Raw genomic sequence first — 54737 nt, 5'->3', positions numbered from 1 at the left:
CCACCTCGCCGATGAGCGTCGGGTCCTGGACGCTGGCCGCGCAGGGCGGGCTGACCTCGGTGGCGGTCGGCTCGGCGGTGACCGGGGTCCTCCCCAGGGTGGGCGACGCCGCGACGCTCGCGAGCGGCCTGACCGGGGTGGCGATGGCCACGTACACGGCCGTCCTGCTGGCCGACACGGCGGTTCCGGCCTGGCACGAGGCGCTGCGCGAACTGCCCTTCCTGTTCGCGGGGAGCGCGCTCGCCTCGGCGGGCGCGGCCGTCATGCTCACCACGCCCAGGGCGCAGGCCGGGCCCGCCCGCGCGGCGGCGGTGGCGGGCGCCGTGACGGAGGTCGTCGCCGGCGGGCTGATGGAGCGCCGCCTCGGTCTCGTCGGCGAGCCGTACCGGACCGGCAGGGCGGGCAGGCTCATGCGGGCCTCACGCGCGCTCACGCTCGGCGGCGGCCTGCTCGCCACGGTCGCCGGGCGCAGTCGCACCCTCACGGCGTTGTCCGGGATCGCCATCACGGCCGGAGCGTTGTGCACCCGGTTCGGCGTGCTGGAGGCGGGCCGGGCCTCGGCCAAGGACCCCAAGTACACCGTCCTCCCCCAACGCCCCCCACCCCCCGCGTGATCTTGTAGTTTGTCGCAGCGATGGCCGCTGACCTGCGTCGATACCTTTCGTGATCATGCAGCGCAGGGCCGCCAAATCTCGCTGACCAGGGAAAACGCGATTCGTGATCTTGCAGTGTTCTAAGGTGGAGTCCCGAATCGGGGCCTCAGGCGAGCCGGACCGCGCGCCAAGCCGGTACCGGATCTCAGGCGAGCCGGATCGCGGTGGCCTCGGCCGGGACGAGTTCGCCGACGATCGGCGCGCCGGGGACCTCGCCGGCGACCAGTAGGCCGCCCGAGGTCTGCGCGTCGGCCAGCAGGAGCAGGTCCTCCTCCGCGCACCGGCCCTGGTCGAGATGGGGGAGCACCCAGTCCAGGTTGCGGCGTGTGCCGCCGCTGACGAACCCGTCGCGTACGGCCTGCCGCGCGCCCTCCAGATAGGGCACGGCCGCCACGTCGACCACCGCCGTGACGCCGCTCGCCCTGGCCAGTTTGTAAAGGTGGCCGAGCAGGCCGAAGCCGGTCACATCGGTCGCGCAGCGTGCCCCGGCGGCCAGCGCCGCCCGCGAGGCGTCCCGGTTGAGCGTCGTCATCACCTCGACCGCCTGCGGGAACACTTCGCCGGTCGTCTTGTGCCGCGTGTTGAGCACGCCCACGCCGAGCGGTTTGGTGAGGGAGATCGGCGTCCCCGCCCGGCCCGCGTCGATGCGCAGCAGCCGCTCCGGGTCGGCCAGGCCGGTGACCGCCATGCCGTACTTCGGCTCCGGATCGTCCACGCTGTGCCCGCCCGCGACGTGGCAGCCCGCCGCCCGCGCCACGTCGAGGCCGCCGCGCAGCACCTCCCTGGCGAGGTCCATGGACAGCGTCTCCCTGGGCCAGCCCAGCAGGTTCACCGCCACGACCGGTTCGCCGCCCACCGCGTACACGTCGGACAGCGCGTTGGTGGCCGCGATGCGTCCCCAGTCGTAGGGGTCGTCCACGACGGGGGTGAAGAAGTCCGCGGTGGCGACGACCGCGCGGCCGCCCTCGATCCTGACCACGGCCGCGTCGTCGCCGTCGTCCAGCCCGACGACCAGTTCGTGCGCGTACGCCGAGGGGTCGGGGGCCACGAGCCCGGCCACGATGCTCTCCAACTCGCCCGGGGGAATCTTGCAGGCGCAGCCGCCTCCGTGCGCCCGCTGGGTCAGCCGGATCCCGGCCCGCTCCGTCGTCTCGGTCATGCCGCTCCGCTCCGTGCCGTCGTACGTCCGCCACGCCGCACCGGGGGCGTCGGGAGATCACTACCCCGTTGCGGCTAGGTTTCTCCCCGGAGGTGTGTGGGCGCCTGGTGGCCCCCGCGGTCTTCAAAACCGACGAGGCCGAGGTCCTCGGCCTGGCGGGTTCGATTCCCGTCCACCTCCGCTCACCCTTCGCCTTCCCCCGTCAGGCCTCCGGCCCCACCTCCCACAACGCGGATATCGGAAGCGCCCGCATCCGATCCCCGAAGGGGAGCGCCTCCGGACCCGCATAGAGGACGTATCCCGCGATCAGCCGGTCGCCGAGCTTGCGAGCGAGTTTCCGAAGCCCTCGAAAGTCCTCGCCGCGAACGGTCTCCGCCGCCTTGACCTCGATGCCGATGATCTCCCCGGATGCCCTCTCCAGCACTCCGTCGACTTCCACTCCATCGCGGTCTCGGTAGTGGTAGAGCCTGACAGGTTCCTCGGTCCAGGTGAGTTGGCGGGCCAGCTCGCCGAGAGCGAAGTTCTCCAGGAGAGGCCCGACCGGGGCGGTGAAGTCCGTGGCGCGGGCGGGAGTGAGCCCTGCGAGATGAGCCCCGAGACCGGAGTCCACTACCAGCAGCTTCGGCGTCGCGATCGCGCGAGTGGTGGCGTTGGAGGACCACGCCGGTATTCGTCGGATCACGTATACGAGTTCGAGCAGATCGACATACCGCTTGGTGGTGGTGTGCGGCAGCCCCAGATCACGGCCGATGTTGTCGATCACAGCCAGGCCGCCCATCCGGCCGCACAGGACGTTGAGCAGGCGACGCATGTCGGCGGGGCGTTCGATGTCGGAGACCTGTCTGACATCACGATTGATCAGATCCGAGATGTACGACTCGAAGAAGCGGGCCCTCCTCCGGTGAGTCGGCCGGTGGACTGCTTCCGGATAGCCTCCTCTCAGTGCACGGTCCACGTAGTCGGCCCGACGAAGGCGCGTCCTCGGGACGTTGAGGTCAGGCCCTTCCTGGAAGGCGGCGTCGACGAAACCATCCGGGCTTCGCTCGATCTCGCCCTGTGAGAGCGGCCACAGCTCAATCGTCTCCGACCGGCCGGGTAGTGCGTCCGGCAGGTCTCGCAGGCCCAGAAGCCGGGCGGATCCCGTTAGTAGGAAGCGTCCAGGCCGCGGATCCGCGTCGACCACGCGTTTGATCGACAGAAGCAGTTCGGGAACGCGTTGGATCTCGTCGATGAGCAGAAGCCCGTCGTGGCGCACGACGCCGTCCGGATCGTTCCGCGCGGCCGAACGTACGGCGGCTTCGTCGAGATAGATCTCGCGAGCGCCGGGCGAGCGTCGCACGATCGCTTTCGCCAGAGTGCTCTTGCCGACCTGGCGGGCACCGTTGATCACGACTACGCGAGTGTCCGTCAGTGCCTCTAGTGCCATGACTTCCACACGCCTGGGATAGAGCGTGAGCTCATCGACGTCCACCAGCTCAGAATAGGGTGAGTGGCCAGATCGGTGGTAGATCTGCCGCTGCCTCCGTGGTAGATCTGCCGAAGTAGTTGTGGTGGATCTGCCGAGTGATCTGTGGTGAATCTGCCGGAAGATACGCGGTGGATCTGCCGGGTGGAGCCCCGCTGACCGGGGCGGAGCGGACGAGTGGATCGGCCGGCCCCACATCCTCAGGCGCTCCGCATTCGCACACCATCACGATCACGACCTCGGGCAGGCCGGAATCATCGGGGCATCCGACCGAATCTCCGACCACGCATTCAGTGACGCCAACTACTCTAGGTAAACAGCTGATAACCTACGGTGCCATGCCGTCCCCCCTGCATGACACCCTCAACATGCTGTTCCGGCACCGGCCGCAGTTCGCCGTGGAGATGCTGCGCGACCACCTCGGCGTCGACGTGCCCGGCGGGCTTCCGGTCCAGGTCGCGAGCAACGACTTGAACGACCGCCCGTCCGTCGACCTGCGACCCGATGTCGTGATCACGGTCGGTCCCCGGCATTCTCCCCTTCACGCGATCGTCGTGGAGATTCAGCAGAGGGAGGAGCCGGGCAAGTTGCAGGCGTTGCCTCGATATGCCGCCGCACTGTGGTTGCAGTTGGCCTGCCCGATCACCGTGTTGATGGTCTGCCCGAAGGCCCGTACCGCCAAGTGGGCGGCCACACCGATCCGTACCAGCCTGCCCGGCTATACGCTGACCTGCCAAGTGATCGGTCCGGATCAGATCCCGGTTGTCACCGACGCGGCGGAAGCGGCGGCCCATCCGGAACTGGCCGCATTGTCGGTGATGGCTCACGGCGAACAGCCGCCGGTGATGGAGGCGTTCGTGGCCGCACTACGACGCCTACCCGATGAATACGCTCCGCAATACTATGAGTACGCATACCGACTCGCCACGCAGGCCGCCAGACAAGTCATGGAGAGAATCATGGAAACCACCACTTGGCCGGTCTACAGCCCCTTCGCCCGTCAGCACTACGGGAAGGGGCTCGAAGTCGGCCGTGCGGAAGGCCGTGAAGAAGGCCGTGAGGAAGGTCGCAGAAGAGGCCGGGCGGAGGGTGAGGCGAGGGCGGTGCTGACCATCCTGGAGGCGCGCCGCATTCCCGTCTCCGAGTCCGACCGCGCTTTCATCAGGGCCTGCACGGATCTGGGCCTGCTGGACCAGTGGGTACGACGCGCCGCCACCGCGACCTCCTCCGCTGACCTGTTCGCCGAGCCGCGAGAGTCCGATCAGTACGACGAATGAGCGCGGTCAGACGGATGCGCCGATGGTGGCGGAGTCCGCGAAATGCCGGTCACCGGTGCGTCAGTCGAGGGGTCGGGTCGTGGGCACCGCTGTAATTTGAAGTGTGGATCCACGGAGGCGGGTGCCGCGTACGGACACCGTGCTGGCGGACCCCCGGCTGGCCGCCGCCATCGAGCGACTCGGCCGCCCGGCGGTCAAGGACGCGGTCGCGCGGGCGCAGCAGCGGGTGCGGCAGGGCGAGATCGAGCCTGACGACGTGGCGGAAGTCGCGCTGGCGGCGTTGCCGCGGCACGCGACGAGCCTGCGTCCCGTGCTCAACATGACGGGCGTGCTGCTCCACACGAACCTGGGCCGTGCGCCGCTGTCCCCGGCCGCGGTCGAGGCGGTGACGGTGGCGGCGGGGGCGACGGACGTCGAGTTCGACCTGGACACCGGGGCTCGGGCACGCCGTGGACGCGGGGCCGCCGAGGCGCTCGCGCGGGCGGTGCCCGCCGCCGAGGGCGTGCACGTGGTCAACAACAACGCGGCCGCCCTCGTGCTGGCCGCCACCGCGCTCGCCGCCGGCCGGGAGATCGTGATCAGCAGGGGTGAGCTGGTCGAAATCGGCGACGGGTTCCGCATTCCCGACCTGCTCGTGTCCACCGGCGCTCGGCTGCGCGAGGTGGGCACGACCAACCGTACGAGCCTCGCCGACTACCGGGACGCGATCGGGGCGCAGACGGGGTTCGTGCTCAAGGTCCACCCGTCGAACTTCCGCGTCGAGGGCTTCACCGGCTCGGTCGAGGTGGCCGAGCTGACCGGGCTGGGTGTGCCCGTGGTCGCCGACATCGGCTCAGGCCTGCTCGACCGCGATCCTCTGCTGCCCGACGAGCCCGACGCGACGAGCATGCTGCGGGCCGGCGCCGACCTGGTCACCGCGAGCGGCGACAAGCTGCTCGGCGGCCCGCAGGCGGGCCTGCTGCTCGGCCGCCGCGACCTGGTCGAACGGCTCAGGAGGCACCCGCTCGCGCGGGCGCTGCGCGTTGACAAGCTGACGCTGGCCGCGCTCGAAGCTACGCTGCGCGGCCCCGAACCCCCCGTACGGCAGGCTCTCCACGCCGACCCGATCACTCTCGGCGAGCGGGCCGAGGCGCTGGCGAAGGCGATGTGCCAGGCGGGTGTGGACGCGGCGGCCGTGTCCACGGAGGCGACCGTGGGCGGGGGTGGGGCCCCTGGCGTGCGCCTGCCGAGCATGGCCGTGAGCCTGCCGGAGTGGCTGGCCGTGCCGCTGCGACGGGGTGAGCCGCCGGTCGTGGGCCGGGTCGAGGGAGGCCGTCTGCTGCTCGATCCGCGCGCCGTGCCGCAGGACCGGGACGGCGAGATCCTGGCGGCCGTGCTCAACGCGTCCGTGCTCAAAGCGGCCGGGTCGAAGGCGGCCCGTTGAAGGCCCCAGCTCCCGCCGCCCCCGGCTCAGGGGAGGGATGAATGCACGTCGTGGCCACTGCGGGGCACGTCGACCACGGCAAGTCGACGCTGGTGCGTGCGCTGACCGGGATGGAGCCCGACCGGCTGGAGGAGGAGCGGCGGCGCGGTCTCACGATCGAGCTGGGCTACGCCTGGACGGCCCTGCCGTCGGGGGAGCGGGTGGCGTTCGTCGACGTGCCCGGCCACGAGCGGTTCCTCGGCACGATGCTGGCTGGGGTGGGCCCGGTGCCCGCCGTGTTGTTCGTCGTCGCGGCCGACGAGGGGTGGATGCCGCAGTCGGAGGAGCATCTGGTCGCGCTGCGCACCCTCGGCGTACGGCACGGCCTGCTGGCCGTCACGCGAGCGGACCTCGCCGACCCCGGGCCCGCGCTGATGGACGCGCGTGACCGGCTGACGGAGGCCGGGCTGGGCGACGTGGAGGCCCTGGCGGTGAGCGGGCGCACCGGCAAGGGCCTCGACGGGCTGCGCACCGCGCTCGACCGGCTGGTTGCGGCGCTGCCCGCACCCGATCAGGACGCCCCCGTGCGGCTGTGGATCGACCGGGCGTTCAGCGTGCGCGGCAGCGGGACCGTCGTGACCGGCACGCTGCCCGCGGGCCGTGTGGAGGTCGGCGACGAGCTGGAGCTGGACGGCGAGCGGGTGCGGGTGCGCGCACTGGAGTCGCTGAAGGAGCACGTCGACTCGGTGACCGGGGTCGCGAGGGTGGCGCTCAACCTGCGCGGGCGGGTCGAGCCGCGACGCGGGCGCGCCCTCGTCACGCCCGGCGCCTGGACGACGACGGATCTGGCCGACGTGCGTGTGACGATGGCGGTGGGCGCGCGCGGGCCGCTGCCCGCGCGGCTCACCGCGCACATCGGCTCGGCGTCCGTGCCGTGCGAGGTGCGCCCGTTCGGCCCTGAGGCGGCCCGGCTGCGCCTGGCCAGGCCGCTTCCCCTGCACCTGGGAGACGCGCTGCTGCTGCGGGACCCGGGCCGCGGGCACGGCGAGCCGCGGGTGGTGGCGCGGGCGACCGTGCTCGACGTGCGGCCTCCGGAGCTGCGTCGGCGGGGTGCGGCCAGGGAGCGGGCGGACGCGCTGACGAGCTCGTCGGCGGACGCCGCCTCCCTCCTGCGTACGCATCTGCTGCTGCGCGAGGGCGAACTGCTAGCGATGGGCTGCGCGCCGGGGGGACGGCCGGTGGCCGCGGGCTGGCACGCCGACCCCGATCACTGGTCGGCGCTGTCGGCCCGGCTCCCTGAGGTCGTGCGGAGGTACGCCGCCGATCACCCGCTGGAACCGGGGATGCCGGTGGAGGCCGCCCGTCACGAGCTCGGCCTGCCCGACCGCGTGCTCGTGGCGGCGCTTGTACGGCCGCCGCTGACGGTGGCGGACGGGCGGATCACCACGGCGGGCGGCGTCCCGGCGGGGATCGAAGGGCTGCCCGCCCCGGTCGCGCGCGCGGTGCGGATCGTGCTGGACGACCTGGCCCGGGCGCCGTTCCGGGCGCCGGAGGCGGGGCGGCTGGCCGAGCTGGGGCTCGGGCCGCGCGAGCTCGCCGCCGCCGTACGCGCCGGGGCGCTGCTGCGCGTGGCCGACGGCGTGGTCCTCGCGGCCGGGGCCGATGCGCGGGCGGCGGCGCTGCTGGCCCGGCTGCCGCAGCCGTTCACGGTCAGCGAGGCCAGGAGCGCGCTCGGCACGAGCCGCCGGGTCGCGGTGCCGCTGCTGGAGCACCTCGACCGCAGGGGCCTCACCGAGCGGGTGGACGAGGTTCGCCGCCGGTCAACGTGAGCGGCCGGTCAACGTGAGCGGCCGGTCAACGTGAGGGGACGTCGCGCTTGCCGGCGGCGGGGTTGCCGGGGTCGACCCCGAAGCTGATGATCCGCTTCGGGTGCACGCGGATGATCGGACCGGGCGTCGGGGCCACCGAGTCGGCGGGTTCTGCGATCGCCTCGCCCCACCCGCGAATCTCCAGGCAGCGCACCTGCCAGGGATCGGCGGACAGGACGTCGTCCACCACGAACGCCACCTTGCCGTTGGCCAGCACGTTGCGGAACTTGCGGCTGGCCGCCATGCCGCCCCCGCCGATGTCGATCGCCCGCAGTTCACGGTTGTAGCGGAAACCGACCGGGCTGACCTGGAGGGTCCCGTTGGGCTGGAGCGTGGCGAGACGTCCGATCCGCTGGTCGTCGAGATACGCGATCTCGCGCTCTGTGAAGATCATGACACCATGATAATCATGTGATTGATTGACATTTGTCATTCAACTACTTGATTGGCTAGGGTGCGGCGCATGGCATCACCAGGACGGCGCGCACCACAGGAGCGTGGGAAGGCGGCCGAACAGACCCGCGAGCGGATCCTCACGGCGGCGGTCGAGGAGTTCGGCGCGAAGGGCTACGCCGGGGCCAGGACGGCCGCCATCGCGGCCAGGGCCGGAGTCAACCAGCAGCTCATCTCCTACTACTTCGGCGGCAAACAGGGGCTCGTCGAAGAGCTGCGCCGCAGGTGGGCGCATGCGCAGGAGACCAGGACGCCGCCCGCCGCGACGTACGCCGAGAGCGTGGCGGACCACCTCGACGCGACGCTGGACGACCCGGACTGGTCCAGGCTGGTGATCTGGCAGGCGCTTGGAGACAGCCCGGCCGCCGAGAGCGACGACGAGTGGGCGCGGGCGCAGCGGGCCCGGCTGCGCGACGCCGTAGAGCGGACCCGCCGCCGCCAGGAGGAGGGCGAGATCACCGGCGAGCTGGACGCCGAGTTCGTCCTGCTGGTCGCCTACGCCCTGGCCTTCGCGCCCATCGCGCTGCCCCGGATGGTCGAGGGGATCGCCGGCGTCGATCCGCTGTCGAAGGAATACCGCGAGTGGGTCGTCGGCCAGCTCGCCGCGATGACGAGGAGAAACCCATGAGCAGGACGGTCGTGTTCTCCGCGTACGGCGGCCCCGAGGTGCTGCGGGTCGTCGAGGTGGAGCCGGACGAGTCCCCGGCGGGGACGATCAGGGTCCGGGTGAGGGCGGCGGGCGTGCAGCCGTTCGACGCGCTGTTCCGCGGCGGGGGAGCGCACGCCTTTGTGCCCGCGACGTTCCCGCAGCGGCTGGGCAACGAGTTCGCGGGCGTGGTCGACGCCGTCGGAGAGGGCGTCACCGGTGTCGCCGCCGGCGACGAGGTCGTCGGCTGGGCGATGCTCGCGTCGTACGCCGAGCACGTCGTCGTCCCGCCGGACCAGGTGGTGCCGAAGCCCGCGTCGATGCCGTGGCCGGAGGCCGGCGTGCTGTCGGCGTCGGGACAGACCGCCGACACCGCGCTGGAGAGGCTGCGCGTCGGCGCGGGCGACACCGTGCTCGTGCACGCGGCGGCCGGCGGGGTCGGCACGTTCGCGGTGCAGATCGCGAGGGCGCTCGGGGCGACGGTCGTCGGCACCGCGAGCGAGCGCAACCACGCCTACCTGCGCGACCTCGGCGTGATCCCGGTGGCGTACGGCGAGGGGCTGGCCGAGCGGGTGCGGGCGGCGGCCCCGGGCGGCGTGGACGCCGCGCTCGACGCGGCGGGGACCGTGGAGGCGCTGGAGGTCTCGGCGGCGCTCGTGGCCGACCGCACGCGCGTGGGCACGATCGCCTATCAGCCCGCCGCCGACAGGATCGGCGTCCAGCGGCTCGGCACCGAGCGCTCGGCGGCCCGGCTCGGCCGGTTGACCGCGTTGTGGGAGAAGGGCGACCTGAAGGTGCGGATCCAGGAGGCGATTCCGGTGGAGGAGGTGGCGCGGGCGCACACGCTGATCGAGTCCGGCCACACCACGGGCAAGCTCGTCCTGGTCTTCTGAGCGCCTCCGCGCGCCGAGGGGCGTGGGGTCAGGCTTCGAGCTCACCGCCGAGAGGCGCGGCGGGGTAGCCGGGGACCCCGCCGCGGGCCTTCCACGGCTCGTGGACCAGGTCGGGGGGCAGGGACGCCAGTTCGGGGACGTAGTGCCGCACGTACTCGCCCTCCGGGTCGAACTTCCGCGCCTGCCGCAGCGGGTTGAGCTTGCGGTAGGGCCGGGTGTCGTTGCCCGTCCCCGCGACCCACTGCCAGTTGCCGCAGTTGTTCGGCATGTCGCCGTCGATCAGCCATTCGGCGAAGTGTTCCAGCCCGGCCCGCCAGTCGATCCCGAGCCGCTTGGTCAGGTAGGAGCCGGTCACCAGGCGCACGCGGTTGTGCATCCAGCCCTCGGTGAGAAGCTGGCGCATGCCGGCGTCCACGATCGGGACCCCGGTGCGGCCCTCCCGCCAGGCGGCCTCGGCCTCCTCGTCGCGCCGCCACTCCACGTCCCTGGCCCGGTAGTCGCGCCGGCCCATCTCGGGGAAGGCGTTCACGACCTGGTAGTGGAAGTCGCGCCAGCACAGCTGCCTGACGTACTCCTCGCCGCCCGGCCGTTCGCGGGATCGGTCCACCACCTCCAGGGGCGACAGGCAGCCGAAGTGGAGATAGGCGCTGAGCATCGAGGTGCGCCCCGCCATCCGGTCACGCGTCTCGGCGTAGGCGGCGAGGCCCTCGCCCACCCACCGCTCCAGCCGCCGCCGTGCCTCGCTCTCCCCGCCCCGCACGATCCCGTACGGCGAGGAGGGCGGCTCGGGCAGGGCGCCGGGATCGACGCCGGGCGGCAGGCACAGGCGCCGGGGCGCGCCGAGCACGGGGCGTCGCGCGGTGTCGGACCAGGCCCGCCAGTAGGGCGTGAAGACCCGGTAGTGGCTGCCGCCTGCGGGCCGCAGCGCGCCGGGAGGCACCACGGTCACGCCGGGGAACAGGCGGAACTCCAGCCGGTGGGCCCGGCACTCGTCCGCGAGGCGCCGTTCCCGGCGTCGCGCCAGCGGGCTGACGTCCTCGCTCGCCCAGATCGCCGACGCGCCCGCCTCCCCGGCCACCCGTACGGCTTGGGCCACCGGGTCGCCGTGCCGTACGACGAGGTCGCCGCCGAGCGAGCGCAGGGACGACCGCAGGTCGTCGAGCGACGCGTGGAGGAAGTCGCGGCGGTGCCTGGCCGCGATCGCGGCGTCGAACACGAACAGCGGAACGACCTGCCGGGCCACGGCGGACGCCTCGCAGAGCGCGGGATGATCGTGAATTCGCAGGTCCCGGTTGAACAGCACGACGACGGTCTCCACGCGTACCCCTTCGTGGCAGATCCGGCCGGCGGTTGCGGCTCCCGGGTAAATCGCGAGATCGTTTCGCCGAGGCCGGGCTGCTCCACCCCGAGACCGGCCGTACGCACGGTGTAATGTCGGGATAGTGCGGAAAGCTAGTTATTCCCCATGGATATGAAAGCTATTCACATCGGATGTGTCTATCGGATGTCCGGGGAAAGACGAGCGTGGTAACCCTTGCGCCGCTGGATGCGCCCGATGGGCGGAAACGGCATGAAAGGCCAGGTCAGCTACGCACCGAGGGGGGTCGAGGCGGTGGAATCCGGGACTTCTGCAGACAGGTGGGAAGGCGTTAACGGGCACCTGTACTGGGTGCCTTTCGGATGACCATATCAGTGTTATTTGCGGCTTATCCTCAACTCGCGATTTCTATGGTTCTTTTCCTTCCCAACACATCGCAGTCAGTCTAAGATCTCGTTCTATGTATCGGTATGCATCAAGATTTCCAGTTAGGCAAGTGGGACGCCTATGTTCCAGTGATGCTCTGGCCGAACATGACGCAGCCGCCCTCACCCGGTTCCGGTGCGCATGAGCCCGCCCGCCGGGGATTTGACGCTCGACCCCGGCAGGGGGATGGCATGGGTGGACGAGCACGGCGCCCACCTCGTCGACTACGCCTCCTGTCACCTCGAGCCCGCCCCCATGCTCGCGGCGGTGATCGCCGCGCTTGAGTCGTGCGCCGCCCGCGAACGGCCCGGGAACGTTTCAGACCGCGCCCTGCTGCTTTCCGCGCTGCGCCGTGAGTGCGCCACCGGCCCGGGGCGGGGATTCCTGCCCGGGCCCGGTTCCGGCGGTCCCGACCCCAGGGCGGTACGGCGTGCCTGGAGCCTGGCGGACTCCCTGGGCGCCGAGGCGCTGCGCCTGCTCTACCGCCACGAACTCCCGCTGCGTGATCTCGTCTACGTGCTCGCCCTGCCGGTCAAGGAGGCGGGCAGGCTCATCGCGCGCACCCAGGACGTGGTCGAGATTCTCGTGAGCGGCCTGGACGGGCTCGCCAGGAACCGCCCGATCTGCCCGGAGCTCGGTCCGCTGGCCGCCGACGTCTTCCCGGACGAGCACGCCGAGGCGGCCGATTTCGGGACCGCGCGTACGACCCTGCTCCGGCACATCGTGACCTGCGTGGTGTGCAAGCGGCCCATCAACATCCGATACACCGTGCCGCAGATCCTCTCCCGGCCTCCGGTCGCGGACCTCACGGCCGACACCAGGCAGCGAATCCTGGACGCGCTCGGCAGGGCGGGTTCCGCCCGGGCCGACCGGTCGGCGCACCGGCCTCCCTCGTCGTTCGGTGTGCCGCTCGCCGCCCCGGTCAACACCGCTCCGGTCAACACCGCTCCGGTGAACACCGGTCCTGTGCACAGTGCCCCTGTCCACACGGGCCCTGTGCGCGGTGCTCCTGGCAACACTGGTCCGGCCGCGCGGCATGAGTCGCCGCCGGTGTCCGTCCCCCCACCGCGTACGGTCGCCCGGGGCACCCCCACGACTTCGCCCGACTCGGATCCGCCGACGGCCGTGCCCCGCGAGGAGCCCGGCCGTCCGTCGCGGGACGACACGACGGACAGGCATGACCGGGCCGGCACGGACGACCGGGAGCACGCGGGGCCCGGCAGCCCGGTCCCGCCACCGCAGCCGGGAACCGCGCGTCCTTCCGGCGCTCCCCCCGGGCTCGGGTTGCCGGAGCGTCCGGTGCGGCCCATCTCGCAGGAGGACACCCAGCCCGGACTCGCGTGGCCGCCGAGGGCGTCGAGGTCACGCGCCGCGCACCGGCCCGCACCGTCCCCGGGCCCTGCGGGTTCCGCGGGTTTGCCCCGGTCGCCGGAGGCGGCCGGGATGCCCGGGCACGCCGGGATGGCGAACCCGGCCCAGGGTCCGGCCGCCGCACTGCCGCCGGGGCAGGACACGCCTCTCTACAACGCGCTGCTCTCGCAGATCAGGGAGCGGGAGGCCCTGGCGCGAGCCGCCGAAGCCGTCCCGGCCCCTGCGGACGGCAGCGGCGCTATCGGCGGCACCGGCGTCGTCGTCGGCGATGTCCCGGACGCCCAGGGGGAGGCGGAGTCCGGCAGGCCCCTCGCCGGCACGCAGATCAGGATCGTCCAGGTGCTGGCTCGGGTCGGCACGCTGTTACGTGCGACCGCCCTGCGGATCATCATCGTCGTCGTCGCGGGAGCGGCGGGAACGGTGACGGGGATCAACCTCTTCGCGCCCGCGCCCCCGTCCCAGAAAGGCGCGCTGGAGGCGAACGCCGCGCAGACCTCCGCCGATCCCACAGGAGTGGGGGCGGGAACGGCCGCCGGCCCCACGGCAGGCGCCGCGGCGGCGGGCGGTGACGCGGCAAGTACGGCGGGCACGGCCTCGGGCGCGCCGCAGGCCACGGTGACCGCGGCCGCCGCGCAGCCCGGCGACGACAAGACGGCCGGAGACGCGACCGGAGACAAGGCAGCCGGGGACGCGACCGGCGGCGCCACAAAGCCCGGCGGACAGGACACCCCCGTGCCCCCGGGAGGCTTCCTGATGGGGGCCTGGGGTGTCCAGCCGCCGTCCGCCATCACGCTCGACGCGTTCGGGCAAGGCACACTCACCCTCTCGACAACCTCTGGAAAGCCCGTGAAATGGCGGATATCGGCTCCCGGCCTCGTGGTCGAGCCGTCCAGTGGAACGCTCAAGCCCGGGCACACCGCCGTGCTCACCGTGCGCGCGCTGCGCGTCCGCTACTGGTGCGGGGCACCCTCGCCCGTGTCCGCGCCGGTCGAACTGCACGGCCCGAAGGGCAAAGGCACCGCCACCGTGCGATGGAGCACCTGCTGACCGCCGCCCCCGTTCCCTCACGTCCTCGGTGAAAGGACCCGACATGACAGAGATCCACACTTCGGTGCCTACTCCCGCCGAGCAGTTCCCGGAGAGCGTGCCTCTCACGGCGGAACACCTCTTGACCAACCGCCGTACCGAGCCCACCGGCGGCTGGCGGCGGCTCGTCTACCAGCTCTCCGGCGGCCGGATCATCCCCTCCGAGTCCGCGTCGGAGGTGGAACGCCGCACGCTCATCGCGCACGCCCAGACACCCGTCGCCAGCGGTCATCACAGGATCGCGGTCATGAGCCTCAAGGGCGGGGTGGGCAAGACCACGACGACGGCGGCGCTGGGCAACACGCTCGCCTCACTGCGCGGTGACCGGGTGATCGCCATCGACGCCAACCCCGACAGGGGGACCCTCGGCATCAAGGTCAAGTCGGAGACCGCGGCGACGATCAGGACGCTCCTGGCCGAGGCGCCGCACATCGTGCGGTACGCCGACGCCCGCGCGTTCACCTCGCAGTCGTCCGCACGGCTGGAGGTGCTCGCCTCCGACACCGACCCGGCCGTCAGCGAGGCGTTCGACGCGGAGGACTACCGCACGGTCGCCAATCTGATCGAGCGCTACTACTCGATCTGCATCACCGACTGCGGCACCGGGCTCCTGCACGGCGCGATGGGCGCCACCCTGGAGCTCGCCGACCAGATCGTGCTGGTCACCATGGTCGCGGTGGACGGCGCGAGCTCGGCCGCCGCGACCCTCGACTGGCTCACCGCCCACGGCCACGGCCACCTGGTCAAGAACGCCATCGTCGTGCTGAACGCGGTCGAGCCCAAGTCGCACGTCGACGTCGACCTGCTCGAACGCCACTTCTCCGGGCGCTGCCGCACGGTGGTGCGGGTGCCGTTCGACCCCCACCTGAAAGAGGGCGCCGAGGTCGACCTCGCCAGGCTGCGGCCCACCACCCGCGGCGCGTACCTGCGTCTCGCCGCCGCGGCCGGGCAGGCGTTCGGGCAGCGGACGGACCGGAGCAAGTAGTGGGACCGGTCATCCCCGATCCGGCGCTCGACTGGGACCTGGGACCACCACGACGGTGGGATCCCCGGCATCTGGTCGTCGCCATCGCGGGGGTCGTCACCGTGATCGCCGTCGCGGTGATCGTGCTGCAGACGCGGCAGGTGGAGGCGCCGTCACCCGCGCCGGCGCGCGTCGCCGCGCCGACCGTCGAGATGGCGGAACCGGCCGGTTTCGAGGGCGACGGTGGCTACCCCGTCGGTTTCCCCCAGACCGAGGTCGGGGCGGCGTCCGCCGCGGCCGCGGCCCTGGAGGCCGCCTGGACGCTCGACGTCGGCCAGGCCGAACAGGCGGCGGCGCTGTACGCCCCGCCTGACCAGCGTGAGGAGGCACGCGAGGGTGCGCGCGACGCCGTACGCGGCTGGCGGGAGACCCTCGGCCTCCCCGTGGAAGGCGATCTTCCCGCCGGGGCGGCCCTGCGTACGCAGACGATCGGCGTCCAGTGGAAGGTCCGCTCCGAGGACCAGGTGCAGGTCTCGGTCCTGGTCCAGGTGACGGCGACCAAGGGGGCCGGCGCCACCGGCCCCGTCTATTCCAGTCCCTACGCCATGAGCCTGCTCATGGCCTGGAAACCCGATATGCGCGGCGCGGACAAGGGCGACTGGGTGAACATCCCCGACCCGACGCCTCCGTCCGTGCCCGCAGCCGCTCTCCCCGGGACGCCCGAGTTCGCCGCGGCGGGCTGGAAGTCCCCCATCGGTCCCCGGCCCACTCCCTAGATCGAGGAAGAGCCCTCCATGACCCCCCGAGTATCCACCCGGCGCGCCACCCTGGTCTCCGGCCTACTCCTGGCCGCGGTCTCCGCGACCGCCGGCGCCGTCGTCGCGCAGCCCTGGGCCGCGGCGGCCGAGCCCGGCTTGGACGCGCCTCCATCCGTGGAGGGCGCCGGCCCCGTGGCCGCGTCCTCCTCCGACGAATCCGCGGACGCGTCCGCGGATTCGTCATCCTCGTCCTCCTCTTCTGATTCCTCTTCTGATTCCGTCTCGGACTCCTCCTCCGGAGGCTCCGGGAGCGCACCACAGCAGGCCGCGCCCGACCCGCAGCCGGTGAACAAGGCGGGCTCCGGCTCGTCGGGCGGTTCCCATCACTCGTCGGGCGACTCCGCCGGTCCTCCCGGCCCGGCTCATGACGACTCCTCCGGTGTCGCGTCGGGCAGCGGCGGGAACGCACCCGGCGGGAAGGCGTCCGACGGCGCGGGGAACGCGTCCGGCGGCGACGCCGGGCCGAACGTCGCGGTGGAAAAGAAGGCCGGCCCCGATTCCTCCGGTGACTCGACCAGCCAGGACTCCGCCGGGGGTTCGGGCGGCGCCTCGGGCAAGTCGCACGACTCCGGCGGGTCCGCCTCCGGATCGTCCGGTGGGTCCCTGGGCGCGGGTTCCCCCGACGCGTCGACCCGGGACCGGGCGGGTCACGAGTCGCGCAATCGGGACGCCGGCGACCGAGGCCACGACCGAGGCCACGACAGAGGCGATCGCACGGCCCGCGAGTCCCGTGACCACACCAGAGGAGACCGGGCGACCGGCACCTCAGGTCACACCGGAGGCTCCACCTCGCCGGGTGGCACGGCGAAGCAGGGTGGCACGGCGAAGCAGGGTGGTGCGGCGAAGCCGCCCGCCCCCTCAGAGAGCAGCGCTCTCGCGAAGAAGGCTCAGCCGACGCCGAATGGGCAGGAGAAGCCGGAGCCGAGCGGCGGGCCCGGCACCACCCAGACCCCACAGCCGACGGCCACCACCTCAGCACCGGGACAGGGTGAGGGGGCGCCGGGGCCGACCGCGAGCGGCGCACCCACCGCGACCTCCGGCCCCGCCGAAACCCACAAGCCCGCCGAAACCCAGAACCCCGCAGAGACCCACGCTCCGGCGGGGCCCCCCGCACCGGCCGAGAGCGAGGCTCCCGCGCCCGCGCCGAGCGGGGTCACCGCCACGGCGACGCCGGAGATCACCCCGGCGCCGGCCGTCTCGGTGAGCGTCCCGCCCGACCAGGGCACGACGCCGAGCGTCCAGCCGAGTTCCACGGTCACGGAGAAGCCGGCCGACCAGTCGACATCAGAGCCCGGCGACAAGCAGACGACCGAGCCGACAGACACATCCAGCGAGAAGCCCACAGACAAGCCGACAGACAAACCCAGCGACAAGCCGACGGCCACGGCCAAGCCCCCGGCCAATCCGCCGGCCAAGCCCCCGGCGCGGAAGCCGCAGCCTCGGGCGACCGCGGCCGTCACCTCGACCGCGCTGCCCACGGCCGCCCCGGCCGCCGGTTCCTCGGCGCCGCGGGCCGCGAACGGCTCCGCGAGGTCGGCACGGACGACCTCCCAGGCCGCGCCGGGGCTTCCGGGCCGTTCGATCTGGGGGATCCCCCGGCCGGAGCTCACCGAGCGTGCCCTGGCGGCTCCGGCGGGCGCGCAGCCGCCGGCCGCGTCCCTGGTGATCCCCGGATATCTGCCGCTGCCGCCGCTGGTCGCGCACACGCGGCACGAGTGCGGGGACGCGGGGGCGACCGACTGCTGGAGCCTGGCGCCCTGGCGGAGCCGTACGTCCGGGCATTCGCCCGCGTTCCCCGGCGGCGAACAGGTGGCCGGTACGGCGACGCCGCGATGGGCCTTCGCCCCGCCGAGCGCCAAGGCGGAGGCCGCCGCTACGCCGGGCGTGCCCGGCGCGTTCACCGCACCGTTCACCGCGCCGTTCGCGGCATCGGTGTTCGCGGCGGACGGATCGGCGGTCAGCGGATCGGCGGTCAACGGGTCGGCGGTGAACGCGTCAGCGGTGGAGCGGGCCGGGTGCTGGGCCTTCAGCCCTTCCGCCCACTGCGCGCGATGGGACTGACCATCCGTCGCCGACCAGGTGTTATGCCGTCACCGTACCGGGCAGGCTGCTCCGCATGGAGCCCATGGCGGAGGACCCGGCCACGGTGACGGCGGTCACGGTGACCCCATGCGAGGACGGCCCGCTGCTGGTGCGCGGGCCGTTCACGTTGACGACGCAGGACGGGCGGCGCATCGACCCTGGCAGGGCCACGGTCGCGCTGTGCCGCTGCGGCCGGTCCTCGGCCAAGCCGTTCTGCGACGGCTCCCACAAGGCGGTCGGCTTCCGGGCGACGAGCGAGCCCGACCCGCCCGCCTGACGGGCGGCCGGGGGCGCGGACCAGATCAGCAGGGCAGGCGGCCGGACGCGGTTCCGACGGCGAGCGCGCGGCGACGGAGCCGGCGCGTCGAGTGGGCGGCCGTTCGCAGGCGCCGTCCGGCGTACGGCACGCCGCCGAGCAGGAGCCTGGCGGCCAGGGCCGCCCAACTGCAGGTGGCGCGTTCGGCGACCCACACCGGGGCGAACAGGCTGGACGTGGCGGGGAAGACCCGGCGGCCCCCGGCGCGGCGGCGTCCGATCTCGGCCAGGCCGACCACCATCGCGGCGCCCACCGCGATCAGCCCCGGCCTGCGCCGCCACAGAGCCACCCCCACGGAGGGGAGGACGGCGAGGAAGGCCGCCATCCGTACGGGCTGGGCCAGGTCGTCGTACGCCTGCCGGACCCGCTGGGACCAGAACCGCCGGGTGCCGGGCGGCAGCCGCCGCACATAGAGGTCGAGCGGGCGGACCTCCCGCCCGCCGTGGGCGCGGACGGTGCGGATGAGCTCAAGGTTCTCGAACAGCACGTCGCCGTCGTAGCCGCCCATCCTCTCGAACGTCGAACGGCGCACGCCGAACGTCCCCGGGTAGTCCGCGCCGAGGCCGCGGTTGAGCAGGGTGCGGGCACTGTCCCAGCGGGCGTGCCAGGGGAGCGGGTGGAAGTGGTTCTGCGGGCGGACGAGGTCGGCGTGGCCGAGCAGGGCGTGGACCCGGGCGAGCGCGTCCGCGTCGTAGCGCACGTCGTCGTCGGCGATGACGACGTGCTCGCCGCGGACGCGGCGCATGCCGGTCAGCACGCCCGCCACCTTGCCGTTCGCGACCCGCAGGTCGTCGTCGGGCCGCACGTGCTCGGCGACGACGCCGCGCCACGCGCGCGTGTGCCGTTCGAACAGGGGCGACGGCGAGCCGTCGATCACCACGATCCGGGCATGCCGGGCCAGGCCGCGCAGATAACCGGTCAGCTCCGCGAGGCCCGCGTCGTGGTCCCAGCGCAGGGGCAGCACGTAGTCGAGCGCCGCGCCGACGTGGCCGGGGCCCGGCCCGGCGGAGGCGGGCGGCCGCACGAGGCGAGACGGCACGAGGCGAGACGGCACGAGGCGAGACGGCACGAGGCGAGACGGCACGAGGCGAGACGGTGCCTGCGAACGGCGGCCGAGCGTGGTCACGGCGTCGCCACCTCGGCGTCCGCACGCCACAGGGAGGTGCGTCCCTCCCGCCAGCGGCCCAGCAGGTGCTCGGCGAAGAGCCGGTCGAGGGTCAGCGCGCAGGCCGCGCCGAACAGGATGTCCCCGGCCAGGGCCGGATGCTCGGCGGCGAACGCGCCGCACATGTCGTGCGCGGCGATCTGCTCGTGTACGGCGTCGGCCTGCACGTGCTCGTCGTAGTAGCGGCGCGTGCCCGAGTCCCCGCCCAGCCGTCGCAGGCCCTGGCTGTAGCGGCGGTTGGGGATCGACGAGGTCATCTCGAACGCCGCGAGGTGCCCGAGCAGGGCGGCCCGGTGGCGGCGGTGCAGCCCGAACAGCGACATCACGTTGCTGATCGCCAGCGTCACGCCGGGAACGCTGCCCAGGTAGGCGCCGTAGGCGTCGTCGAGGCCGAGCCCCCGCATGGTCGCGCGGAACAGTTCGGAGTGCATGCGTTCCGGCCTGCCCCCGCCGTACTCGTCGGACTGGATCTCCACGAGCGCGGCCTTCGGCCTGCCGAGCAGGCGCGGGATGCCCCAGGTGTGGGGGTCGGCCTCTTTGAGCTGGTAGACGGAACGGTGGATCACGAACTCGCGGAACAGTTCCGCGTCGGCTCCCGACCGCAGGAACGCCGACAGCGAGGGGCCGTCGTCGGCCGCCACCAGCGCCGCCAGGGCGCGGGGCACCTCCCGCGGCGGGGGAGCGGCCGGGCGGGGGACGCGCCGGGTCAGCCAGCGCCAGAAGCCGCCTTCCAGGCGCTCCCGCAGGGCCAACACCGACGGGTTCCACTCCCAGCGGTCGTCGACCTCGTCGAAGCCCTGGTAGTGCAGCTCATAACAGGCGAAGAGCGCGAGCTGGACGTCCTCCCCGGCGCCGTACGGGACGGTGGACGGCGGGTCGAAGTCGTGCGGCGGCCGGGTCAGCTCCGCGAAGAGCCGGTCGGTCAGCGGGCCTCGGGGCGCGGGCAACTGCATCAGCTCTCCAGCAGGCGGTAGACGGACACATGGGCGCGGCTGTCGTCGGTGAACGGAGCACCGGACCAGTCGGCCCAGCGGTGCTCGCGCTCCATCCCGGCGAGGCGGGCCATGAGATCCAGCTCGCACGGCCAGGCGTATCGGTGGTTGGCGGGCAGCAGCCGCAGGCCGTCCGGGGTCATCCGCAGCCGCGTGGTGTGCATGAACTGCCCGGCCGGGCTGAGCCGGGCGGCCTCCACGACGACCTCGTCCTCGCCGAGCGACAGCAGCCGCAGCGCCGTCCGGTCCCGGAAGGCCCCCGGGTCGGGCACCCATGCCTCGACCACGAAGCGCCCGCCCGGCCGCAGGTGGGCCGCCGCGTTGCGGAAGCACCGCACCTGGGCGTCCTGGGAGGGCAGCGCGAAGACGGTGTTGAAGACCAGCAGGACGAGCGCGAACCTTCCCTCGACGCGCACCTCGGAGAAGTCGCCCACGGTCACCGGGATGCGGTCTCCGCCGGGCTTGTCCCGCAGGACCGCCACCATGTCGGCGGACCCGTCGACACCCGCGACCGTCAGGCCGCGCGCGGCGAGGGGGAGCGCCAGCCTGCCGGTGCCGATGCCGAACTCCAGGACGGGTCCTCCCTGGGCCAGCAGGAAGACACGTTCGACCGCGGGTCCGGTGGGCAGCCGCTCCACCATGTCGTCGTAGATGTCCGCGATGGTCCGCCCGTACGCGGCGGCGTCAAACTCCCCCATGTGTTCCCCCTGCCTCGCGGGGGCGGCCCGGCCGTCATGTCACGCCCCCAGGTCACGGGCCACCGTGTCGAGCCGGTCCGCGAGCTCGCCGAGCCGCAGGTCGTCCACCGGGTCGTCTCCCACCAGGTCCTTCAGGTCGCGCCTGCTGGCGATCACCAGGCCCTCGGCCCGTTCCGCGGGCACGACCTCGCACCGCCCGCCCACCAGCACCAGCGTCGCGTCGGGCGACGGCGACTCCAGCAGCGCACGGACCTCGTCCCGGCCGACGACCCTCATGACGACTCCCTCCGTCCCGATCGCTCCGTCCCGATCGCTCCGTCCCGATCGGTTCCCTCCGCCTACCCCCGCCACCTGGCCGTACACGCCGGCGATTACGGCGCGTCCGTGGGCAGCAGCGTGCCGAGAGGCCCCAGGTCGAGGTTGAGATCGGACGGTGAGACGTCGAACCGCTCGCACAGCTCGGTCATGGTCTCCTCCAGGCGCATCAGCGTCAGGCCCAGCGTCTCGACCTGCTCGTCCGACAGGTCGCCCTGGTCCATCCGCCGGATGGCCTGCCGTTCCACGAGCTGGCGCACCAGCTCGACGAGCGTCAGCACGAGGCGGCTCAGGTCGCGCCGCACCGCTTCCGGGTCGGTGTTCAGCCGCCAGGGGGCCGTTCTCGCGGTCTCCTCCACGCCGCCCGCGCCCGCTGTGCTGTCCGTCTCGGCGGGCGCGCCCACCCGCCACGGTCCCTCCGGGGTGTCCCACGCTCCGTTCCCGTTCATCCCCGCTCTCCCTCCTGCCGCGGCCGACGCCGCCCGCTCTCCGCGTCCGGCTCGCCGAGCGGGTCGAACGGCTCGGTGCCGCGTACGGAGCCGAGCAGCGCACGCAGGGAGATGCGGACGAGGTCGATGTCGGCGATCGACAGCACGATGTCGCCGGTGATCACCACGCCCCCCGCGAGCAGCCGGTCGAGCAGGTCGACGAGCGCCACGCGCTCGGGCGGCAGGCGGCCCCCCGCGGCGAGGGCCTCCCCCCGCCGCTCCGGCAGGTACGCCGGGGTGCCGCCGGGCGTCATCGCGTGTCTCCGGAGCGGCTGGCCTCGAGGTCGATCGAGGTGAAGGAGTAGGGCGCCCACGGGCCGGTGAGCTCGACGTCCAGGAACCGGTCGGGGAAGCCGCCGAGCACGGCGGCGAGTTCCTCCTCGCGGGCCGGGTCCACGAGGTAGGCGCCGTTGAGCACCATCGCCTCGCTCCGCCCGGACAACTTGGGGTCCTGCGGGCGGTGGCGGCGGCTCGCCACCGCGACCCGCGCCAGTTCGGCGTGCAGGCGCTCAGCCCGTTCCGCCGCCGCGCGCCACAGGTCCTCCCTGCCGCGCAGGTTCTCCTTCTTCCTGCGCAGGTACGCCATGCCGGGGTTCTCGTCACCGGTCGTGGCCGTGGTAGTGGTGGCAGAGGGCTCCGGGGTGGCGGGCTGCCTGCGCAGGTACGCCTTGACGCCCCACTCGCGCCGTCCCGCGACCCGCGACAGGATCTCGGCGAAGTCGTCGTGCAGCCGGTCGAGCAGGTCGCGCACCTGTTCCTCGCCCGAGTAGACGGTCACTAGGCGCACGGGTGCCGTCGGCCCGGCCGCCGCCAGCGTCTCGACGACCCGGTGGTGGGCGCGGGCGACCTCCTCCACCCATTGGAGGTCCTCCAGCGAGCGGCGCAGCGGTTCCTCGCCGAAGCGGTCGAGCGGCACGTCGCTGACGTGGGCCACGAGCCCGCCGCGGGGAACGGGCCGCACCTCGGCGTCCATGACGCCGCGCAGGTTACGAGGGGGCTGTCCCTCGGGCGTCACCGCGTACAGGTAGAGCCCCCGCGGGTGCCCGTTCGCGGCCGGGCGGCTCTCACTCACGACCCGGCTCCGTTCCCGAAGGACGGCCGGGCCGCCGGGCGGGGGCCCCGGCCTCGCGCTCGCCCGAGCGTTCGCCCGAGCGTTCGCCCGAGCGTTCGCCCGGTTCGAGTTCCGTCCGCTCCTCCCAGGCGAGCAGGCGTTCCTCGACCGCGCTCAGGCGCTCGCGGAGCCGCCGGTTCTCCTCGACCAGTTCGCGGTCCTTGCCGCTGAGCCACGGGTCGCGCTCCCACCAGTCGATGCCGATCTCCCGCGCGGTGTCCACCGAGGCGATGACCAGCCGCAGCTTGATGGTCAGCAGTTCGATCTCCAGCAGGTTCACCCGGATGTCGCCGGCGATCACGATGCCCCGGTCGAGCACGCGCTCCAGGATGTCGCCCAGGTTGGTCGACTCCCGGCCCATCACGGGCGACGGCGCGTACGACTCGCGCATGACGGGACGCGAGCGGGGATCGGTCATAGGCCACCGCCGTAGGCGCCGGTGCCGCGCCGGTAGGTCCTGGTGCGCCGGTAGGCCAGGAGATTCCCCTCGTCGTCCACCTGGCACTCGTAGATCGACAGCATGTCGCCCGAGGACGGGATCCTGCGGTCCTCGACGACCTCCACGTCCACCAGCCAGCCGTTCTCCACGGGTTCCACCGACGTGACCCCCTCGGTGTCCTTGGCCGTCAGGTCCGCGATGTAACGCAGGCCGAGCCGGCCGGCGGACGCCGCGTTCAGCGCGGCCCGGCGCCGGCGCGGCTCGGCCCTCCGCCCACCCGTGTCCTCGTCCTCGTCCTCGTCGTCCGACGCGTCGTACGGCCCGTCCTCCCCGGCGGGCACGCCGGAGGAGGCCCGCCGCCGGGCGTCCTCGTCGTACCGGGCTCTCCACCGGGGAGGCATGCGACGCTCACCCCCTCCGCGGGCCGCTCATGAGCCTGAGGATCTCCTCCACGGCCTGGGCCTCCTCCTCTTCTGAGATCCGGCCCGAGCGCCTGGCCTCCTCGACGGCCTCCAACCGGCGCCGGACCGCCGCCGGATCCCTGAGCTCGTGCTCGACCTGCTTCTGGATCAGCTCGCCCAGCCGGATCACGCCGTGGACCGGGGCGAGCGGCCACGTGAACAGCGCACTGATCAGTCCCACGGCGGCATCCCCCTTACGAGTCAGGTGGTGACGAAGTCGTACGGCGCCATCGGCCCGAGCAGGCGGACCTCGACCCGGTCGCCCCACTCGGAGCGCAACTCCCCGACGGCACGGGTGAAGTCGGCCTGGCGGTCGTTCTCGACGAGGAACGCGACGTGCGCGGCGTCCCGCTCATGGCTGGGGTCGCGGACGACCACGCCGTCGCAGAACGGCTCGAAGCGTTCGATGACGGCCTGCGTGTCGGCCTCGCGCTTCGCGGCGATGATCTGGGTGATCAGCTCGCCGAGCCGGATCCTCTCGCTCCGCGTCACCTCTTCCGGCAACTGCGCGATCCGCTCGCGCAACTGCCTGGCCTCGGCGTTCCCCGTCAGGATCTCGATCAGCACCGGCTGCTCGGCGTACCGCGCCTTGAGGACGAACTGGGCGCGCCCCTCGATCTGCTTGAGGGCGGCCGCGAACGAGTCGTGGTGCGGGGCCAGCAGTTCCTCGACGACCGCCTCGGGCGTGGTCATCACCGCGCCGAACCGCAGGGGGAGCACGGGGACCTCGGCCGCGGCCTCGTCGAGCAACTGCTCGTGGGCCACCAGGTCCTGCGCGCGGCCGAGGGGGCGGTCCGCGTCGACGTCGCTCACCAGAGCGGCGATCTCGCCGTGGCGGACGACGGTGACCCGGCCGGGGGGCTCGCCCACTCCGACGGCCTCCTCGTCGATCTCCACGTCCTCGGGGAGGATGCCGTAGACGTAGCACGCGGTGGTGCGCCGGGGCGCCTCGGCCCGGTCACCGGTCCCGGACTGCCTGGTGGAGCCCGACATCAGTCCTCCTCCCTGGTGCGACGGCGGGCACGCGGGGCGGGCCGCTCGTCGGCGTAGCTCGCCAGCATGTCCTGCAGCTTCTCTCCGGCCGCCTCGATCACGCCCTGGGCCACGCCCTTGGACTTGCCGCGCGCGATGCTCTGCGGCGCGCTCGACAGGAGGTCGGGCAGCCCCTGTTGCTGGGATGCCAGGTCCAGCCGGTTCACCGCCTCGGCGAAACGGAGATAGGTGTCGACGCTCGCGACGACCACGCGTACGTCGATGGTCAGAATCTCGATTCCGACCAGTGAGACCCGGACGTAGGCGTCGATCACGAGGCCCTTGTCCAGGATCGTGTCGATGACGTCGGCCAGGCCCGATCCCGACGACCGGCCCGGCAGTCCGCCGCCACCCGCTGGTGGCACGGCTACCGTCATGCGCTTCCCCTCCTCGACTGTGTGTTGTGTGCGATCAGCGGCCGCGTACGGCCGCTACTGCGCGGGCCGGCGGCGCCGGATCAGCGGACGGCGCGCGGGTTCGCGCGACTCGCCCTTCTCCTCGGGCTCCTCGCCCCCGCGCGTCTGCTCGCCCCCGCGCGTCTGCTCGCCCCCGCGCGTCTGCTCGCGCCCGCGGGCCTCGCCGCGGGACTGCCCGGCCTCCGCTCCGCGCCGCCGTTCGGGTGCGCGCGTGCCGCGCTCATCGCGTTCACCGCGCTCCCCGGGCCCGGCCGGGCGCCTCCGGGTGGCCGCGGGCCCGCCCTGCCCGCCGGCGGCGGCTCCGGCGTACGCGGGCGTGCGTGCCCGCTCCCGCTCCCGCTCGTACGGCTCCTCCTCCTCCTCGGAGGGCTCTTCCTCGGCGAACTCCTCCTCGCCGGGCTCTTCCTCGTACGGCTCCTCCTCTTCTGTCGGTTCCTCTTCGACCTCCGCTGCGCTCTCTTCGGCGCCCTCCTCGCGTTCGCGCTCCTCGCGCAGCGCCGTCTCGTGGTCCTTGACGACCTGGCTGTCGCGGATCTCGCCCCGCCAGCCCTCGACGTCGTCGGGGTTCAGCAGGGCGCTGGTCATGACATGCCGTCTGAAGTGCTTGAACTCGAGCCGGACCCGGCGGCCCTGGGCCCGCCACAGGTTCCCCACCCGCTCGAAGAGACCCTGCGGGTGATACTCGACGACGAGGAGGACCCGGGTCAGTTCTGGGGAGATCTCGTGGAAGGTCACGCTGCCGTCCGGGTAGCCCTTCGGCCCCTGGGAGCGCCAGATGATCCTGCTGTCGGGGACCTGCTCGACGATGGTCGACTCCCAGGTGCGGTGGGACCAGAAGATCTGGGCCTTCCATCCGAGCTTCTCGTCGGACTTCTGCTCGACGGTCTCGACCTTCTTCATGAAGCCCGGCCAGTCCTCGAACTGCGTCCACTGGTTGTAGACCAGGCGGATGGGCGCGCCGATGTCCAGCGACTCCACGATGTTGGTGACCTTGAGCTTCTTGGCCTTGCCGCCCTTGCCACCGCCGCCGCCGCCGAACAGGCCCTTGATCTTCTCCTTGCCGTACGCCATGAGGGCGGCGCGCACCGGGTGGCCGCCCCCGCCGTCCTCGGTGAGGGCGCCGAGCAGGCCGCCCGCGCCCGTCGCGCCGAGCCGGTCGGCCATCGTCTTGAGCACTCCCCGGGCATCCCGGCCGCCGGTGAGGGCGCCGAGCACGCCGCCGAGCGCCTCGCGTCCGCCGCCCGGTTTTCCGGTGAGCGCGCTGAACAGCCCGGAGCCGCCGTGTTCCACGTAGTCGGTGAGCCGGCCGGCCAGGCCGTCGATCTTCTCGGTGACCCGGGAGAGTGCGCGCTCCGCGACGGCCGTGGCGAGGTTCTGGAACTCCTGCCCGAGCCGCTGGGTGGGCAGCGTCTCCTCGTCCGGCGCTCGCGCGCCCTTGTCGAGGTGGCGTGTTGTCTGTTCGGTCATCGGTCTCACCTCCTCCGCAGCACGGGACGGGTGGGACGGATCCGGGGCCGCCGCTCGCGGGGCCCTGACTCCTCGCGCTCGGGCTCCTCTTCTTCCTCCTCCTCGTACTCGTCTTCCTCGTCGTAGGCCTCTTCGGGTTCGGGCTCGCGCCGCGGCGGGCGGCGGCGGGGCGGACGGCGGCGGCTCTCCTCCGGCCGCTCCTCCTCTTCTTCCTCTTCCTCCGCGGCGGCCCGGCCCTTGCCCTTGGGCTGCCGGAGCGCCTCGGCGCGTTCGTGCAGCTTGTCGCTCAGGTTGTCGATCTGCTTGCTGGTGGCGCGCATGGCCGCCGCCTTGCCGATGTCCAGCAGGTCGCCGCGCACGCGTTCAGTGATCTTGCCGACGTCTGGGGCGGCGCCGCCCAGGATCTTGGGGACCTGTTGCAGCAGGGCGCCCGCGGCTCCTTCTCCCTTGAGGCGGGCGACGAGGATGGCGAGCGCCAGCATCAGGGCGAAACGGAACTTCTGGTGTCTGCCGAGGTAGTAGCCCGCGATGACCGCCAGAGCCACCTTCAGTCCGTCTTTCATGTTCGCGCCTCCCACTGGCCCGCCCCCGAAACGCCGGCCCCCGAGCCGACCGCCCGGCTCACCACGCGGCGCTGCGACCCGACTGACCCGACTGAACGGTATGAATGCCCTAGACGGGCACAGAAAAACTCGATCTCGGACATACCGGACAGTTTTGGTCAGGCTTGATCTCTGGGTTCTGGACTGCCGAGCCTGCGGCGTCGAGGGCTCACCGCTCTTGGGGGGTTCAAGGGTCACCGGTGACCCAACCTCGCCCTGCCTGCGCTGATTACTGTGAGCAGGGTGGGTATCACGGGCATGTATCGGCGGTAATCGGCATAAACCGCGCGTACGAAGCAGGGGAGTCACATGACCGAAACCAGAACGCCGACCGCGGTCGTCGAGCAGACGTCCGGACGGCCTTTCGGGGTGCAGGGAGGCACCGGCCTGGTGACGGAGCGGGGCCGCACCACGATCGCCGACGGGGTAGTCGCGAAGATCGCCGGAATGGCGGCACGTGAGATCGACGGAGTCCACGACTTCGGCACCGGCACGGCACGCGCGTTCGGCGCGATCAAGGGCGCGTTCGGCGGCGAGGACGGCGTCACCCGCGGCATGGCGGTGGAGGTCGGCGAGCGGCAGGCCGCCGTGGACATCCACCTCATCGTCGAGTACGGCGTGGCGATCCCCGACCTCGCGCAGGCGGTGCGGGCCCACGTGATCCGCGCGGTGGAGCGCATGTGCGGGCTGGAGGTGACCGAGGTGAACATCGCGGTCGACGACGTCCACCTGCCGAGGCAGCAGGAGTCTCAGCAGTCCGGAGAAGGGGAGCCGCGAGTCCTGTGAACACCGTTCCGGAGCAGGCGCGAACGGAGCGGGCGGACGAGGAGCGTGAGGTGCTCGCCCGGCGGATCGCCGACCGCGTGCTGTCGTGCGCCGACGTCGCCGACCTGTCCAAGGGGCCGTTCGGGGCGGTCGCGACGTACCTGCCCGGTGGGCTGGTCCCGGGCATCGCCGTACGGGACGACAGGGTCGAGGTCGACATCGTCGCCCGCTACGGCAGGCCGCTGCCGGAGGTGGCCGACCTGGTCCGCGACGCGATCGGCGACCTCGCGGGCGGCCGCAGGGTGGACGTGACGATCGCCGACGTGGTCACTGACAGTGGGAAGGAATGATCGATCATGGAAGGGTATCCGGTGTGGGCCCTCGCGGGACTGCTGTTCGGCACCGTGCTGGGGATCGTCGGGGCCTTCGGCGGCCTCAACGCGTTCCTCATCGTGCTGGTCCTCGGCATCGTCGGCTTCTTCGTCGGCATGGTGCTCGAAGGCGGCGTACGCCTGCCGCAGATGCACCCGAGGCGGCAGTGAGCGTGCCGGAGGGGCACGGGACGACGACGATCTCGGACCGCGCCTTCACGAGGATCGCGGAAAGGCTGGCGAGCGAGGACGAGCAGGTGACCGGCCGGCCGCACGTGACGGCGTCGGTGAGCGGGGCGGTCGCGGCCGTCCACTACGACCTGGCCGTGCGCTATCCGGCGCCGGTGCCCAGGCTGGCCGCCAGGCTCCGCGAACACGTACGGCGGCGGCTGCGGGAGCTGACCGGCATCGCCGTCGAGAACGTGGACATCGAGGTGGTCGAACTGGTGCGGGAGCGGCACCCGGGGCAGAGGAGGGGCGATGACCGAAGGACGAGACCCGTCTGAGCACATCCCGTTCTTCGTCCCGACGCGGGGCTTCGAGGGCGCGAGTGCCACCCGGGCCTTCCGGCCGAACCGAGGGCTGCCCGCCGCCGTCGCCGCGCTCGCGCTGCTCGCGATCGGCGGGCTGACCGCCGTCCACGTGGTGTCCGCGCTGCTGGGACGTCCCGTCCGCGTCGTGCCGTACGAGCAGTGGGCGCGCTGGGCGAGCACCACGGCGTGGCAGGACGGCCGGGCCCTCGCCGTGGCGGGCGCGCTGATGCTGATCGGCCTGGTGCTGATCCTGATCGCGGTGGTTCCCGGGCGGGGGCGGATGGTCGCGCTGCGCACCGGTGACCCCGACCTGGTGGTCGGCCTGCCGCGCCGGGCGCTGGCGCGGGCGCTGAGAGCCAGGGCGAACGCGGTGGACGGGGTACGCGCGGCCGGAGCGCGGATGCGCGGCTGGCACGCGGACGTGTCGGTGCGCACCGACCTGCGCGACACGGCGGCGCTCGCGGAGCGGGTGCGCGCGGCGGTCGGCGACGAACTGTCCCGGCTCGCCCCCGCCCATGGCGTCTCGCTGCGCGTCCGGGTACGCGGGCCGTCCTGAACGTTTCGCTGCACACGCCGCGGACAAGCGCTGGAGGAGGCAAGGCTGTGAGGACGAGAACGGGCATGGGCCACCGTGTGGGGCTCGCGCTGTGCGGGCTGGTGCCGCTGGTCGTGGGCGGCCTCGCCCTCGCGCGGGGGCTCGGCGCCTTCGGCGGCGCCGCCGCGCGACGCCCGGTGCTGGACGCGGGGACCCGGAGCTTCGCGGCGACGACGTCATGGTTCTGGCCGGTCGTGGCCGCCGTGGGCGTCGTGCTCGGGCTCATCGGACTGGCCTGGCTGCTCGCGCTGCTGCGGGTCGACCGGCCGCGCCGGCTGCGCCTCGAATCGGGCACGGACGGGGTCACCGAGGTCGACGCGCATCCCGCGAGCGTGGCCCTGGCCGAGCAGGTCGGCGCCTATCCCGACGTGCGCAGGGCGCACGCCGTGCTGCGCGGCCCTTCCGACCACCCGCACCTCGACCTGGGCGTCTCCGCCAGGGAACCGGCCGACCTCGGGGCGCTGGTCACGCGGTTGCACGACGAGGCCGTCCCCGACCTGCGCACCACGCTCGGCCTGCGCCGCCTTCCCGCGATGGTGCGGCTCGACCTCACCGGCGCCCGCAGGACCCGTACGGTCCACTGAGCCCCGCCGCTCCTGAGCCTCGCCTGAGCCTCGCCGTTCCGGTCAGGCGCCGGAGCCCTCCCCGGATTCGGACAGGACCTCGGCGAGCACGGCGGCCTGGCTGTGCTCGACGTCCCTGGTCGCGGTGAGCAGGGTCAGCGGCCCCTCGTCCCTGAGCCGGCGCAGCCGGTCCAGTGCGGCGTGCCGCTCGGGGTCGTCCAGTTCGGCGAGATAGCGGCCGCGGAACTCGGCGAACCTCTCGGGGACGTGGCCGTACCAGGTGCGCAGGGCACCGGACGGCGCGACTTCCTTGGCCCATTCGTCCAGGTGAGCGGCCTCCTTGGTGAGGCCGCGCGGCCACACCCGGTCGACCAGGACGCGCGTCCCGTCCCCCGGCGCGGGGTCGTCGTACACGCGGCGGACCGTGACGGCCATCGCCTCACCTCCTCCTGCGGCCATCCTCCCCGCCGGGGCGGCGGCGTACGCCGGAAGCGGCCGGACAGAAGATGTCAGTGAAAGTTTCACCCACAGTAAATCCGTTGTCGCTGGTGGCAATTTCGTCCACATTGTCGATTAAAAGAGCCCATGTCACCCGCCTGGGCCTGGTGCCTATGGTCCGGGCATGAAGATGCGAATGATCACGGCGGGCCTCGCCATGCTCGGCTCCGTCGCCGCGTCGCTCGTCGTCGGTCAGGCGGCCCACGCGGACACCACGATCTGCGAGAAGTACGGGTCGACCACGATCCAGGGCGGCAAGTACGTCGTCATCAACAACGTCTGGGGCAGCGACGCCCAGCAGTGCATCAACGTCACGAACACCGGCTTCACGGTGACGCAGGCGGGGCACAACAAGGCGCAGAACGGCGCGCCCGCGTCCTATCCCGCGGTCTACGCCGGCTGCCACTACGCCAACTGCTCCAGCGGCAGCGGCCTGCCCCTCGCGGTCAGCGACAGCCAGTTCAACACGGTGCAGACCAGCGTCAGCATGACCTACCCCGGCTCGGGGATCTACGACGCCGCCTACGACATCTGGTTCGACCCCACGCCGCGCAGGGACGGCCAGAACACCGGCGCCGAGCTCATGGTCTGGCTGAACCACACCGGCTCGGTACAGCCCGTCGGCTCCAAGGTCGGCACGGTCAACCTGGCGGGCGCGACCTGGGACGTCTGGTTCGGCAACACCGGCTGGAACGTCGTCTCCTACGTCCGCACCTCCCCGACGAACTCCATCAACTTCGCCGTACGGACCTTCTTCGACGACATGGCGAACCGGGGTTACGCCCAGAGGTCGTGGTATCTCACCAGCGTCCAGGCCGGCTTCGAGCCCTGGGTGGGCGGCGCGGGCCTCGCGGTGAACAACTTCTCCTACAGCATCGGCGGCGTCGTCCAGAGCCCCTCGCCGAGCCCCACCGTCTCGCCGACCGGCGGGAACGGCAACGGCGGCGGCGCCTGCCGGGTGAGCTACAGCAAGAACGAGTGGCAGGGCGGCTTCACCGGCGACGTGACCGTCACCAACACCTCGTCCAGCCCGGTGAACGGCTGGAACGTCGGCTTCTCCTTCCCGAACGGCCAGCGGATCACCGGTTCCTGGAACGCCGACGTCACCCAGAGCGGGTCGTCGGTGACCGCGAGGAACCTGTCGTACAACGGCTCCATCCCGGCGGGCGGCAACGTCTCGTTCGGCTTCCAGGGCACCTGGAGCGGCTCGAACGGAAACCCGACCGGCTTCACGCTGAACGGCACCCGCTGCTCCTGACCCGTTCCTGAGCGACACGCGCCGCCGGAGAGACGTCTCTCCGGCGGCGCCGCTTGTTCGGCCGGGCGCCGACGCCGATCAATAGGCCGGCCGGAGCCGCATCAGGCCCCCAGGCGTCGCATACGGCCCACGGCACGCCCAACGGGAAGGGAAGTCGGGCCGAAAGGCCCGTCACGCCTCCATGCCCACCTGGGGATACTGCAAGGAGGCGCCGGCGCGGAGTCAGGTCCGGCGCCGTTCGCGGGTCCCCAACCCGCGGGAGCAACCCGGCACAGGAGCCCTCATGTCTCTGTCCCCCAAGCGCACACTCGCGGCTTTGGCCGTGCCGCTGGTGAGCGCGACCACCCTGCTGGCGGTCCCGGCCACCCCGGCCGCCGCCAAGCCCGTCCCGTCGGCCGCCGCCGTCCAGGCGGCCCCCCGCGTCGCGACCCTGGTCGACGTGCGCGCCTCGCACCACCCCGGGCTCGACCGGGTCGTCTTCGAGTTCCGCGGGCCGCTCCCGGCACGGCGGAGCGCCGGCTACGTGTCCCGGCTGATCGCCGACGGCTCGGGCCGCACGGTCCAGGTGGCCGGTGACGCGATCCTCGGGCTCCGCTTCGGCGGCGCGGCCGGCCACGACCAGAGCGGCCGCCCCACCTACGGGCCCAGCCGCCAGACCTTCGCGCTGCCCGGGGTGATCCAGGTCGTCAACGCGGGCGACTTCGAGGCCGAGCTCACGTTCGGCATCGGCCTGGCCAGGAAGTCGTCCTACCGCGTCTACACCCTCACCCGCCCGAGCCGGGTGGTCGTGGACGTCAGGACGCCCTACCGGACCCTGCCGGTGCGGACGTACTTCCTCGACTCCCGCGCGTACGCGGCGGGGCGTCAGCCGTACGCGGTGCCGGTGTCGCGGCCGGTGACGCCGCCGTCCACCGCGCGCGGCGCGCTCCAGCGGCTGTTCGCCGGGCCGACGCGGGCCGAGTACGCGAAGGGCCTGCGCTTCGTCGCCTCGGGAGCGACCGGTGTCCGCTCTGTCGTCGTCAAGGACGGGGTCGCCCACGTGCGGCTCACCGGCCGGGTCGCGAGCGGAGGGTCGGCGTTCACCGTCGCCGACCTGATCAAGCCCACGCTCAAGCGGCTGCCCGGCATCCGCTGGGTGAAGATCTACGACGCCCAGGGCCGCACCGAGCGTCCGAAGGGCCGCTCGGACTCCATCCCGGAGAGCCTGGAACCGTGACGGAGTGACGGAACGAGGGCCGGGGCACACACCCCGGCCCTCGTGTCCGGAGCCGCGCGCGTCGGCGGCCGGGGGGTCCCCGCACCGTCCGCGGCACCGAAGGCGCTCCGTGCCGTGTTCTCGACCCGCCGTCCTTTTCCGGCGCGTCGCCCGGGTGAGCGGCAGGCCACGCACGTATTCCCAGCCTGTCATCGGCGCGTAACAACTCGTGTTGATCATCGTGGCACGAGGTCGCACCGGTGTGGGAGGAAAAGCGTATGGCGTCCATTTTCGAGCGGATCGGCGGTTCCGACGCGGTCGCGGCCGTGGTCGACGTTTTCTACACGCGGGTCGTCGCCGACCCGATGCTGCGCGGCTACTTCGCGGACGTGGACATGGCCCAGCTCAAGGCCCACCAGCGCAGCTTCGTCGCCGCGGCGCTCGGTGGCCCGCAGGAGTACCGGGGCATGACGATGGCCGAGGCGCACGCCGGGCTCGGCATCACCGCCGAGGAGTTCGACCAGGTCGTCATCCACCTCGCAGGGGCGCTGGAGTCGTGCGGCGTCGACGCCGAGACGATCGGGTCCATCGCCGGCGCGCTAGCGCCGCTGAAGGAGCAGATCGTGCGGAGCGCCGCCGCGGCCTGAGGCCGTCGCCGGCCGCGTCCATGGCCGGGGTGCGTGGCCGGCGATCACGGTCAGGGGACGAGTCTCAGCACCGGGCGGTGGGCGGGCAGGCCGATCAGCTCCCGCACCCTCGGGACCGGCCAGGCGAGCTCCCTGGCCAGCGCGGGCACGGTGAGCCCGGTCTCGGCCGCCGCCATCTCGTACGCCCTGCTGAGCAGGACGGGCTGCTCGCCTGGGTAGCCCGACACCGGTTCCGCGGCGAAGCCCGGCTGGTCGCGCAGCGCGGCGAGCCGCTGGTAGGCGCGCCCCGCCGCGGAGTCGGACAGCAGTCCCACCTCGCGGCACCGGTACAGCAGCGAGTCGACGGACACGCCCCAGACGCGGCGCAACTCCGCGAGCCGCCGCAGGTCGGCGCGGGCCGGCAGGCTCGGCAGGACGCTGTCGCGCGGGGTCAGGAACTCGGCGGCGAACGAGTCCGCCTCGCGCTCCTGCTGGGTGTCCCCGGCCGCGGTGTCCCCGTGCAACACCAGGTGTCCCAGCTCGTGGGCCGCGGTGAACCGGTGCCGGTAGACGTCGTCGAACCGGTTGGGCGTCAGCACGACGATGGGCCGGGGCAGGCTGGAGGTGGAGAACGCGTCCACCGTCACCGCGTCTACGTCGGCCTCGGGGAAGACGACGACGATGCCCCGGGACTCCATGTGCCGCACCAGGTGGCTGACCGGCCCGGTGCCGAGCCCCCAGTGCGCCCGCAGCGCGCGGGCCGCGCCCGCGGGGTCGCGCGGCAGCGCGGTGCCGGAGTCGACCTCGCCCCCGGCGAAGCCCGGCAGGTCGACGTGGGGGAGCCGCACCCGCTTCTCCAGCGCGTACGTCAGCTCCCAGACCTGTTCGACGAAGGCCACCGCCTTGGCCCGCTGGTAGGCCCGGGTGGATCGCAGGCTGCGGAAGTGGGCCATCGAGCCGTCCAGCTTGCCGTGCGGCCGGCCGGGCAGGAAGAACGCCGCGGGGACGGCGAGCACCTCGGCTAGGAGCGGAACGAGGTGGGGGCGCGGCCGGGTGACCCCGGCCTCGTACTGGCCGACCGCGGCGGGCGACACCCCGATGCGCTCGGCCACCTCCTTCTTGGTGAGCGCGGCCAGCCGCCGCGCCTGCGTGAGCCGCGTGCCGTCGAAGGCGTCCGCCACGGCCTGCGGGCTCGGCTCCGGCGGCGCCTCTCCTTCGCCGGCCGGGCGGAGCCGCCTACCGTCCTTCATGTGCCGCGGCGTCCGGTGCGTACGGCGCCTCGCCGGGCGTGGCCAGGCCCTTCGCGCGCTCGTGGCGTGGGCGGGGGTTCAGCGCGGGAGCGGGCATCGCGCCCCCGGAGAACGCGGACTCCTGTCCTGCCGGAACCGGCGTGGGCAGCCCGACAGGCAGCTCGGTGGGCAGGGCCCCGGCGAGCGGGATCTCCTCGTAGTGGTGCCAGCGCAGGCTGCCGGTGCGGTCGAGCAGTTCGGCCTCACCCCACCACGCGTCGAGGAGACCGGCCCGCGCGTTGCACGCGTACGCGATGAGGACGAGGCGGACGTCCTCGGGCAGCCGGGTGAGCGCACGGGCGGCCGGGGTCACGGGCTCGGGCAGGGCGGCCTCGACGCCGCCGAGCGTGAGCTGCTCGGCCCGGGGATCCGGGCCGAACCTGTTGAACAGGGCCTGGACCAGCCCGGACGGCCTGCCGTCGCCGATCCGGGCGTTGACCACGCTCACCGAGCGGTCCTTGGCGTAGCGGAAGGGGAACAGCAGGTTGCCGCCGAGCACGACGAGCTCGTGCTGCGAGCCGGGCGGCTTGATGATCTCCACGTCGGCCATGTCGGCGAAGGCGCGGGCGAGGGCCTCGAACTTGCGCGACATCAGCGTGAAGCCGAACGGATGGAGGTGGTCGGTCCGCGCCGTCCTCTGGGCGTCCTGGGCGTTCTCCAGCGCGAGCGCCAGCGCCTCCGCCACTCCCTGGCGGATCGACTCGGCGCGGGGTCCGAACGTCTCCAGGGCCCAGGTCGACGGCATCGCCACCTCCGGTGTGCATGCTCCGCGTGACCACCGGGACACCCGGAGCCACTTTACTTTCCAACATCATAGACCCGCCGGTGCTTCACAGGTCACTTCTGACGCACCCGCTCTCCGGCGAACGCGCCTATCGTGAGGTATGGGGACGATCCTGGTCGGCACCGCGTCGTGGACGGACAAGACGCTGCTGGAGTCGGGGTGGTATCCGCCCGAGGTCACGACGCCCGAGCAGCGCCTGCGCCACTACGCGAGCCTGTTCCCCGTGGTGGAGGTCGACTCGACCTACTACGCGCCGCCCGCCGAGGCCACCGTACGGCTGTGGGCCGAGCGCACACCGGCGGACTTCACGTTCGACGTCAAGGCGTTCTCGCTGCTCACGGGGCACCCGACGCGGCCGTCCGCGCTGCCGAAGGACCTGCGTCCGAGCGGCGGCGGCAAGAACCTGTACGCCCGCGACATCGATCCGAAGATCGTGGACCAGGTCTGGGAGCGGTTCGTCGCCGCCCTGCTGCCGCTGCGGGATGCGGGCAAGCTCGGGGCGGTGCTCTTCCAGTTTCCGAAGTGGTTCCCGATCGGCCGGGCGAACAGGCACTACATCCTCGAATGCGGGCGGCGCTGCGAGCCGTTGCGGATCTCCGTGGAGTTCCGCAACCACACGTGGATGAGCGAGGAGAACCAGGCGGAGACCCTCGACTTCCTCCGCTCGTACGCCATCCCGTACGTGTGCGTGGACATGCCGCAGGGCTATCCGGACTCGATCCCGCCGGTCGTCGCGGCCACGTCCGACCTGGAGATCGTGCGGTTCCACGGGCACAGCGACAAGTGGACGAGCCATGACATCCATGAGCGTTTCGGCTACCGTTACTCGCTCGACGAGCTGAGGAGATGGGCGCCGAGGCTGCGCGAGCTCGGCGGTCAGGCGGCCACGACCCACGTGCTGATGAACAACTGCTACCGCGACCACGCCCAGACCAACGCCCGCCAGCTCGCCGCCGTCCTGGCGGGCCTGCCGGACTGCGACGTACGCCCCCGGCCGGCCGAGGACGGGACCGACGAGGAGAGGGCCTGATGACAGAGTTGCCGAAGACCAGCGCCCCGGCCGCCCGGGCGCTCGCGGCGGCCGGTCACACCCGGCTGGAGCACCTGACCCGGGTGACCGAGGCCGAGCTTCTCGCGCTGCACGGCATGGGGCCGAAGGCGGTGTCCGTGCTCCGTCAGGCGTTGGAGGAACACGGACTTTCCTTCCACGAGGGCTGACGCCTGACGGCCGTGCTCCCTCGCAGGTGACGGTCTCGCCGGGCGAGTCCGGCCGGTCGATTGGGGATCACGTCCCCATTTGTCGCATAAAGTCGCCTGAATGGCATCGAACCGCTCGCGGCTGGCATGGCTGGACGCCTTACGCGGGGTCGCGGCTCCGGCCGTGGCGCTGCACCACTCGGGCTGGACCTTCGTCCCGGGCGTCTGGGCCGAGATCGACCGCAGGGTAGACGTCGGCACCTGGGGCGTCTTCGTGTTCTTCCTGGTCAGCGGGTACATCATCCCGGCCTCGCTGGAGCGGCGGGGCGACCTGCGGGCCTTCTGGACCGGCCGGGCCTGCCGGCTGCTCCCGCTGCTGCTCGTCGCGCTCGCCCTCGCGCTGCTCCTCGCGTACGCCGGGGTGTTCGAGACGTCCCCCGGCCTCGGCGACCGGCCGCCGCCGCTCGTCGCGCTGGCGAACCTCACGATGCTGCAGGAACTCCTCGGCGTCCCCTCGGTGATCGGCGTGATGTGGACGCTCTCCTACGAGATGGCGTTCTACCTGATGACGGTCGGACTGTTCGCCGTACGGCAGGCGCACAGGCCGGCGCCGATCGCGGCGGCCCTGGCGGTGGCGGCCGTGCCGCTCGGGCTGCTCATGCCGGGCGCGACGATCAACGGAGGCGCGGATCTCGTCGCCGCGGTCCTGGGCGTCGCGGTGGTCGCGGTCGTCGCCGTGACCGTGCTCGCGAACGGGCGCCTCAGGACGGCGGCCGCGGTGACCGGCGGCCTGCTCGGCCTGGCCCTGGTGATCCTCGGCAGCAGGATCGGCGCGGGAGAAGGGCTGGTCATCGCGGCCACGATGTTCGCCGGGACGGCCGTCCACCGCGCGGAGCGGGGCATGCTCAGGTGGAGGTGGGCCGTCGCCGCCCTGTTGACCGTGCTCGCCTGCGGCGTCCTGGTGGCGCCCGATCCCGCCTGGGCCTCGGCACTCGTGCTGGCGGTCGGCTTCTTCACGCTCGTGTTCGCGCTGCGGCGCAGGTCGTTCCCCCGGTGGCTCGCGTACCTCGGGGTGATCAGCTTCTCCCTCTATCTGCTGCACCCGCTCCTGCTGCGGATCGTCCCGAACCTGCCGGTCTTCTTCCTCGTCCTGCTGGTGCTCGGCCACGTGGCGTACCGGCTCGTGGAGGCCCCAGGCCAGCGTCTCGGCCGCCGCCTGAACCAGAGGCGCCGCCCGGCCACCGGGCCCGGCGCCGCGAGAAGCGAGCGCGCACAGCCGCAGGGCGGTCCGTGAGTCGCCCGGGCCCGTGGCCAGAAGAGGTGATCAGAGGAGGACGGCGAGGGTGAGCCAGGTCGCGGCGCCGCCCGCCACGGCTCCCGCGACGGTCTGGGCGGCGGTGTGGTCGCGGATGACCACCCGCGACCAGGCCAGCGCCGCCACCAGCGCGGCGCCTGCCGCGTAGACGGGAACCGGCGGCAGGACCCACGCGAGCATCACTACGCCGCCCGCCGCCACCGCGGTGTGGAAGCTGATCTTCCACCAGAGCGTGACGGGGCCGGTCACGGCCAGTGTGGACAGCATGGCGGCCGCGCCGGCGACCATCAGGCGCGGAGCGCCGAGCATGACCATCACGGCCAGCACGGCGACCACCAGAACGATGATCAGACCGATCAGTTTCGGCCGTTGGGCCCGGTCTCCGACGTGCTTGTCGCCGAACCGGCCCGACCGGACGCCCGCCAGGAGCACCCCGAGGGGAATCCCCCCGCACAGCGCCGAGGTGAGCGCGCCCCAGGCGACGCCCGGCCAGCCGCCGGTGACCGCGCCCATCACCAGCGGCAGCCCGATGACGATGTGCGCGGGCGCGAAGAGCTCGGTCAGGCCCCGGGCGACCCGGTTCTCCACCTTGTCCGCCTCACGACCCGCTCCCATGCCGCCGCGACCCGCCGAAGCCACCCGGTCTCCCTCTCCACGCCACCGGCGAAACCCGGTGTCGGCATGATCTCAGAACGCCCGCGTCAGGCGGCCGACCCACGCCACTCCGGCCGGTCGCCCCGTCGCTCGCCTCGCAGCGCTCACGGGGATCCGGGCGGCGACCGGGGCCGGTCAGCCGGCGTCGGTGACCGCGTCCAGGCGGGCCGTCTCCTCGTCGGTGAGACGCAGCGCGGCGGCGGCCACGTTCTCGGCCAGATGATCGGGGTCGCCGGTGCCGGGGATGGCCAGCACGTGGGGCCCCTGCCGGAGCGTCCAGGCCAGCCGGACCTGGGCGGGGGTCACGCCGTGCGCGCGGGCCACCGCGTGCACCTCCGCCTGGTCCGTGTCGCTAGCCCCCAGCTCGCGGCCCTTCCCGGCGATGGCGAAGAACGGCACGAACGCCACGCCCTGCTCACCACAGGCGCGCAGCAGCTCGCGGCTCCTCGTCGAGCCCACGCCGTACTGGTTCTGCACGCTCACCACCGGCGCGATCGCCTGGGCCTGGCCGAGGTGCTCGGGCCGGACGTTGGAGATCCCGAGGTGCCGGACGAGACCGGCCTCGCGCAGTTCGGCGAGCGCGCCGAAGTGTTCCGCGATCGAGGCGAGCCCCGGCTGGCGCAGGTAGACCAGGTCGAGGTGGTCGCGGCCGAGCTGGCGCAGGTTCTCCTCGACCTGGCCGCGCAGCTGGTCGGGCCGGGCGAACGGCAGCCATTCGCCGGACGGATCCCGCCCGGGGCCCACCTTGGTGGCGATGACCAGGTCGTCCGGGTACGGCGCGAGCGCCCGGCTGATCAGCTCGTTGGCCGAGCGCAGCCGGGAGAAGTAGAACGCGGCCGTGTCGATGTGGTTCACGCCGAGCTCTACGGCGCGTCGCAGCACCGCGATCGACCGCTCGCGGGACCTCGGCGTGCCGAGATCGAAGGCCGCGCTGCCCGTCAGGCGCATGGCGCCGAATCCCATCCGGTTGACCGTGAGGTCGCCGAGCTTCCAGGTCCCCGAGTCTGCTGCACTGATCATCGTTCCAGGATGCCCGTTACAGGCCCATGCCGCCGGCAAAGGCGTCCAAGACAGCGAACAGGACTGAGCGAACCCATGGCGGGGTTCTCCTCCGGTCGCCGTTTTGCCTGCTCACAGGTTACGGCGTCCGGTCAGACGATGGGTCGCAGCGCGAGCCGGACGCCGATGTGGGCGTGGGTGGCCAGCAGCCAGGCCGCGCTCGCCCACACCGAGGCGGAGGACCCGGCGAAGATCTGCGCGACCATCGTGACCGGGAACCACAGCCCGGCGAGCAGCGGCAGCCAGCGCAGGGCGCCGCGGTAGCGGCCGGTGACCGCCACGGCGATGCCGAGGACCAGCATGCCGAGCATGCTGAGCGGCCAGCAGGCATCGAGAATCATCAGCGGCAGCGGGAAGTCGTCGTGGGTGGCGTAGCCGAACGAGAGCGTGTTCAGCAGGAACGCGCCGGGAAGTGACACGAGCAGGCCCGCCGGGATGATCCGGCCCCACCTGGCACCGGTGGCCCGGGTGGCCAGCACGAGCGCGACGAATCCGAACAGCCCGGCGACGAACAGCATCCCGGTCACGGTGTCGAGCGTCTGGATGCCCTTCTGGATTTCGTCGCCGACCACGACCGTGCCGGCCGCCCAGGCCGCCGCTCCGGCGGCAAGCAGCACTCCGGCCATCCGGGTCCAGGGCGGTGCGGCCACGGCCGGAGCCGACGACGCCGTCGGTTCCTGCGGATTGACGTTGCTGGGCGTGATGTGAACGGACATGATCGTCCCCTCCTGGCGGAAGCCTTCGTCGCGCGACCCTCCCGGTCGTGCCGTGACCACGGTCTCCGCGCCGCGTCCCGGGCCGACAGAGAGCGAGGCCACAACCTCGCCCGCACCGGTCCGGGGCACGCGTCCCGGACGAAAACGGGACACCGGTCCCATGCCGGGAAGGGCGGCCCTGTGGCACGCTTGACCGCGTGCTCGGCCCTTCTGACGCCTGCCGCCGTCTCGGGGCTGCCGCGACGGTGCTCGCGGCCCTGTCCGTCGTCGCCGCCGTGTCCGCCACCTGGATCGAGATCGCGACCGGACCGGTGATCCGGCCCGAACCGCTCGACTGGGCCACGTGGTCGTCCACCGTCCCGGGCGTGGCCCTCGCCGTCGCCGGCGGGGTGCTGGCCGCCGGTCTGCCCGCGCACCCGATGACCTGGCTGCTGATCGGCGGCGGCGTGGTGTCCTGCCTCAACGGCCTCGCCGGGGGCTACGCCGTTCTGTCCCTCACCCGGCACGGGGGCACGCTGCCGTTGACCGCCGTCGCCGTGTACGCGGGAGCGAGGCTCGGGCCGCTGCTCAACCTGGTGCCGCTGCTCGTGCTGCTGTTCTTCCCCGACGGCAGGCTGCCGACGCCGCGCTGGCGGTGGGCCGCGTCGCTGTCGCTCGGCGCCACCGGCTTCGCCGTGCTCGTCTTCCTCACCGTTCCGTGGCGGGTGCAGTCGCCGGGGGAGCCGTGGCGAGGCCCCGGGCTCGACCTGCCGATGCCTTCCGTGCCGGACGCCTTCTGGGACGTCGCGATGGCCCTCACCCCGGCGGCGCTCGTGCTGAGCCTTCTGGTGTCCCTCGCGGCCTTCGTGCGGCGCTTCCGGGGGTCGTCCGGCGCGCGCCGCGCGCAGTTGCGCTGGATGCTGCTGGCGGCCCTGCTCAACGGCGTGCTGATCTTCGTGCCCGTCGTGGTCGAGGGGGCGCCGCAGGACCTCACGTTCGTCGTCTCCCTGGTCGCGATCGCCGCCGCCGTCCTGGTGGCCGTCGGCCGATACCGGCTGTACGACATCGACCACGTGCTCAACTGGACCCTCCTCTACGGCGGCCTGGCGGTCGCCGTCGTCGCGATCGACGTCCCCGTCTTCGTGGGCCTGGGCGCGCTCATCGACGAGCCGGTCGCGGCGGTGCTCGCCGCCGCCGCGGTGGCCGTCGTCTACGCGCCGTTGCGCGAACGGGTCCGCCGCTGGGTGGGCCGCGTCCTCGCCGGGCGGGCGGAGCCGTACGACGTCGTCTCGGCCCTGGCCCGGCGGTTGGAGGAGTCGGTGAGCCCGGAGGAACTGCTGCTCACGGTGGCCAGGGCGGTGTCCGCGGCGCTGCGCTCGCCGTACGTGCGGGTGGAACTCGACCGCGCCGACGGCCGCACCCTCGTGGTCGAGCACGGCGCGCGGCGCGACGACGTCCTCGTCCTTCCCTTCGCCTACCGCGCGGCCCCCATCGGCCGCCTGGTCCTCGTTCCGCGCGCGAACGCGCCGCTCGCCGACGCCGACCAGCGACTGCTCGCCGACGTCGTACGGCAGGCCGCGGCGGCCGTGCGGGCCACGGCCCTGGCCGAGGAGCTCCAGCACAGCAGGGAACGCCTGGTGACGGGCGTCGAGGAGGAGCGCCGCAGGCTGCGCAGGGACCTCCACGACGGGCTGGGGCCCACGCTCGCCGCCGCCGCGCTGAAGGTCGAGGCCGCGGGCAATCTGGTGACCCGGGACCTCGGCGCCGCCCGCGAGGCGCTGCACGAGGTGCGGGCGGACCTGTCGTCCGTGCTCGGCGACGTACGCCGGCTCGTCCACAACCTGCGCCCACCGGCCCTGGACCAGTTCGGCCTGGCGGGAGCGCTGCGGCAGGAGGCCACCCGGTTCCGGGAGGGCGGGCTGACCGTACGCGTGGACGCCGCGGGCGACCTGGCCGGGTTGCCGGCCGCGACCGAGGTGGCGGCCTACCGGATCGTCTGCGAGGCTCTGGTCAACGTCGCGCGGCACGCGGACGCCGGCACCTGCGAGGTCCGCCTCACGGCGACCGGAAGCGAACTGGAGGTCGAGGTGCTCGACGACGGCAGAGGGGTGCGGCCGGGAGCCCTGGTCGGTGTGGGCCTGGTCGGCATGCGGGAGCGGGCAGAAGAGCTCGGCGGGAGCTGCTCCGTCACCTCCCGCGACGGTGGCGGGACCCGCGTCCACGCCGTCCTCCCCGCGGAGGCGACGCGATGACCGCCGGTCCGTCCCCCGACCGCGTCGTCCCGTCCTCCCACGGTCCCGGTATGCCCACCGTGCTGCTCGCCGACGACCACCCCGTCTACCGCAACGGCCTGCGGATGATGCTCGCCTCCACGGGTGAGGTCGAGGTGGTCGGCACCGCGGCCGACGGCGAGGAGGCCGTGGCACAGGCGATGACGCTCCGTCCGCGCGTCGTCGTCATGGACCTGCAGATGCCGCGGCTCGACGGCGTGCAGGCCACCCGGCGCATCGTGGAGACCTGCCCGGAGACGCACGTGCTCGTGCTGACCATGCACGAGGACGACGAGAGCGTCTTCGCCGCCATGCTGGCCGGAGCCCGTGGCTACCTGCTCAAGGGCGCCGACCAGACGGAGATCCTGCGCGCCGTCGCGGCCGTCGCCGGCGGCGAGGTGATCTTCGGGCCCGCGCTGGCAGGGCGGGTGACCCGCTACTTCAGCAGGCTCGCCGCCGTCCGGCCGCGGGAGCAGGAGCCGTTCCCGCAGCTCACCGCGCGGGAACGGGAGATCCTCGATCTCATCGCGGCCGGTCTGTCCAACTCCCGCATCGCCGAGCGCCTGTCGCTGTCGCCCAAGACGGTGCGCAACAACGTGTCCAACGTCTTCGCGAAGCTGCAGGTGGCCGACCGGGCACAGGCGATCGTACGAGCCCGCGAGGCCGGTTTCGGCCGCTGAACCGCACGTGATCAACGGGTGATCGGACTCTGATGATCGGGGCCCGCGGCGACCGTGCCGCGGGGCTTGGTCTCCGTCAGTCCCCGAACATCATGACGAGGCCGACGATGAGGAAATGGGCGAGCACCGCGAACACCAGCACGCTGACGAAGATCCACTTGGCGGGACCGTGCTCGAAGTGCTTGCTGTCCTTCATCGGCGGGCGCTTGGCGACGCGGTCGGCGATGCGTTCTTCGAGACTCTTCCTGCGGGCCATGGCACTTCCTGTGTTTCTCGGCGCTTAGTGCACTAATCGTTAGTGTACTAAACTCGGTAGCATGGGAGGTGGCGTAGTGAGTGAGATCGGCGACACCGTCGACCCCCTGGCTCTGGAGAACCAGGTGTGCTTCGCGCTGGCGGTCGCCTCGCGATCGGTCATCGGCCTCTACCGGCCCGTGCTCGAACCGATGGGGCTGACCCACCCGCAATACCTGGTGATGCTGGCCCTGTGGCAGCACGCGCCGCTGTCGGTCAAGGACCTCAGCCGGCTGCTGCAGTTGGAGCCGGCGACGCTGTCGCCGTTGCTCAAGCGCCTGGAGTCCGCCGGTCTCGTCGAGCGCCGCCGCGCCAGCGACGACGAGCGTTCGCTCGCGGTGGTGCTGACCGACGAGGGCCGCGCGCTGCGCGGGCAGGCCGAGAAGGTCCCCGCGACGATCGTCGAGCGACTGGGCATGGAGCTGACGGAGCTGCAGCAGCTGCACCAGGCGCTCACGCGGGTCATCGCCGCGGCCACCGGCGCACACCTCGCAGAACAACAGCACTGAAGGCGGCGCGGGTCCGGCCGGTCGCCCTACGGCTCGGCCGCCGGTTCCCCGTACGCCGCCTGTCGGCGCGCCCGTCAGCCTCCGATGCAGAGCACGTAGATCGTGCCGCTCACGTTCTTGCCGTAGAGCCTCCAGCCGATCGACGTGCCGTCTTCGACGTACGGCGCGTTCGTGGTGATGTGGGGCGCGTTCGAGCCGCCGCCCGCGATGAAGCCGCCGCCGGTGGCGACCATGCCGTCCGGGCACATGATGTCGTCGCCGCCACCGTTGGGCGGCAGATAGAGGGCTTCCGCCTTGGTGACGACGCCGGCGGCTCCCCCCGCCGGTCCCGCCGGTCCGGCTGGGCCTGCCGGACCCGCCGGGCCACGCGCCCCCGTGTCGCCTTTCTCGCCCTTGGCGCCCTGAGGGCCGGCCGGGCCACGCTCGCCCCTGTCGCCTCTGACGCCCCGGGGGCCCGTGGGACCGCTCGCGCCGTCCTTGCCGTCCTTACCATCCTTGCCGTCGGCGCCCTTCGCGCCCGGCGCACCGGGTTCGCCCTTCTGCCCCTGCGGGCCGATGTCGCCCTTGGGGCCCTGCGGGCCGCGCATCCCCTGCGGGCCGCGCACCCCCTGCGGACCCTGCGGGCCCTGGGGTCCTGTGCCGCCGATGCCCACGGGACCCTGCGGGCCCGTCCTGTTCCACGAGACCTTCGTCTCGGTCGTCTTGCACTTGGTGGTCGCGTTCACCAGGCGCATGTATCGCGTGCTCTTGTTCACGCACGCGTAGTACACGGCATCGCTCGCCGACGAGGCGGTGGCCGCGCCGCCCAGAACCAGAACCGACCCGGCCAGGGCACCGGCCGTCATCAGGCCGATGGTGCGTCCGCCCGGCAATGTGATGGGCACGGGGCTTCCCTCCAGAGGCGTACGAGGAGACTGAAACGCGAGATGCGAGTGATACACGCCCGGGGAGCGGGCGTGGTTGTCTCCCCGACGATCACGTATGTGTATCGGTGCCACTCGGGGCGGAGGATCACGTGCGCGGGCGGCGGGCCCTGAAGTCGTCCGCGATGGCGTCGAACGTCGACCACCGGACGCCCTCGTGCTCGTTGATGTGCTCGATGAGACGCTCCAGCATGAGCAGGACCTGCGGACGGCCCGAGACGTCCGGGTGGATCGTCATGGTGAAGACGGCGTACTCCGACTCCCGGTGGACCCAGTCGAACTGGTCGCGCCACATCTCCTCGATGTCGCGGGGGTTGACGAAGCCGTGGCTGTTCGGGCTGGTCTTGACGAACATCATGGGAGGCAGGTCGTCGAGATACCAGCTCGCCGGGATCTCGACGAGGCCGGTCTCCCGCCCGCGCACGAGCGGCTTCATCCACTCGCCGGCGTCCTTGGCGTAGTCGATCGCCGACCAGGTGTCGCCGACGCGCACGTAGTACGGCTCGAAGTCGCGGTGCATGAGCGAGTGGTCATACTTGATGCCGCGTTCGAGCAGCAGTTCGGCGGTGCTCGGCGAGAACTCCCACCACGGCGCGACGTAGCCCGTGGGACGCCGTCCGGCGCGCGTCTCGATGAGGTCCACGCAGTGGCCGAGGACCGCCGACTCCTGCTCCCGGCTCATCGCGATCGGGTTCTCGTGGCTGTATCCGTGCAGGCCGATCTCGTGCCCGGCGGCCACGACCTGGTCGAACTGCTCGGGAAAGGTCTCGATGGAGTGTCCGGGCCAGAACCAGGTCGCCGGCAGGCCGTACCTCTCCAGCAGGGCGTTGAGCCGCGGCACGCCCACCTCGCCGGCGAACAGGCCGCGTGAGATGTCGTCGGGCGAGTGCTCACCGCCGTAGGAGCCGAGCCAGCCGCCGACCGCGTCGACGTCGATTCCGAACGCCACGAAGATTTCCTTGGCCACAGCGCGTCCTCTTCTCAGTTCGGTACGGACGATCAGAGGTGGGGGGCCGGGAACCGCCGGGTGTCCCTCATTCCCGCGGCCGGTCACGCCGGTCGCGGGACGTCGTTCACGGCATCACGTCGCCGGAGTTGGGGCCGAGCGTCTGACCCACGTAGATGTCCCCGCCGGGCGAACTCGCGAGCAGCAGCGCGGTCGGCGCGACCTCCTCCGGCCGGCCGAACCTGCCGAGCGGCAGTTCCGCGGCCTTTTCCCGCTTCCACTCCTCCGGCCGCCCGCCGATGAGCGGCGTCTCGATCGGGCCGGGGGCGATCGCGTTGACGAGCACGCCCATCGGCGCGAGTTCGAGTGCGAGGGCCTTCGTCAGGCCGATCACGCCCGCCTTGGCGGCGACGTAGTGGGCGAGGCCCGCGCCGCCCTTGATCCCGAGCTGGGAGGCGATGTTGATGATGCGGCCACGGCCCGCCTCCACCATGTACGGCGCGGCGTAGCGGGCGGCGAGGAAGACCCCGCGCAGGTCGACCGCGATGATGTGGTCGAAGCGCTCGGGGCTCATCTCCAGGAAGGGAACCCTGTCGAGGATGCCGGCCGAGCTGACCAGCACGTCGATGCGGCCGTGCCGTTCGGCCACCTCGGCCATCGCGCGTTCGACGGCGGCGGCGTCGGTGACATCGGTGACGTGGGTCGTGACCTCGCCGAGGCCGAGCAGGTCGCCTGGGACGGGATTGACGTCGAGCAGGGCGAGACGGGCGCCCTCCGCGGCGAACAGCCGGGCCGTCGCGGCCCCGATCCCGCTCGACGCCCCGGTGATGACGGCGACCTGTCCGTCGAGAGCTCCCATGGTCCGCGTCCTCCTCGGCTCGTCCGGCGGAGGGTGGGCCCGCCGTCCACGATCACGCTCTGCCCGCTCACGCCGCCCGCAGCAGGCTGAATGCGACATTCAGTCACGTCAATGGTCATACCACCAAGCCCGTGCGGGCCGGTGGGGCGGGGGAGGCGTCGGGGCGGCAGAGGGCGATCTCCGGACCGGCCGCAGACCATCGCCGGATGGTCACGCTCCGTAATCGAGTGGTCGGAAAATCGGTGGCTCGCCCACCACGCACTGCGGGAGCATGGCCACGGCGGCGCCGGCGTTCGGGAGGATGGCTGTGCTCGGATCTGCGCTCGGGTCGAGCGATGACGGAGAAAAAGGCACATCCGCCCGCAAATCGGCGGTTCTGCTGGCCCTGCGCTACTACTGCGGCGAGCTGAGGCGTCAGTGGCGGGTCGCCGTGCCCGCGCTGACGTTGCCCGCGCTGGGGAACATCTGCCTGTTCTACCTCGCGCCGCTGACGGTGGCCGGGCTCGTCGGGCGCCTGGCCGGAGGCGGGGACGGCTCCGCCGGCGCGCTCCTGCCCTACGTGCTCGGCTTCGGCGCGTTGCTGCTGACGGGCGAGGCGCTGTGGCGGGTGGGGCTGCACTTCGTGAACCGCGCCGACGCCCGGGGCATCGAGCGGCTCGGCGTGGTGGGCATGGACGCGCTGCTGGCCAAGGACGCCGCGTTCTTCCACGACAACTTCGCCGGTTCGCTGACCAAGCGGATCCTCGGGTTCTCCTCCAGGTTCGAGGACTTCGTCGACACGCTCACGTTCTCGATCATGGCCAAGGTGGTGCCGCTGGTCTTCGCGTCGGTGGTGCTGTGGCGGTATCACCCGCTGCTGGTCCTCGTGCTCGTCGGTCTCATCGTCGTCACCGGACTCCTCGTCACCCCGCTCATCCGCCGCCGCCAGGCTCTGGTGGACAAACGCGAGGCCGCCAGGGTGCTTGTGTCCGGCCACGTCGCCGACGTGCTGTCCAACATGGAGACGGTCCGCTCGTTCGCCGCCGAGGAGCGTGAGGCCGCGGAATACCGGGCCAGGCTGGCCGAGCAGCGCAGGCTGACACTCCGTTCGTGGGACTACGGCAACCTGCGGGTGGACACCGTCGTCGCCCCGCTGTCGGTGCTCACCAGTTCCGTCGGCCTGCTCCTCGCCGTGGCGCTGCGCGGAGGGCTCGGCGTGGAGGCCATCGTGGTGACCTTCACCTACTACTCGAACGCGATCGGCATCATGTTCGAGTTCAACCAGACGTACCGGCGCGTCGAGAGCGTCCTCACGGAAGCGGCCCAGTTCACCGAGTTGCTCCTGGAACCACCGGCCGTCGTGGATCCCGACGATCCGCAACCACTGCGCCCCGCCGACGCGAGCATCCGCTTCGAGGGGGTGACGTTCGGGCACGGCGGTGGTCCGCCCCTGTTCCAGAACCTCGACCTGGACATTCCCAGCGGGGCCAGGATCGGGCTGGTCGGCCAGTCCGGCGGCGGCAAGACCACGCTCACCCGGTTGCTGCTGCGTCTCATGGACATCGACGGAGGCAGGATCCTGATCGGCGGCCAGGACATCGCCCGGCTGCGTCAGGCCGACCTGCGCGGCCTCATCGCCTACGTCCCCCAGGAACCCGCGATGTTCCACCGGTCCGTACGCGACAACATCGCGTTCGCCCGGCCGGGCGCCACCGATGCCGAGATCCTCCGGGCCGCGCGGGCGGCGCACGTCACGGAGTTCGCCGAGTCGCTGCCGGACGGATTCGACACCCTGGTCGGCGAGCGCGGCGTCAAGCTCTCCGGTGGCCAGCGGCAACGCATCGCGCTCGCGCGCGCCATCCTGCGGGACGCCCCCATCCTCCTGCTCGACGAGGCCACCAGCGCCCTCGACTCCGAGAGCGAGATCCTCGTGCAGGAAGCCCTGTGGGAGTTGATGCAGGGCAGGACCGCACTCGTGGTGGCGCACCGCCTGAGCACGGTGGTCCGCATGGACCGGCTTGTCGTGCTCAACCGGGGGCGGGTCGTGGAGCAGGGCACGCACAACGAGTTGCGCCAGGCGGAGGGTTCGTACGCCCGGCTCTGGCGCCACCAGTCCGGCGGCTTCCTCGTCGACGACGCCCCGGACGATGCCTCGGACGACGCCTCGGACGACACCCCGGACGCCGTCCCTGCGCCGTACGCGTGACTCCGCCGTGGTGTCCCCGGCCCGCACAGCGCCGGGGCGGTTCGCACTTCAGGCAGGTCGGCGGCCATCACCACCTGCCCGATGGCGCGGATCACAGCTATGCTCAAATCCTGTGCGGGCGGACGAGAACGTAAGTAACGGCGATACCGGGCGCTTGTCTTCGGCGGCCAGGACCGCGCCGACAGCGGACGAGGGGCAGACGAGCAGCGGCATCGAGCGAGCCCTTCAGGTGATCTTCGCTGTCGCGGCGGCCAAGGAGCCGGACATCGGCGTCTCGGAGCTGGCGCGGACCCTCGGGCTGAGCAAGGCCGTCGTGCACCGGGTGGTGCGCACGCTGGTCGCCGCCGACTTCTTCTCCTTCGACGAGCGCACCCGCAGGTACCGCCTCGGCCCAGGAGCGGTGGGCGTGGGCCTCGCGGCGATGGCGCAGATGGAGGTGCCGAGGATCGCCCAGCCCTACCTGGAGAACCTGGTGGCCCGCACCAAGGAGACCGCCACGCTCTCCGTCCGCTACGGCACCCAGCGGATGTACCTGACGCAGGTGCTGTCGCCCCAGGAGATCCACATGTCGGTGCAGCTGGGGAGACTTTACCCTCTGCACGCGGGTGGGTCCTCCAAGGCGATTCTCGCCATGATGGGGCCCGACGAGATCAGTGAGTATCTCGACTCCCAGGAACTGGTCGCGCTGACTCCGATCACGATCCAGGATCGCGACCGGCTGGCCGAGGAGCTGGAGCTCATCCGGCAGCGCGGTTACGCGCTGAGCCTGGGCGAGCGGCAGCAGGGGGCCGCGTCGGTGGCCGCCGCCGTCTTCCAGGCGAACGGCCGCGTCTACGGTTCCATCTCCGTGTGCGGCCCTGTCAGCCGGCTCAGCGCCGGCAAGGCGGAGGAGTACGGCCGGCTCGTCAAGGAGGCCGCGGCGGAGGTGTCGCGCCAGCTCGGTTTCCGAGCCGTCGGATCTTAGTCCCCTGATCGCACCCCGGCCGCTGTCGCGCTGAGCGCGGCGGCGGCCGTTCCACGCCGCGAAGTCCTCCGCGCGCCGCCTTCCCGCGCGCCCTCATCCACGCGGTCTGCCCCGCCGCCACCGCACCGTACTACGCCGGTGAAGTGGCCCCTGTCCTGGGGTGACTACGTAAAGTGCGGTAAATCTCACGCTCGGCGCTCCGGGTGTGTCATCCTATGAATCTTCCTATACGGTACAAACCGTCACAAAACGCCCACTTTGGGATAGGTACGAAGATTCGGGAGGTCAATCCCTTGACCTCACTTTGATGACGCCTCTAGCATCCTCCTATCCGGTACGGCGTTCCGCCTAGCGATACAACCAGAAAGGCTGGAGGCAGCGTATGTCGTCGAGCTCCGAGCATGCGGCCAAGTCGGCGCAACGCCGAAGGTCTCTTCGTAAGGTGGCGTCGTCTTCGGCGATCCTCTGGATAACCACCCCGCTGCTGCTCGCGGCGTTCCTCGGTGCCTGGAAGGCCTACACGGTGCTGTTCGACGTGGGGCCGCTCCTGCTGCCCCCGCCGGAGACGGTCGCCGAGGCGATGGTCGAACTGCTCAAGGGCAAGACCATCTACCAGGCGATCCAGGTCACCCTGTACGAGACGCTGGTCGGCTTCGCGCTCGCGGCGATCGTCGGAGTGGTCCTGGGGATCATCCTCGGCAGGGCCCGCAACCTGGAACGAGTGCTTTCGCCGTTCCTCGTCGCCACCCAGGTGGTGCCCAAGGTGGCGATCGTGCCCCTGATCCTCCTGTGGTTCGGCTTCGGAACCACGTCCAAGATTTTCATGGCGGCGATCATCGCGTTCTTCGTCATGATGCAGAACACGATTCTGGGAATCCGCTCGGTCGACCCCGGCCACCGCGATCTCATGCGCGTCATCCAGGCACCCTGGTGGAAGCGCGTGATCTCGCTGGACATTCCTTCCTCACTGCCCTACGTGCTCACCGGAGTGGAGCTGGGGATCGTCTTCGCGATCACCGGCGCCGTCGTCGGTGAATACCTCGGCGGCGACGAGGGTCTCGGCGCACTCGCCGTGACCATGCTCGCCAGCCTCCGCACGGACATGCTCTTCGCGGCCGTGATCGTGATGACGGTGCTCGGTTTCCTCCTCTACACCGTCACCGCGGCGATTCGCCGATTCGCGATCCCGTGGCATGAGTCGTCCGGTCGCCCCACCTCCCTCTGAGAAAACAGGAAAGCCCCATGGATCGCCGTAAGTTCCTCACCAACGCCGGCCTGCTCATCACCACGGTGGCCGGCACCCAGTTCCTGGTCGGCTGCGGGTCCGACGACGCCAGCACCGGGGCGTCGAGCTCCGCCGCCCCCTCCGGCAAGAACCTGCGCAACCTCGTCTACATGACCCCGTTCGGGCACATCATCTCCCACGCCGACGTGTACGTGGCGGACGCCCAGGGCTACTTCGCGGAGGAGGGCCTGCTGGTCACGTCGATCGGCGGCACCGGCACCGCGACCTCGATCTCCCAGGTCGCCGCCAAGCAGGCCATGTTCGGCAAGGCGGCCGCCGTCCTCACCTGTCCCCTGATCGCGGACCAGAACACCCCGATCGTGACGATCGGCCAGAAGGACCAGGTCAGCCAGTACAGCGTGGCCTCCCTGCCGGACAAGCCGCTCACCCACCCCGAGCAGTGGCAGGGCAAGACGATCGGTGTCATCTCCAAGGGCGGCACCACCGAGCTGCAGCTGGACGCGATGTCCGTGGCCGCCGGGCTCGACCCCACCAAGGTGAAGAAGGTCGTGACGGGCGCCGACGTCGGCTCCCTGGAGTTCCTGAAGCGCGGCGAGGTCGACGGCTTCATCACCTTCATCGGCACGGAGACCGCGTTCCGTCAGATGAAGATCGACCTGCACTACCTCAACACCGACCAGTTCGCGCCGCTGCCGGGTGACTCCTACTTCGTCACCACGGAGACCGCGGAGAAGGAGGCCGCCGCGGTCACCAGCTTCCTGCGCGCCTGCAACAAGGCCTGGCAGTTCATGGCCGACCCCGCCAACGCCGACAAGGTGCTGGAGGCGGTGGCCAAGCTCAACGAGATCGAGGTCTCCGACCGCGAGGTCGCCAAGGCCAAGATCCTGGGCGAGGTCAAGGTCAGCACGCCCAAGAACGGCAAGTTCCTGTCGATCGACGTCGCCGCCTGGGAGAGCGCCCTCGAGCTGATGCGCAAGTCGGGGATCATGAAGGACAAGTCCCGGCCGGTCACCGACTTCGTCAACACCTCGTTCATCGACTCGATCTGAGAGGTGTGACCCACATGCTTCACGTCACGACGCCGAGGTGGGGCCGATGACCGGGGTGACGACGGTGGATCTTGTGGTGGTCGGCGCCGGCACGGCCGGCCTGCCCGCCGCCATCGAGGCCGCGGGCCAGGGGCTCCGGGTCGCCGTCATCGAGAAGGCGGATCGGATCGGCGGAACGCTCTGGCGCTCCTGGGGGCAGCTGTCCGCGGGCGGCACGTCCCTGCAGCGCGCCAAGGGCATCCTCGACACCCCTGACCTGCACTTCGACGACGTCATGCGGATCAGCAAGAACACCGCGGACCCCATGCTCGTCCGGCTGGCGGTGGACCACGCGCCCGCCTCGGTCGAATGGCTGATGGCCTCCGGGTTCGACATGGATCCCGACGCCCCCGCCGTGCTGCACTTCCACGAGCCGTACCTGGTGGCCCGCACCTACTGGGGGCGCAGGGCCGGTCTGTCGGTGCTCGACGTGCTGGCCCCGGCGTTCGAGAAGGCCTGCGCCGGTTCGGTGACGCTGGAGCTCAACACCGAGGTGGTCTCGCTGCGGACCGAGGGCGCCCACCGGGTGGCCGGTGTCACTGTCCGTAGACCGGATGGAACGCTCCACGACATCGACGCCCGGGTCGTGATCCTGACCAGCGGCGGCTACGCCGGCAATCCCGACCTGTTCCCCCAGCTCACCGCGGGCTCGCCGCTGGCGGGCCCGGCGTCTCCCGGGGCGGACGGGTCGGGGATCGTCGCGGCGGTCGGCGTGGGCGCCAGGGTGCGCGGCCAGGAGCGGTTCCTCCCGACCTACGGAGGCGTGCTCAAGGCGGGCAGCACCTGGGAGACCGTCCACCTGGACGACTACCCGTCGCTGACCCCGCAGTCCCGGCAGCCGTGGGAGATCCACGTGAACGCCCGTGGCGAGCGTTTCGTGGCCGAGGACGCGCCGAGCGTGGACGTCCGGGAGAACGCCCTGCTGGACCAGCCGGATCTGAAGTTCTGGGTCGTCTACGACGAGGCGATCCGGCGTACGGCGCCCCCGCTGTTCCCGACCTGGACCGAGGAGGAGCTGGACGGCGCCTTCGCCGGCCACACCTCGTTCGTCAAGGCCGGCGACCTGGCGGAGCTGGCCGAGGCCACCGGCATGGACCCCGGCCTGCTGGCCCGCACGGTGGCGGACTACAACAGCGCCGTCGCCTCGGGCAAGGACGAGTTCGGCCGTACGAACCTGCCGGCGCCGATCGGGGAGGCGCCGTTCTACGCGGTGCTGAACCACGGCTCCACCCTCAAGAGCCCGGCGGGCCTGGAAGTGGACAGCCAGTTGCGGGTGCTCGGCGCGGAGGGACCGTTCGAGAACCTGTGGGCCGCCGGCGAGGTCATCGGCGGTAGCTCGCTGTCCGGCAAGTCCTTCGTGAGCGGCATGAGTGTGACGCCCGCCCTCAGCTTCGGCCGGATGCTGGGCCGGAGGGCGGCGGGCGCGGATACCGACCCTGGGAGCATGTGATGTGGAACAGGCCTGACGTCGACTTCATCCAGAGCCAGGACGTGCCGTGGCAGGCGGTCGGCGAGGGTGAGTTCGGGTTCGCCCAGAGCGGGCGCAAGCGGCTGCTCAGCAGGGACGCAGGCACCGCCGCGGAGACCTCGATCCACCGGCTGACCGGCCGCCACCGCGGTGTGCTCACCAGCTCCGTGGACATCTTCGTGATCTCCGGTGAGGGGCTGCTCGACGGTGAGCCGCTGCGCACCGGCGACTACGTGTACGCCAAGGCGGGCGCGGCGCTGGACATCGTCGCGTCGGTGCGCGGGCTGACCCTCTACTGCGGGTTCTGGGGCGCGCCCGGCTTCGAGGCCGGCACCGGCTCCGGGGAGCCTCTGCTGCGGATCGTCACCGAGCGCGAGCCGTGGGTCCCCGCCGGATGGAGCGGCGAGGTCCAGCTCGAGGTCGGCGCCATGTCCAAGGTCCTGCGCTCCGACGACGAGGTCTTCATCTACCTCGCGGCGATGATGCCGGGCTGGAAGTCGCCGCTGGAGGAGGGGCACCCCGTCT

59 protein-coding genes, 1 tRNA gene and 1 pseudogene (2 of these 61 running past the window's edge) are annotated in these 54737 nt (G+C 72.1%); 33 read left to right on the top strand and 28 right to left on the bottom strand.

The features are described 5' to 3' along the window. A protein-coding gene (nrfD, locus tag HHX31_RS26645; protein ID WP_249346650.1) for an NrfD/PsrC family molybdoenzyme membrane anchor subunit crosses the window boundary here: on the top strand, positions 1–614 show its 3' portion. Its footprint begins 295 nt before the window's first position; only the last 614 of its 909 coding nucleotides appear in the window; the start codon falls outside the window, past its left edge; the stop codon is at positions 612–614. A gap of 184 nt (positions 615–798) precedes the next feature. Here nrfD and selD read toward each other — a convergent pair whose 3' ends face one another. Next, entirely contained in the window at positions 799–1812 is a 1014-nt protein-coding gene (gene selD, locus HHX31_RS26640; RefSeq protein ID WP_169951300.1) for a selenide, water dikinase SelD, read from the bottom strand. An 88-nt stretch (positions 1813–1900) separates the two neighbouring features. On the opposite strand from selD, the gene HHX31_RS26635 reads away from it, so the two are divergent. Further along, positions 1901–1994: transfer RNA gene (locus HHX31_RS26635), tRNA-Sec, on the top strand. A gap of 206 nt (positions 1995–2200) precedes the next feature. Here HHX31_RS26635 and HHX31_RS26630 read toward each other — a convergent pair. Further along, positions 2201–3238 (bottom strand): annotated as a pseudogene (locus HHX31_RS26630) (ATP-binding protein); the annotation flags it as partial. A gap of 377 nt (positions 3239–3615) precedes the next feature. On the opposite strand from HHX31_RS26630, the gene HHX31_RS26625 reads away from it, so the two are divergent. The 3 genes from HHX31_RS26625 to selB all read left to right on the top strand — a co-directional run bounded on the left by HHX31_RS26625 (position 3616) and on the right by selB (position 7785). Next, positions 3616–4554 (top strand): hypothetical protein, encoded by a 939-nt coding sequence (locus HHX31_RS26625; RefSeq protein WP_249346648.1) that lies wholly within the window; start codon positions 3616–3618, stop codon positions 4552–4554. A 103-nt stretch (positions 4555–4657) separates the two neighbouring features. Continuing rightward, positions 4658–5977: an L-seryl-tRNA(Sec) selenium transferase gene (gene selA, locus HHX31_RS26620; RefSeq protein WP_169951298.1), complete on the top strand. Its 1320-nt coding sequence runs from the start codon at positions 4658–4660 to the stop codon at positions 5975–5977. A gap of 41 nt (positions 5978–6018) precedes the next feature. Next, the gene (selB, locus tag HHX31_RS26615; RefSeq protein WP_169951297.1) at positions 6019–7785 is read left to right on the top strand and encodes a selenocysteine-specific translation elongation factor; all 1767 of its coding nucleotides are present in this window, start codon (positions 6019–6021) and stop codon (positions 7783–7785) included. A 25-nt stretch (positions 7786–7810) separates the two neighbouring features. Here the strand turns inward: selB and HHX31_RS26610 are convergent, their stop codons facing one another. Next, on the bottom strand, positions 7811–8218 hold the full coding sequence (locus tag HHX31_RS26610; RefSeq protein WP_169951295.1) for a PPOX class F420-dependent oxidoreductase: 408 nt from the start codon (positions 8216–8218) through the stop codon (positions 7811–7813). Positions 8219–8287: 69 nt separating this feature from the next. Here HHX31_RS26610 and HHX31_RS26605 point away from each other — a divergent pair, with 69 nt between their 5' ends. Further along, positions 8288–8905: a TetR/AcrR family transcriptional regulator gene (locus HHX31_RS26605; RefSeq protein ID WP_169951293.1), complete on the top strand. Its 618-nt coding sequence runs from the start codon at positions 8288–8290 to the stop codon at positions 8903–8905. Next, positions 8902–9816, top strand: coding sequence for an NADP-dependent oxidoreductase (locus HHX31_RS26600; RefSeq protein WP_169951291.1), 915 nt, complete (start codon positions 8902–8904; stop codon positions 9814–9816). Before HHX31_RS26605 ends, HHX31_RS26600 begins: the two co-directional genes overlap by 4 nt. Positions 9817–9844: 28 nt before the next feature. Here HHX31_RS26600 and HHX31_RS26595 read toward each other — a convergent pair whose 3' ends face one another. Further along, positions 9845–11134: a deoxyribodipyrimidine photo-lyase gene (locus HHX31_RS26595; protein ID WP_169951289.1), complete on the bottom strand. Its 1290-nt coding sequence runs from the start codon at positions 11132–11134 to the stop codon at positions 9845–9847. Positions 11135–11701: 567 nt separating this feature from the next. On the opposite strand from HHX31_RS26595, the gene HHX31_RS26590 reads away from it, so the two are divergent. The 5 genes from HHX31_RS26590 to HHX31_RS26570 are packed head-to-tail and all read left to right on the top strand — an operon-like array spanning position 11702 to position 18158. Continuing rightward, entirely contained in the window at positions 11702–13978 is a 2277-nt protein-coding gene (locus HHX31_RS26590) for a hypothetical protein (RefSeq protein ID WP_211590364.1), read from the top strand. Between the two features lie 43 nt (positions 13979–14021). Beyond that, entirely contained in the window at positions 14022–15002 is a 981-nt protein-coding gene (locus HHX31_RS26585) for a MinD/ParA family protein (RefSeq protein WP_169951284.1), read from the top strand. Continuing rightward, positions 15002–15757: a hypothetical protein gene (locus tag HHX31_RS26580; protein WP_169951282.1), complete on the top strand. Its 756-nt coding sequence runs from the start codon at positions 15002–15004 to the stop codon at positions 15755–15757. The genes HHX31_RS26585 and HHX31_RS26580 overlap by 1 nt, the downstream gene beginning before the upstream one ends. Before the next feature lie 18 nt (positions 15758–15775). Then, a complete protein-coding gene (locus tag HHX31_RS35305) occupies positions 15776–17860 on the top strand; it encodes a hypothetical protein (RefSeq protein WP_169951280.1) in 2085 nt (694 codons plus the stop codon). Between the two features lie 55 nt (positions 17861–17915). Next, positions 17916–18158, top strand: a complete 243-nt coding sequence (locus HHX31_RS26570) for a CDGSH iron-sulfur domain-containing protein (RefSeq protein ID WP_249346645.1) — start codon at positions 17916–17918, stop codon at positions 18156–18158. Positions 18159–18183: 25 nt separating this feature from the next. Here HHX31_RS26570 and HHX31_RS26565 read toward each other — a convergent pair whose 3' ends face one another. The 14 genes from HHX31_RS26565 to HHX31_RS26500 all read right to left on the bottom strand — a co-directional run bounded on the left by HHX31_RS26565 (position 18184) and on the right by HHX31_RS26500 (position 27344). Next, entirely contained in the window at positions 18184–19236 is a 1053-nt protein-coding gene (locus HHX31_RS26565; RefSeq protein ID WP_211590363.1) for a glycosyltransferase family 2 protein, read from the bottom strand. Positions 19237–19319: 83 nt separating this feature from the next. Beyond that, the gene (locus tag HHX31_RS26560; RefSeq protein WP_169951278.1) at positions 19320–20315 is read right to left on the bottom strand and encodes an iron-containing redox enzyme family protein; all 996 of its coding nucleotides are present in this window, start codon (positions 20313–20315) and stop codon (positions 19320–19322) included. Then, a complete protein-coding gene (locus tag HHX31_RS26555) occupies positions 20315–21052 on the bottom strand; it encodes a class I SAM-dependent methyltransferase (protein ID WP_169951276.1) in 738 nt (245 codons plus the stop codon). The genes HHX31_RS26560 and HHX31_RS26555 overlap by 1 nt, the downstream gene beginning before the upstream one ends. A 39-nt stretch (positions 21053–21091) precedes the next feature. After that, the gene (locus tag HHX31_RS26550) at positions 21092–21328 is read right to left on the bottom strand and encodes a hypothetical protein (RefSeq protein WP_169951274.1); all 237 of its coding nucleotides are present in this window, start codon (positions 21326–21328) and stop codon (positions 21092–21094) included. Positions 21329–21423: 95 nt separating this feature from the next. Beyond that, positions 21424–21816: a gas vesicle protein K gene (locus HHX31_RS26545; protein ID WP_169951272.1), complete on the bottom strand. Its 393-nt coding sequence runs from the start codon at positions 21814–21816 to the stop codon at positions 21424–21426. Beyond that, complete coding sequence (locus HHX31_RS26540) at positions 21813–22109, bottom strand: gas vesicle protein (RefSeq protein ID WP_169951270.1); 297 nt, start codon at positions 22107–22109, stop codon at positions 21813–21815. The genes HHX31_RS26545 and HHX31_RS26540 overlap by 4 nt, the downstream gene beginning before the upstream one ends. Then, positions 22106–22927, bottom strand: a complete 822-nt coding sequence (locus tag HHX31_RS26535) for a GvpL/GvpF family gas vesicle protein (protein ID WP_169951268.1) — start codon at positions 22925–22927, stop codon at positions 22106–22108. The genes HHX31_RS26540 and HHX31_RS26535 overlap by 4 nt, the downstream gene beginning before the upstream one ends. Next, positions 22920–23384 (bottom strand): gas vesicle protein, encoded by a 465-nt coding sequence (gvpJ, locus tag HHX31_RS26530; RefSeq protein WP_169951266.1) that lies wholly within the window; start codon positions 23382–23384, stop codon positions 22920–22922. Before gvpJ (HHX31_RS26530) ends, HHX31_RS26535 begins: the two co-directional genes overlap by 8 nt. Beyond that, the gene (gvpO, locus tag HHX31_RS26525) at positions 23381–23806 is read right to left on the bottom strand and encodes a gas vesicle protein GvpO (protein WP_169951265.1); all 426 of its coding nucleotides are present in this window, start codon (positions 23804–23806) and stop codon (positions 23381–23383) included. Before gvpO ends, gvpJ (HHX31_RS26530) begins: the two co-directional genes overlap by 4 nt. A 7-nt stretch (positions 23807–23813) precedes the next feature. Then, complete coding sequence (locus HHX31_RS26520) at positions 23814–24047, bottom strand: gas vesicle protein GvpG (protein WP_169951263.1); 234 nt, start codon at positions 24045–24047, stop codon at positions 23814–23816. 20 nt (positions 24048–24067) lie between these two features. Beyond that, positions 24068–24859 (bottom strand): GvpL/GvpF family gas vesicle protein, encoded by a 792-nt coding sequence (locus tag HHX31_RS26515; protein WP_169951262.1) that lies wholly within the window; start codon positions 24857–24859, stop codon positions 24068–24070. Next, a complete protein-coding gene (gene gvpJ, locus HHX31_RS26510) occupies positions 24859–25275 on the bottom strand; it encodes a gas vesicle protein GvpJ (protein ID WP_169951260.1) in 417 nt (138 codons plus the stop codon). The genes HHX31_RS26515 and gvpJ (HHX31_RS26510) overlap by 1 nt, the downstream gene beginning before the upstream one ends. A gap of 54 nt (positions 25276–25329) precedes the next feature. Continuing rightward, positions 25330–26781, bottom strand: a complete 1452-nt coding sequence (locus tag HHX31_RS26505) for an SRPBCC family protein (protein ID WP_169951259.1) — start codon at positions 26779–26781, stop codon at positions 25330–25332. 5 nt (positions 26782–26786) lie between these two features. Next, on the bottom strand, positions 26787–27344 hold the full coding sequence (locus HHX31_RS26500; protein ID WP_169951258.1) for a hypothetical protein: 558 nt from the start codon (positions 27342–27344) through the stop codon (positions 26787–26789). A 348-nt stretch (positions 27345–27692) separates the two neighbouring features. On the opposite strand from HHX31_RS26500, the gene HHX31_RS26495 reads away from it, so the two are divergent. Genes HHX31_RS26495 through HHX31_RS26470 form a run of 6 tightly spaced genes read left to right on the top strand, consistent with a single transcriptional unit; the run spans position 27693 to position 30231 of the window. Then, positions 27693–28169, top strand: coding sequence for an Asp23/Gls24 family envelope stress response protein (locus tag HHX31_RS26495; RefSeq protein WP_169951256.1), 477 nt, complete (start codon positions 27693–27695; stop codon positions 28167–28169). Next, positions 28166–28498, top strand: a complete 333-nt coding sequence (locus tag HHX31_RS26490; protein ID WP_311932251.1) for a hypothetical protein — start codon at positions 28166–28168, stop codon at positions 28496–28498. Before HHX31_RS26495 ends, HHX31_RS26490 begins: the two co-directional genes overlap by 4 nt. A gap of 6 nt (positions 28499–28504) precedes the next feature. Beyond that, positions 28505–28690, top strand: a complete 186-nt coding sequence (locus tag HHX31_RS26485) for a hypothetical protein (protein WP_169951145.1) — start codon at positions 28505–28507, stop codon at positions 28688–28690. Beyond that, the gene (locus HHX31_RS26480) at positions 28687–29025 is read left to right on the top strand and encodes an Asp23/Gls24 family envelope stress response protein (protein WP_169951255.1); all 339 of its coding nucleotides are present in this window, start codon (positions 28687–28689) and stop codon (positions 29023–29025) included. The genes HHX31_RS26485 and HHX31_RS26480 overlap by 4 nt, the downstream gene beginning before the upstream one ends. Then, positions 29000–29608, top strand: a complete 609-nt coding sequence (locus tag HHX31_RS26475; RefSeq protein WP_169951253.1) for a DUF6286 domain-containing protein — start codon at positions 29000–29002, stop codon at positions 29606–29608. Before HHX31_RS26480 ends, HHX31_RS26475 begins: the two co-directional genes overlap by 26 nt. 47 nt (positions 29609–29655) lie before the next feature. Beyond that, on the top strand, positions 29656–30231 hold the full coding sequence (locus tag HHX31_RS26470; protein ID WP_169951251.1) for an alkaline shock response membrane anchor protein AmaP: 576 nt from the start codon (positions 29656–29658) through the stop codon (positions 30229–30231). A gap of 42 nt (positions 30232–30273) precedes the next feature. Here HHX31_RS26470 and HHX31_RS26465 read toward each other — a convergent pair whose 3' ends face one another. After that, complete coding sequence (locus HHX31_RS26465) at positions 30274–30645, bottom strand: DUF488 domain-containing protein (protein WP_169951250.1); 372 nt, start codon at positions 30643–30645, stop codon at positions 30274–30276. A 187-nt stretch (positions 30646–30832) separates the two neighbouring features. On the opposite strand from HHX31_RS26465, the gene HHX31_RS26460 reads away from it, so the two are divergent. From HHX31_RS26460 to HHX31_RS26450, 3 genes are all read left to right on the top strand, one after another. Then, positions 30833–31966: a GH12 family glycosyl hydrolase domain-containing protein gene (locus tag HHX31_RS26460; protein ID WP_169951248.1), complete on the top strand. Its 1134-nt coding sequence runs from the start codon at positions 30833–30835 to the stop codon at positions 31964–31966. A gap of 283 nt (positions 31967–32249) precedes the next feature. Then, a complete protein-coding gene (locus tag HHX31_RS26455; RefSeq protein WP_169951247.1) occupies positions 32250–33182 on the top strand; it encodes a GerMN domain-containing protein in 933 nt (310 codons plus the stop codon). A gap of 257 nt (positions 33183–33439) precedes the next feature. Further along, positions 33440–33808, top strand: coding sequence for a group 1 truncated hemoglobin (locus HHX31_RS26450; protein WP_169951245.1), 369 nt, complete (start codon positions 33440–33442; stop codon positions 33806–33808). A gap of 50 nt (positions 33809–33858) precedes the next feature. Here HHX31_RS26450 and HHX31_RS26445 read toward each other — a convergent pair whose 3' ends face one another. Beyond that, the gene (locus tag HHX31_RS26445; protein WP_169951244.1) at positions 33859–35037 is read right to left on the bottom strand and encodes an ImmA/IrrE family metallo-endopeptidase; all 1179 of its coding nucleotides are present in this window, start codon (positions 35035–35037) and stop codon (positions 33859–33861) included. Then, positions 35024–35821: a hypothetical protein gene (locus tag HHX31_RS26440; protein WP_169951242.1), complete on the bottom strand. Its 798-nt coding sequence runs from the start codon at positions 35819–35821 to the stop codon at positions 35024–35026. Before HHX31_RS26440 ends, HHX31_RS26445 begins: the two co-directional genes overlap by 14 nt. Positions 35822–35960: 139 nt before the next feature. Between HHX31_RS26440 and HHX31_RS26435 the strand changes: the two genes are divergently transcribed. From HHX31_RS26435 to HHX31_RS26425, 3 genes are all read left to right on the top strand, one after another. Continuing rightward, a complete protein-coding gene (locus tag HHX31_RS26435) occupies positions 35961–36890 on the top strand; it encodes a DUF72 domain-containing protein (protein WP_169951241.1) in 930 nt (309 codons plus the stop codon). After that, positions 36890–37078, top strand: a complete 189-nt coding sequence (locus HHX31_RS26430; protein ID WP_169951239.1) for a DNA-binding protein — start codon at positions 36890–36892, stop codon at positions 37076–37078. The genes HHX31_RS26435 and HHX31_RS26430 overlap by 1 nt, the downstream gene beginning before the upstream one ends. 100 nt (positions 37079–37178) lie before the next feature. Beyond that, positions 37179–38351 carry an acyltransferase gene (locus HHX31_RS26425; RefSeq protein ID WP_169951238.1) on the top strand — a complete coding sequence of 391 codons (1173 nt, stop codon included), beginning with the start codon at positions 37179–37181 and terminating at the stop codon, positions 38349–38351. Positions 38352–38381: 30 nt separating this feature from the next. Here HHX31_RS26425 and HHX31_RS26420 read toward each other — a convergent pair whose 3' ends face one another. The 3 genes from HHX31_RS26420 to HHX31_RS26410 all read right to left on the bottom strand — a co-directional run bounded on the left by HHX31_RS26420 (position 38382) and on the right by HHX31_RS26410 (position 40801). Then, positions 38382–39011, bottom strand: coding sequence for a hypothetical protein (locus HHX31_RS26420; protein ID WP_311932250.1), 630 nt, complete (start codon positions 39009–39011; stop codon positions 38382–38384). A gap of 150 nt (positions 39012–39161) precedes the next feature. Beyond that, positions 39162–40046, bottom strand: coding sequence for an oxidoreductase (locus HHX31_RS26415; protein WP_169951237.1), 885 nt, complete (start codon positions 40044–40046; stop codon positions 39162–39164). Between the two features lie 131 nt (positions 40047–40177). Further along, on the bottom strand, positions 40178–40801 hold the full coding sequence (locus HHX31_RS26410) for a hypothetical protein (RefSeq protein ID WP_169951236.1): 624 nt from the start codon (positions 40799–40801) through the stop codon (positions 40178–40180). Positions 40802–40998: 197 nt separating this feature from the next. On the opposite strand from HHX31_RS26410, the gene HHX31_RS26405 reads away from it, so the two are divergent. Beyond that, on the top strand, positions 40999–43032 hold the full coding sequence (locus HHX31_RS26405; RefSeq protein WP_169951235.1) for a sensor histidine kinase: 2034 nt from the start codon (positions 40999–41001) through the stop codon (positions 43030–43032). Positions 43033–43082: 50 nt separating this feature from the next. After that, positions 43083–43730: a response regulator transcription factor gene (locus HHX31_RS26400; protein ID WP_211590378.1), complete on the top strand. Its 648-nt coding sequence runs from the start codon at positions 43083–43085 to the stop codon at positions 43728–43730. Between the two features lie 76 nt (positions 43731–43806). On the opposite strand, the gene HHX31_RS26395 is transcribed toward HHX31_RS26400, so the two are convergent. Continuing rightward, positions 43807–43986, bottom strand: a complete 180-nt coding sequence (locus HHX31_RS26395; protein WP_169951233.1) for a hypothetical protein — start codon at positions 43984–43986, stop codon at positions 43807–43809. Between the two features lie 61 nt (positions 43987–44047). Here HHX31_RS26395 and HHX31_RS26390 point away from each other — a divergent pair, with 61 nt between their 5' ends. Next, complete coding sequence (locus HHX31_RS26390; protein WP_169951232.1) at positions 44048–44533, top strand: MarR family transcriptional regulator; 486 nt, start codon at positions 44048–44050, stop codon at positions 44531–44533. 74 nt (positions 44534–44607) lie between these two features. Here HHX31_RS26390 and HHX31_RS26385 read toward each other — a convergent pair whose 3' ends face one another. The 3 genes from HHX31_RS26385 to HHX31_RS26375 all read right to left on the bottom strand — a co-directional run bounded on the left by HHX31_RS26385 (position 44608) and on the right by HHX31_RS26375 (position 47261). Then, positions 44608–45417, bottom strand: coding sequence for a collagen-like protein (locus HHX31_RS26385; protein ID WP_211590362.1), 810 nt, complete (start codon positions 45415–45417; stop codon positions 44608–44610). Between the two features lie 127 nt (positions 45418–45544). After that, positions 45545–46423 (bottom strand): polysaccharide deacetylase, encoded by an 879-nt coding sequence (locus tag HHX31_RS26380; RefSeq protein WP_169951230.1) that lies wholly within the window; start codon positions 46421–46423, stop codon positions 45545–45547. A 106-nt stretch (positions 46424–46529) separates the two neighbouring features. Continuing rightward, positions 46530–47261, bottom strand: a complete 732-nt coding sequence (locus tag HHX31_RS26375; RefSeq protein WP_169951228.1) for an SDR family NAD(P)-dependent oxidoreductase — start codon at positions 47259–47261, stop codon at positions 46530–46532. A 307-nt stretch (positions 47262–47568) separates the two neighbouring features. Here HHX31_RS26375 and HHX31_RS26370 point away from each other — a divergent pair, with 307 nt between their 5' ends. The 6 genes from HHX31_RS26370 to HHX31_RS26345 all read left to right on the top strand — a co-directional run. Next, positions 47569–49446: an ABC transporter ATP-binding protein gene (locus HHX31_RS26370; RefSeq protein ID WP_311932248.1), complete on the top strand. Its 1878-nt coding sequence runs from the start codon at positions 47569–47571 to the stop codon at positions 49444–49446. Between the two features lie 112 nt (positions 49447–49558). Next, positions 49559–50410 (top strand): IclR family transcriptional regulator, encoded by an 852-nt coding sequence (locus tag HHX31_RS26365; RefSeq protein ID WP_169951225.1) that lies wholly within the window; start codon positions 49559–49561, stop codon positions 50408–50410. A 442-nt stretch (positions 50411–50852) separates the two neighbouring features. Then, positions 50853–51635: an ABC transporter permease gene (locus tag HHX31_RS26360; RefSeq protein ID WP_311932247.1), complete on the top strand. Its 783-nt coding sequence runs from the start codon at positions 50853–50855 to the stop codon at positions 51633–51635. A gap of 17 nt (positions 51636–51652) precedes the next feature. Continuing rightward, positions 51653–52705 (top strand): ABC transporter substrate-binding protein, encoded by a 1053-nt coding sequence (locus HHX31_RS26355; RefSeq protein ID WP_169951223.1) that lies wholly within the window; start codon positions 51653–51655, stop codon positions 52703–52705. A gap of 46 nt (positions 52706–52751) precedes the next feature. Beyond that, complete coding sequence (locus tag HHX31_RS26350; protein WP_169951221.1) at positions 52752–54194, top strand: FAD-dependent oxidoreductase; 1443 nt, start codon at positions 52752–52754, stop codon at positions 54192–54194. Continuing rightward, a protein-coding gene (locus HHX31_RS26345; RefSeq protein ID WP_169951219.1) for a hypothetical protein crosses the window boundary here: on the top strand, positions 54194–54737 show its 5' portion. The gene runs 227 nt beyond the window's last position; only the first 544 of its 771 coding nucleotides appear in the window; the start codon lies at positions 54194–54196; its stop codon lies beyond the right edge, outside the window. The genes HHX31_RS26350 and HHX31_RS26345 overlap by 1 nt, the downstream gene beginning before the upstream one ends.

The sequence above is a fragment of the Microbispora sp. H11081 genome (genome assembly GCF_012999535.1).
Lineage (GTDB): Bacteria > Actinomycetota > Actinomycetes > Streptosporangiales > Streptosporangiaceae > Microbispora.
This window is presented reverse-complemented; position numbering and strand designations above follow the sequence as displayed.

Coding starts and splice junctions, on each gene's coding strand:
- HHX31_RS26410 (WP_169951236.1), bottom strand. CDS start 40,801: ATGTCCGTTCACATCACGCCCAGCAACGTCAATCCGCAGGAACCGACG.
- HHX31_RS26550 (WP_169951274.1), bottom strand. CDS start 21,328: ATGAGGGTCGTCGGCCGGGACGAGGTCCGTGCGCTGCTGGAGTCGCCG.
- HHX31_RS26515 (WP_169951262.1), bottom strand. CDS start 24,859: ATGTCGGGCTCCACCAGGCAGTCCGGGACCGGTGACCGGGCCGAGGCG.
- HHX31_RS26540 (WP_169951270.1), bottom strand. CDS start 22,109: ATGACGCCCGGCGGCACCCCGGCGTACCTGCCGGAGCGGCGGGGGGAG.
- HHX31_RS26545 (WP_169951272.1), bottom strand. CDS start 21,816: ATGAACGGGAACGGAGCGTGGGACACCCCGGAGGGACCGTGGCGGGTG.
- selB (WP_169951297.1), top strand. CDS start 6,019: ATGCACGTCGTGGCCACTGCGGGGCACGTCGACCACGGCAAGTCGACG.
- HHX31_RS26390 (WP_169951232.1), top strand. CDS start 44,048: ATGGGAGGTGGCGTAGTGAGTGAGATCGGCGACACCGTCGACCCCCTG.
- HHX31_RS26355 (WP_169951223.1), top strand. CDS start 51,653: ATGGATCGCCGTAAGTTCCTCACCAACGCCGGCCTGCTCATCACCACG.
- HHX31_RS26400 (WP_211590378.1), top strand. CDS start 43,083: ATGCCCACCGTGCTGCTCGCCGACGACCACCCCGTCTACCGCAACGGC.
- HHX31_RS26570 (WP_249346645.1), top strand. CDS start 17,916: ATGGAGCCCATGGCGGAGGACCCGGCCACGGTGACGGCGGTCACGGTG.
- HHX31_RS26375 (WP_169951228.1), bottom strand. CDS start 47,261: ATGGGAGCTCTCGACGGACAGGTCGCCGTCATCACCGGGGCGTCGAGC.
- HHX31_RS26465 (WP_169951250.1), bottom strand. CDS start 30,645: ATGGCCGTCACGGTCCGCCGCGTGTACGACGACCCCGCGCCGGGGGAC.
- HHX31_RS26560 (WP_169951278.1), bottom strand. CDS start 20,315: ATGCAGTTGCCCGCGCCCCGAGGCCCGCTGACCGACCGGCTCTTCGCG.
- HHX31_RS26475 (WP_169951253.1), top strand. CDS start 29,000: ATGACCGAAGGACGAGACCCGTCTGAGCACATCCCGTTCTTCGTCCCG.
- HHX31_RS26600 (WP_169951291.1), top strand. CDS start 8,902: ATGAGCAGGACGGTCGTGTTCTCCGCGTACGGCGGCCCCGAGGTGCTG.
- selD (WP_169951300.1), bottom strand. CDS start 1,812: ATGACCGAGACGACGGAGCGGGCCGGGATCCGGCTGACCCAGCGGGCG.
- HHX31_RS26415 (WP_169951237.1), bottom strand. CDS start 40,046: ATGATCAGTGCAGCAGACTCGGGGACCTGGAAGCTCGGCGACCTCACG.
- HHX31_RS26395 (WP_169951233.1), bottom strand. CDS start 43,986: ATGGCCCGCAGGAAGAGTCTCGAAGAACGCATCGCCGACCGCGTCGCC.
- HHX31_RS26585 (WP_169951284.1), top strand. CDS start 14,022: ATGACAGAGATCCACACTTCGGTGCCTACTCCCGCCGAGCAGTTCCCG.
- HHX31_RS26495 (WP_169951256.1), top strand. CDS start 27,693: ATGACCGAAACCAGAACGCCGACCGCGGTCGTCGAGCAGACGTCCGGA.
- HHX31_RS26440 (WP_169951242.1), bottom strand. CDS start 35,821: ATGCCGTCGACCTGGGCCCTGGAGACGTTCGGACCCCGCGCCGAGTCG.
- HHX31_RS26485 (WP_169951145.1), top strand. CDS start 28,505: ATGGAAGGGTATCCGGTGTGGGCCCTCGCGGGACTGCTGTTCGGCACC.
- HHX31_RS35305 (WP_169951280.1), top strand. CDS start 15,776: ATGACCCCCCGAGTATCCACCCGGCGCGCCACCCTGGTCTCCGGCCTA.
- HHX31_RS26605 (WP_169951293.1), top strand. CDS start 8,288: ATGGCATCACCAGGACGGCGCGCACCACAGGAGCGTGGGAAGGCGGCC.
- HHX31_RS26555 (WP_169951276.1), bottom strand. CDS start 21,052: ATGGGGGAGTTTGACGCCGCCGCGTACGGGCGGACCATCGCGGACATC.
- HHX31_RS26445 (WP_169951244.1), bottom strand. CDS start 35,037: ATGAAGGACGGTAGGCGGCTCCGCCCGGCCGGCGAAGGAGAGGCGCCG.
- HHX31_RS26450 (WP_169951245.1), top strand. CDS start 33,440: ATGGCGTCCATTTTCGAGCGGATCGGCGGTTCCGACGCGGTCGCGGCC.
- HHX31_RS26460 (WP_169951248.1), top strand. CDS start 30,833: ATGAAGATGCGAATGATCACGGCGGGCCTCGCCATGCTCGGCTCCGTC.
- HHX31_RS26435 (WP_169951241.1), top strand. CDS start 35,961: ATGGGGACGATCCTGGTCGGCACCGCGTCGTGGACGGACAAGACGCTG.
- gvpO (WP_169951265.1), bottom strand. CDS start 23,806: ATGCCTCCCCGGTGGAGAGCCCGGTACGACGAGGACGCCCGGCGGCGG.
- HHX31_RS26350 (WP_169951221.1), top strand. CDS start 52,752: ATGACCGGGGTGACGACGGTGGATCTTGTGGTGGTCGGCGCCGGCACG.
- gvpJ (WP_169951266.1), bottom strand. CDS start 23,384: ATGACCGATCCCCGCTCGCGTCCCGTCATGCGCGAGTCGTACGCGCCG.
- HHX31_RS26610 (WP_169951295.1), bottom strand. CDS start 8,218: ATGATCTTCACAGAGCGCGAGATCGCGTATCTCGACGACCAGCGGATC.
- HHX31_RS26430 (WP_169951239.1), top strand. CDS start 36,890: ATGACAGAGTTGCCGAAGACCAGCGCCCCGGCCGCCCGGGCGCTCGCG.
- HHX31_RS26500 (WP_169951258.1), bottom strand. CDS start 27,344: ATGAAAGACGGACTGAAGGTGGCTCTGGCGGTCATCGCGGGCTACTAC.
- HHX31_RS26590 (WP_211590364.1), top strand. CDS start 11,702: ATGAGCCCGCCCGCCGGGGATTTGACGCTCGACCCCGGCAGGGGGATG.
- HHX31_RS26505 (WP_169951259.1), bottom strand. CDS start 26,781: ATGACCGAACAGACAACACGCCACCTCGACAAGGGCGCGCGAGCGCCG.
- HHX31_RS26625 (WP_249346648.1), top strand. CDS start 3,616: ATGCCGTCCCCCCTGCATGACACCCTCAACATGCTGTTCCGGCACCGG.
- HHX31_RS26455 (WP_169951247.1), top strand. CDS start 32,250: ATGTCTCTGTCCCCCAAGCGCACACTCGCGGCTTTGGCCGTGCCGCTG.
- gvpJ (WP_169951260.1), bottom strand. CDS start 25,275: ATGACGGTAGCCGTGCCACCAGCGGGTGGCGGCGGACTGCCGGGCCGG.
- HHX31_RS26425 (WP_169951238.1), top strand. CDS start 37,179: ATGGCATCGAACCGCTCGCGGCTGGCATGGCTGGACGCCTTACGCGGG.